Source organism: Halalkalicoccus subterraneus (assembly GCF_003697815.1).
Lineage (GTDB): Archaea > Halobacteriota > Halobacteria > Halobacteriales > Halalkalicoccaceae > Halalkalicoccus > Halalkalicoccus subterraneus.
Genome location: NZ_RDQG01000085.1, coordinates 230686 through 287297, shown reverse-complemented (window position 1 = coordinate 287297; position 56612 = coordinate 230686). Strand labels below are relative to the sequence as shown.

The window sequence follows — 56612 nt, the reverse complement described above, 5'->3', positions numbered from 1 at the left end:
GTGAGAAGCTGTCATACTCGACAGACGGGTCGACCCAATCTAATACACAGGAAGCCGCAGCCAATATTTCGCAAGTTCAGAGTGTTGGACAGGAGAATATTAACCTCCAGAACGCGGCGATCGCTGTTGGGCTAGAGAACAGTGAGGCCACAGCCCGACAAGCAAGCTACCAAGGGAATTTCAACGCCCAAGTTGCATCGGCCACTGCCGTAAATAGTAACGACGGAACTCACAGCGCAAATGCAGTGCTCAATGGTGCAGATATGACTGGTGATGAGTCGTGGGCGATCGCGTATGAGAATGGAGATGACGAGGTTGAACAGCAAGTGGCTGAGATCGAGATCGATCAGTTGCAGATCGTCCAGCAGTTGAACGTGAATGAGCAGTTTGGAGCAATCGCATTTGCGACGGGCTGTGGAGAGGCAATGGCTGAGCAGTTGAATTTCCAGCTGAATGAGAATATGCAGGCAACCGAAGCGACGGCAGTTACTGGAGATGATGAGAACACCACCGAAAAGGAAAGCAGGTGTGAGAAGAACTGAGTAGTACAGAAGATTCCACAGAGGACACTAGCAATCTATATCACCATCCGTTATCAGCACTCTGGAAGGCCGTCCCGCCTCTCATAAAGGATAGAAGTGAGACGATCTGCCTTTTTGGTGGTATCGAGCTTCTTGGGAAGCCGTATAATAAGACGACGTTGGATTCAGTTCTGATGAGTGAAGCTCGACCAGGAGGTTCTATCAAGAGTAGTAGTCAATGAATGATCTCACTACTGTAGGGATACAGAGGAGATACGACGCCTTGTTTTAAGTCCAGTAAGTGGTGGTGGCGGCATGCCGAACGGGCCTACCAACTCGCTTCTTCATATGAATTTTCGGTCGTTGAGACCGATCACGCCGAACACGGCATTGAACTAGCTAAGCAGGCCGCAGCCGACGGCGTTGACCTACTTGCCGTCTATGGTGGTGATGGAACTATCCATGAAGTCGTTCAAGGACTCGTTGCAGCCGAAGCTCTCGGACCCGTGATACTCTGTGTTATCCCTGCAGGAACAGTAAGCATCTGGCTGATAGGTTGGATATTCGAGGATTGCTACTACTCATATTGTAAATTATATACCAATATTACCTACCTTATAAAAATATTCCCGTAGTTATACTTAAGTTTGTTAAAATCAAATGGGGAATATGGAAGCAGATACCACTCCAGTAATTGTACAAGCACTTCGAACTCCCCAAGGGAAAGAAGGCGGTGTACTCGCCGATATCCGCAGCGAAAATCTCTCGATTCCGTTAATCAACGAGATACTTACGGAAACCGGACTCAGCGGCGAAGATATCGATGACCTGATGTGGGGCTGTGCTCAGCAACGTGGTGAACAAGACAATAACGTCGCGCGTGTTATCGCACTACTTTCAGAGCTTGGTGAGGGAACTCCTGCGACGACGATCAATCGCTGGTGTGCTTCTTCGATGCAGGCGATTATCTCTGCCTCTGATGCAATCCGCGCCGGCCAGCGCGACGCAATCATTGCTGGCGGGGTCGAATCAATGAGTCGAGTCCCAAAAGGTGGTCAGTCCTATCAGAACCTCCACCCACAGCTTGCAGAGCAGTACAATGTCGGCGAACTAGAGATGGGAATGACCGCTGAAAATGTGGCCAAAAAATTTGACGTTTCACGGGAATCCCAAGACAAGTACTCACTACGGAGTCACCAACGTGCTGTCGAGGCAACAGATTCTGGACGTTTTGACGACCAGATCGTTCCCATTAAGACCGAAAGCGGTACTGTCAGCGAGGATGAGGGGATTCGCCGGGATACTTCGATAGAGGCCCTTTCGGGGCTGCCCACAGTGTTCAAGGATGATGGTACCGTCACACCGGGCAACGCCTCCCAGATCACTGATGGTGCCGCGGCGACGCTGATAACAAGTCGTGGGTTCGCAGAGGATCACGACCTAAAGGTGCTCGCGGAGGTCGGCTCGAACAACGTCGCGGGCGTCGATCCGACGATTATGGGTATTGGGCCTGTGCCCGCGACCAAGGGACTTCTCGAACGGACAGGACGGGAAATTGACGAATACGACCTCGTCGAACTTAACGAGGCGTTCGCAAGCCAAACGCTCTACAGCCAGCGCCAGCTCGACGTCCCCGACGAGAAGTTCAACGTCAATGGAGGGGCAATTGCGCTGGGTCATCCGCTGGGTGCCAGCGGCGCACGGTTGCCAGTCACGCTGGTCCACGAACTAATCGAGCGCGACGCCAAGCGTGGGCTTGCAACGCTGTGTGTCGGGTTCGGACAAGGAGCAGCAATCGAGTTCTCACGGCCGAAGAAATAGGGGACTGAGGGACGGGTACGGGGTCTTTAGCTCTCAAGTTCCACTCACTACGAGTGATTTCGTCCAAGGAGGCAAGCACGATGAATCGACAGCCGAGTACTTCAGTCGTGAACCAGCACGTCTATAACAGTCGGTCCACCCTCCGCAAGCGCGTCTTCGACCGTGGGGGCGATGTCGGCAGGTGTTTCGACCGATCGCCCCTCAGCTCCATGGCTCTCCGCGTTGGCCGGAATGTCCACCGGTGGCTCGAAGTCCATACCAACATAGTCGTGGTCTGCGTCGCTACCGCCGAACAGTTTGATGGTATTGTCCTTCAGAATGCGATAGTTCCGGTTATCCACGACAACTACTGATAAATTCACATCATGACGCGCCGCCGTATGGATCGCGTGCGGGTAGTAGAGATACGATCCGTCGCCAACAAATCCCATTACGTTACGAGGTGTCTCGCGCTGATCCTCCGCAATTGCTGCCCCAACCGCCGCCGGCAATCCGTACCCCAATCCGCCCCCCTTGTTCGAAATTATTCCTTCCGCCTCGAGCGGCCACCGGTTTAATAGCGCATACTTCGATGTAACGCCCTCGTCGACAATGTAGGCATCAGGAGCGGCCTCTCGAAGCTGATCAACGAGTTCGGCCTTCGAGGCACGTGGGTCATCTGACCCGTCGCCTGTTCCCGTCGAGTTAAGGATCGAGGCAATCGACTTGCGGGCGTCAGCGACACGCTCGATTCGCGATACACGGATTCCTTCGTCAAGCCGCTCCTCAACGTGATCAGCCAGTTCGGTCATGACTTCGCCGGGATCACCGAGCACAGCGGCATCGGCAGGCTGGTGCTTTCCCAGCTCCCAGGCGTCCGGTCCAAGGTGGATACATGTCGTCTCGCGATCGACTAGCGGGTTCTCGTGTCGGACGAGGGTTGTGTTGGTCGAACAGCCCGCAAACACCAGCGTGTCGACATCCATGAGGTTCCCAGCCAGCTTTTCATCCGGTGGGACGTACGACAACCACTGGTCGTGCTCCGTTGGGAAGTTTACCTCTGAGGAAAGAATTTCGCCGTGAACGCGAAGTCCAGCTGCCTCGGCCAGCTTCACTGCCGATTCGACGGCGTTACGCCCCATACGAGCGACGTGGTCGCCAATGATCATCGTCGGCTCCTCTGCCTCTACAAGCAGCTGTGTGGCTCGCTGGATCTGTGTCCGGTCTCCTCGGCCAGCAGTGGGAATCTCGCCCAGCCGTTCGGGTTCAGCATCTGTCTCGGCCATCATCGTATTGAGCGGTAGACCGAGAAAAACCGGGCCAGTCGGTGGAGTAAGCGCGACTCGAAAAGCCCGTCGGACCATCGATGGGAGCGCTTTCACGTCAAGTACTTCGGCACTCCACTTAGTGAACTCCTCGGCCATTCCCACGAGATCGCCCGATAGAATTGGTTCTTCATGGCGGAAATCGGTACTGTGGTTGCCGGCAGTGACGACTACTGGTGCACCCGCTATTCTCGCGGCGTAGAGATTACCTAACCCATGGGCAAGTCCGGGGGCGAGGTGAAGGTTCGCCACGCCTACTGGTAGGACGCTATCGTCGTTATGGGCGTGGTACCGCCGGGTACTAGCATAGCCGCCGGCCATGCCAACTGCGATGTCCTCGTGGAGTCCGAGTATGTATTCGAGATCACTGTCAGCAAGTGCCTTCAACACCGGAAGCTCGGTCGTTCCTGGATTGCCAAAGACGTATTCGACTCCATACTGTTCGAGCGCATCGACGAAACATTCTGCACCTGTGGAAGTCATGGTCGGTTGATTTTCGATGGGATCGGTAGTTGTGAGATGCTCTTGACGTTCGAGAACGTTAGTAGTGCGAGGATAGCTGCTGCTGCTACTGCTTGCACTATAATATGGCTGACTGACCCGAACATCGCACCGCAGGCAAGTATGACGTACAACCCTCGAAGGAGGTATCCTAGACGCTTTGAGCCGTCGTAGCCAACGGTTGCGACAGTTAGCGCGATTGTTCCCGTAAGTACGAGTGGGAACGCTATTAGCGTCATTGGCAGCGACCAGTAGATGAGACTATTGTTGGTAACGAACGCAAAGGGAATGACAAACCCTGGTGCACCGATTCGAAGCGCCTGTAGACAGGAACGTGTGAAACTCGTGTCTGCGATCCGCGAGCCGACAGCGACAGAGATCGCTACTGGCGGAGTGATTGCAGACAGCATGGCAAAGTAGAAAACGAACATATGGGTGGTGATTTCTGGGACATTCATTGCGGTAACGCCCGGCGCAACTAGAATCACGACGAGGATATAGGCTGCAGGCGTCGGCATCCCGAGCCCAAAGAGAATGCTAGCAAGCATTGCCAGTAAAAGGACGACCAACAACGAGCCACCGCCGAGACCAACGATTAATGTACTCACCCGTTGGGCCAGTCCTGTTTGTGTGAGCAGCTCAATAATGACTCCCATTGCTGCGAGTACACCAACAAGAGGGGCCATCTCAACTCCACCCTGATGGAGTCCGTCAATGGTCTGTTTGATCGTTTTAGATACGGTCTTGCCGGAGGCACCGTCAACAAGAAGGTTTCGAGCTGGAACGACGAGCATGATCGTGAAAATAGTGTACATGCCGGCGCTCAATGGAGTGAACCGGAGAATAACAAGTGTATACAGCAGAACTCCAAGAGGGATCGTGAAATGAATTCCTTGTAACAAGATGCGTGGTTCGAACTCAGTTAATTGTTCGTTCGTCCATCCGAATTTTAACACTGCAAAATGGATGCCAATCCCAACGCTGAAGTAAAACAGGGTAGCCGGTATCAGCCCTGCACGGATGATATCGACATACGGAACTCCAATGATATCCGCCATGAGAAACGCCGCCACGCCCATAACCGGTGGTAGCATTTGGCCGCCGGCACTCGCGACACCCTCGATCGCGGCAGCGAAATCATCACGAACGCCTTGGTCCTGGAGCATGGGAATGGTGAAACTACCCGTTGTTGCGGTGTTCGCTGCGGCACTACCCGTGATTGAACCCATGACCATGCTTGCAATCACCGCGACTTGGACGATTCCAGTTTGAAGGCTCGATCCGATCTCGCGCCCAGCGTCAAGAACGAAGTCCATTAGTCCATACGCCTTCGCGATCCCCGCAAACATGATGAAAATTGCGACCCAAGTTGCGCCAATACCCATCAGCGTCTCGTGATACACTCCTGTGAGACCAATCGCGCCATCACGGGCGATTTGCTCCCAGCTCATTCCGGTATGCCGGAGAACGCCGGGCATGTTCGGACCGACAAGCGAGTGAGCGTAAAGAATCGCTCCGACGGTAACGGCGGCGATAACGTTCCCGAACGCTCGCCGGGTCGCGTCGACTGCGAGTGCGATTAGCGCGACCCCGATCAATAGATCCGTTTCCGTGTATCCGACCACCGGCGCGTCGTAGAACAGTCGATCGAAGTTGAGCTCAACGTATGCAGTTGACCAGAGCGCAAGAAATGCAAGTCCAACTGCGACTAGTGGGTCGATACGGTGAGCAACTGAACGAAGTGTACTAATCACTCCAGTTGAACTACCACCACCCGCGGACGTAGCGGTATTATCGATAGCAGTCTTAGTTGTCTGATTACGCGTTTCGTAGCATTCGCGGACATAATCCAGATAGAACAACGCAATCCCCATTCCGACAAAGAGATTCGAGTAGCGAAGTCGAATAAAGAAAAGCGAATAAGCATAGTAGATTGTATACAGTGTGAAGGTAATGCCAAGTAGATAGACAGAAGCTCGAAGAACATTGAGCGGAGTTACCCATTCTGGTAGGCTAGACTGGTCCGCCATTATCTCAGTCCTCTCCACGTTCAAACTCCTCGTTCCAGATGCCTATCTCTTCGTAGAAGTCGGCCGCTGCAGGGTGGAAGGGCACGTTTTGATATGAATTTTGGATCCAGAATGATTCCTCTTCAAGCTGAGACAACAATGCATGGTATTCCGCCAATCCATCGCGATTCTCATACAGTACAGTAAGGAACTCATAGACTGCGTCGTAATCTAAGTCATTCCGACCTACGAAATTGTACGAGAACGCGACACTCCAGACCTCTTCTGGAGCAAAGGCGGCGTTTTCAAGGTCAGACCCAGGGAATGATTCCGCGATCAAACGATCGTCATTCTCCCAGGCTTCAACTACGTTGGTAGGAACCTCAAGAATTCGGAGGTCGACGGTGCCCATCATTTCTTGAAGCCAGCCGGGAACAATCTCGAAGTTCAGATAGGTTCCGACGCCAACATCAAGACGCCCTTCATTCATCGCACTAGCTTGTTGTCCGTAGTTCTGGCTAACGCGTTCGTAATCCTCTGTGACGTACTCAAGTGCATGCTCAAGGGCTGATGCGGTTCCTGATCCTCTAGGCGTTGGTGAGATTGTTGTATCGGACTCGATGTCAGCAAGTGATTCCAGCCCTTCATTCGCTGTACAGAAAAACCAGGGCAGGTCGTAGTAGTGGAAGATCTGATTCATCGTAAAATCAAGGTCTCCAAACGGCTCAGCTCCTTCTCTGACGTCTGCAGCGGACCAATTTTGAATATAGACCATCTCGGCCTCACCGCTCTGTAACGCCCCAATATTTGCTTCAGTGCCAGGACTAGTCTGTGCCTCGACAAAAACCGCGTCCGTATTTTCGTTGATAGCTGCCGCGATCCCCTGATTGCCGGCATAGGCAGCTGTAGTCGACGTAGAGGTCCGCATCCGTAACGTCGTTGCACCTTCTGGAGACTCTTCTGAAGAGTTACCATCCTCATTACCACCGCCATCGATCTGTTCGGGTTCGTTGTCGCCGATACAGCCAGCGAGGCCAAGTGCACCAGCACCTGTCGCCCCTAAAAATACCCGCCGTCCGATCCTATTGCGAGTGTCTCCCATCGTCTGTTTTCGAGTTCGGTCCTCTTTAGTTACCATTGTTAATATTCATTGGGTATCCTCCCCCATTGTTAATAACTGTTGGGGTATATGGGTTATATAGGTTAGCTGTTCTCTATAAATGTACTATGGAATTCAAAAGTTATAGATATTTCTTCTATTGAAGAGTATACCTAATTGTCAGAATTATCTTTAAACCATCAATAAAAGAATATTTTTCATTACTATCGATTTTTATATATTCCAATATAGAGACTAGATTCGAAGATAGATCCACAATATCTTGCAATATCCCTGAATTCCTCTCACGGTGGATATCTTCCTCTACTCTATGAATTCTGGTTTTATGATATTGAGAGCTTTCTAATCCTAGTAATAAGAACGGAATACGTCAAAAGTCGTAAAGAAAGTTTTAACTATGAGCTAAAAGATGGTATCATGAATCAGTTGTTTTGACTCGAAACGGACACAATTGACCACTCGAAATTTAAATACATGCCCACTGATACCCCACCAGATTGGGAATTCAAGGATCGCGACGTTGTCATTCTTCGTGAGCTCTCGAAGAACCCACAGATCTCCTCGCGCAAACTAACGGAGGTGCTTGAAGAAGAGCACAATATCGATGTCTCGCATGTGACAGTCAGCGAGTCAATCCGTAAGATGCGCCAGCAAGGCGTCTTCCGCGAGGCGATCATTCCTAATGAAGAGTACTTCATATTCGGATTGTTCGAATTCAAATTCAATCCTAAAAACTTCAAGGACAATTGGCGTGATGCGATGGAATACATTCGTGATGATCAACATACTCTCTTTTACTTCCTTTCTGATGGGGAGTACCAATGGAAATCAGTGATGATGTTCCCGTATCGGCAGGCTGAATCACGATGGATTCACGAGTTCTACAAAGAACATGGCGATGTAATTGATAACATTCGTAACTCCGTAGTCCACAATGTGGTGAAGTTTCAGACTGACCCAGAGCTGCTAAACGACCTCTCAAAACACGGAGAATAACTCGAAACGCTATCTAACAAGCGAGAGAAATTCGCAAGCAAGCACGACATTTCCGTGCTGATTTTTGACTTGTAGATCATATCGTATTAAGCCATTAGCGATAGGATGATCCCGTTGTTCTGTTTCGAGAACTTTGCTCTCGACATGGATCGTATCGTCTAAGAATACCGGTTTCACGAATCGCAGTCGGTCGATACCGTAGAAGGCGACGATTGCATCTTGATCCTGTTCACTTCGGGACTGCCAGAGAAGTCCCGTCATTATACTGAATAGGAGCGCACCATGGATGATTCGCTCGCCGTATTCCGATTCTTCCATCCGCTCTGCATCAGTATGGAGGTAGTTGAAATCACCGCTGATGCCAGCAAAGTTCATGAGATCGGTCTCTGTGAGTGTTCGTCCTTTCGTTTGGAAGGACTCTCCGACCTCAATTCTAGTAAATAGGCTCATGAATCTCGAAACAGTCGATAGGTTGTACGTCCCACTGCAATTGAACTATCATCGTCTATGTTCTTGACAGTGACATCTGTGACACCCGTTGTTTTGCCTGCACGGAGTACTTCTGCCTCAACAACCAAATCGTCTGTCGCCGGGCGTAGATACGAGACATTGAGATCTGTCGTCGCAAGGCGTGCCATTGTGGAATCCTCAAAGGTGGTTCGAAGTGCGAAGCCGCTTGCAGTATCAATTAGAGTTGCTGCGATTCCGCCGTGAATCAATTCATCCCCCCCAGGGTTGTAGAGTTTCTCATCCGCCTGCATGGTCATTCGAATTCTCCCGTGTTCAATATCGTCGATTTGCAGGTTGAGCCATGAGAGATATCCATGTTGTTCGATGAACGACCGTAGCCCATCAGGAGAGGTACTCGACATGTTACTCCCCCTGGAACTCAGGATCTCGATCCTCAGTGAATGCTGCAGCACCTTCCGAGGCATCTTCCGTTCCAAGTAAGAGACCGAATGCCTGTGCCTCCATTTCTAACCCTGCATCAAGGTCCTGGTCACGTCCTTTATTCATCACCTGCTTTGCCTTTCGCAGCGCTATTGGAGGACCGGTAACAAGGTCATCAACAAATGTCTCGACTGTCTCCTCGAAATGCGCTTCTGACACGGCGCGGTTGATCAACCCCCACGTCTCAGCAGTCTCAGCATCGATACGGTTGCCCCGGAAGACGAGTTCTTTCGCACGGGCCTCACTTAACATTCGAATTACACGTTGCGTACCACCACCACCAGGTAACAAACCCAGATCAATTTCGGGAAAGCCAAACTCAGTTGACTCGGTCGCAATTCGGAGGTCACACGCGAGTGCGAGCTCAAGGCCGCCACCGAGGCAGTAGCCGTCGATCTTTGCAAGTACCGGTCTCGGGAATTCTGCGACGGTAGTGAACATCTGTGTCACCTCTTTCTCGTGAGGTGCGACCCCCGAGAAACCGGAGATATCCGCGCCGGCACAGAATGCCCGATCACCTGCACCCTCGAAGGTAACGGCCCGTACCTCATCGAGGTTAGCATTCTCAAGCAGATGAACGATCTCATTCATCAGATCCTCGTTGAGCGCGTTCAGCCGTTCGGGTCGGTTGAGTTCGATTTCGAGGAGCCCATTCTCGACGTCGTGGTTCAGGGTCGTATAGTCGTGTGCTGTCCTGTCACTGTACTCGTAGAAACCAGTACCCGCGTCTTCACCGGTCTGTCCTGACTCGACGAGGTGACGGAGGTGATCGGAGGGTTCGTAGCGCTCTTCTCCGTACTCCTCGTACAACGACTCGAGTTTCTTGAGGACAGTATCAAGCCCGATCTTGTCCGCTCGTCTACAAGGCCCCTCAGGAAAGCCTGCACCAAGGCGAAGTCCTGTGTCGATCGCTTCGGCGGTAGCGACGTCGTTTCCAATCAATTTCGCGGCTTCGTTGATAATCCGCGCTTCGATACGTAGTGTATCAACATCCTCGCCTTGGCCAGGCTCATAGTCGGGGCCTTCGCCGGTCTCATACTCGTAGTAGCCCCGGCCCGTCTTTCGACCGAGTTCCTCGGATTCAACTTTTTTCTCAAGAATGGGCGGAATTGGCTTACCTGCTTCTTTCCGAATATGATAACCAACGTCGATACCGGTGAGATCGCCCAGTTCGAACGGTCCCATTGGGTAGCCTCGTTGATGAACCATTGCAGCATCGATCTCAGGGATTTCGTAGCGTCCCTCGCTGACCATCCATCCTGCTTCGTCACCGAACGGTCCCAGAACGGAGTTGACGACAAATCCGTTGACGTCCTTACGAACGTAGATTGGCGTTTTGGCGATCGACTCGACGAACTCAGATGCAGTGTTGGCGGTTTCATCGGTTGTTTCAGATCCATAGATCACCTCGACCAAATCCATCTTCACTGGTGGATTGAAAAAGTGCATTCCCACGACCTGCTCCGGTCGGTTCGTTGCAGATGCGATCTCAGTGATCGACAACGAGGAGGTGTTCGACGCGAGAATCGCATGTTCGGGCGCGAACGCATCGAGATCAGAAAAGATCTCTTTTTTCAAATCCATTTGCTCGGGTGCCGCTTCGATAACAAGGTCAGCGTTCGCAACTGCAGTTTCAAGTTCTACCTCAATATCGATTCGGCTAAGAACGTTATCAGGTGCTTCGTCGATAATGTCTTTCTCGAAGAGTTTCTCGAGACTCCACTCAATTGATTCGTAACCATCTTCGACGAACTGGCGCTCTACGTCGCGCATTATTACTTCATAGCCAGCGATGGCAACCACCTCCGTGATCCCGTGGCCCATATTACCTGCGCCGAGTACAGTGACACGATCTATATCACTAACAACCATAGAATGTTCTGCGATAACTCTCACCTTAATTCCATCGGATATACCTACCACTGTTGCAAATTTATTAATATAGATAAATACTGGTTCGTCTATTCTTCGATATCATCCTACCTGTTAATCACAGCAGTATCTGATTACTGTCTTACTTGATAGGGGATTCCGATATAGGCGTTCATCGGTTCTATTCTCTGAACAATGCCAAGTCTCGATATTGAACTTCGATTACTGGCACGACATTTTTGTTAGTATTGGTAGCTACTATCGAGTTTATTGCTACCGATTAAGTTTGATACCGCAATATTTATCATCTATGTTAATCACATCTACGTATGCTAGATTTCGTTGAGCTTGAATCGGATCTGAGTGAAGAAGAGCAGACAGTTCGGGACGAAGCCAAGGAATTCGTTGAAGAAGAAGTTCGGCCGATCATCGCAGATCATTATCTTGAGGGGACATTCCCTGAAGAACTTATTTCTCGACTGGGAGATCTCGGTTTCTACGCACCAAATCTCGAAGGGTATGGCCTCTCGAACGTGAGCGAGACCGCCTATGGCTTGTTGATGCAAGAGCTTGAGGCCGGGGATTCCGGTCTTCGATCAATGGCCAGCGTTCAGGGGGCACTCGTCATGTATCCCATTTACGCCTTCGGCAGCGAGGAGCAAAAAGAGCGGTGGCTCCCCTCACTGGGTAAGGGCGAGGCCATTGGTGGATTTGCCTTGACCGAACCCGAGCACGGCTCGGACGCAGGCAGCATGGAGACGCACGCTGAGCGCGATGGCGAGGAGTTCGTCCTGAACGGCGAGAAGCGCTGGTGTACCAACTCGCCCATTGCAGACGTGCTGGTCGTCTGGGCACGCGATACATCAAGCGAGGGCGCACCGGTGCGGGGATTTTTGGTCGAAACCGACCGCGACGGGCTCGACATCGACACCATCGATGGGAAGCTCTCACTTCGGGCCTCCAGTTCCGGGGAGTTCACGATGGAGAACGTCCGCGTGCCCGATGAGAACGTCCTCCCCGGCGTCGAGGGGATGAAGGGGCCGCTGTCATGTCTCACGCAGGCGCGCTACGGCATCGCGTGGGGCGCGGTCGGGGCGGCCCGGGACTGTTTCGAGGAGGCCCGCGCGTACGCGACCGACCGCGAACAGTTCGACAAACCCATCGGCGGGTTCCAGCTCCAACAGGAGAAACTCGCGGAGATGGCCACGGGGATCACGACGAGTCAGCTGCTGGTCCATCGGCTCGCGGATCTCAAGGAGCGCGGCGAGCTGCGTCCCCAGCACGTCTCGATGGCCAAGCGCAACAACGTCAAGATGGCCCGCGACCAGTCCCGGATCGCTCGTGAAATGCTCGGCGGCAACGGAATTACAGCTGAGTACTCTCCCATTCGCCACATGGCGAACATGGAGACGGTCTACACCTACGAGGGCACCCACGACATCCACACGCTGATACTCGGCCAGGATCTTACCGGCCTCTCCGCATTCGAATAAGTTACTAGAAACTTATAAAAAATCTACGAATAACATTTAGATAGTACCGTCATCTATTTTCAGGCGTGACAAACCTTCTCACCACTATCGGAGAGACAGTCGAAGCAAGTCCTGAAGCGACAGCAATCGGGTTTGAAAATCGTAAAATCAGTTACAAGGAGTTGTGGGATCGGACAAGGAAATTCGCGTACGCGCTCTCGGAAGCAGGTATTGAGCCGGGGGATCGCATCGGAATCTATCTTCCAAACATTCCGGAGTACGTGACCGCATTCCATGGTATCCTCTGTGCTGGCGGGGTTGTTGTCCCGATGAATCCACAATACAAAAGCCGGGAGATCAAACACCTACTCGCTGATAGTGGGGCAAAAGCTGTCGTCGGACTTTCGGAGCGTATCGGACACATCACCAAGATACAAGATGAGACGAACGTCGAAACAGTCGTCTCGGTTGGAACTACCACGAAAGATACCATTAAGTTTGAGACGTTTCTCGCGGATGATACACTGGACATTATCGATCGGGCGGATGATGAAGTCGCTGTACAGCCATATACGTCCGGCACGACTGGGAAATCAAAAGGTGTCCTTCTAACACACTCTAATCTCGAGTTTGAGGCTCGTGTCTCTCCCCAGATTCATGATGGAATTGACATGACCGATAAAATGCTGGGTGTGTTGCCGTTATTCCATATTTACGGTATGACCGTTACAATGTTAGCGACACTCTATGGTGGGGGTAGCTATCATCTAGTATCAGAATGGGATGCGAGAGAAACGCTTGATCTCATTTCAGACGAGGGCATTACGCTAATGCATGCCGTCCCAACGATGTACAATGATTTGGTAAATCACCCTGCTGCTGAAGACCATAATCTGGAAACAATTCGCTTTGCCAATGCAGGCGGTAGTAGCCTCCCACGAGAAGTAATACGACGATTTGAGGAGTTATTCGAGCCGTCATTGTTAGAAGGATATGGCTTGACAGAAACATCACCAGTTACCCACGCTAACCGTCTTGCTGATCGTCGAATCGGGAGTATCGGAAAGCCACTTCCAGGCATCGAATCAAAGATTGTCAACAAGAATTTCGAGGAACTGCCATCTGTTGAACAGGGCCCAGTAAACGATGAGACGAATTTAGAGGATGTTGTCGGAGAGCTAGTGATACATGGACCGAACGTCATGAAAGGATATCATAGCCTAGATAGTGCAAATCAGAAAGCATTTACAGAGGAACGAACCAAACGTTGGTTTCATACCGGCGACCTCGGTTATCAGGATGAAGATAGCTTCTTTTATATCGTAGATCGAGAGAAACACATGATCGTTACTGGCGGATATAATGTCTATCCCCGCGAGGTAGAGGAGTTACTGTTTGAGCATGAAGGAGTAGCGGATGCTGCTGTCGTCGGTATTGAAGATGAGCGTCGTGGTGAGACGGTTAAGGCATTTGTCGTTCCCCAACCAACTATCGAAGTTACGCCGGAAGAAATCAAACAGTACTGTCTCGAAAATCTTGCAGAGTACAAACATCCCCGTGAAGTCAAGTTCGTCGATAATCTCCCGCGGACGACCACGGGGAAGATACAGAAGTTCGTGCTTGAATCAGAGGAGTGATTATAATCGATACAATCTGCTCTCCCATGTAACTACATCGATAGCAATCCCATCATTCTCCTCCAAAAATCGCCAGTTTCTCTGCGGAATGTCGATTTAACAAGCGGTGCAATGATCCGCTTGGATAGAATTATGACTGTTCGTTCCGTTTGACCTGTTGACTATATATTAGATTGCGTTGAATCTCGTTTGCACCTTCATAGATAACGGGAATCCGACAATCTCGATAAATACGAGCGATCCGACGATCAGTTAATATAGAGCGGCCACCATGCAGCTGCATCCCACGTTCGGCACATGTCACGGCTGTTTCTGTCGAGTTGGTCTTCACAATTGCCCCCCACAAACTCGTATCCTCTCCCCGGAGTGCTTTATCGGCGGCTCGCCAGTTTACTGCTCGAGCGCTCTCAAAGTCGATTCGCATATCCGCAAGGTCGTGTTGGACAGATTGGAAATCACTCACATTCTTCCCAAATGCTTCGCGGTCATGGACAAATTCCCAAGTCTCCTCAATGGCAGCTGCTGCCATTCCCAGTCCGTGACCCCCAACAATGACTCGTTCATCATTAAAGAACTCTACAAGTCTATAGAAGCCCTTGTTTTCTGTCCCAACGAGGTTGTGCTCGGGAATTCTACAGTTGTCGAAGGTGATATGGCCCTGTTTGCTCGCTCGAAACGCCATTTTTTCCGGAATATGCTCTGCCTCGTAGCCATCGGTGTCGGTCGGGACAATGAACAACGAATAGTTTGAGTAGCGATGATCCGAGTCGTCTGTTTTCGCATAGACCGTGAGCCAGTCGGCTTCAACGGCATTGCCAACCCAATATTTCTCACCGTTCAATACCCATTCATCACCGTCCTTCTCAGCACGAGTCGTCATTCCTGCAAGGTCGCTTCCTGTCTCCGGTTCCGAAACTGCAAGTCCAGTGATTTGGTCGCCTTCTGCGACTGGACGCAGGAATTTTTCGTGCTGATCCTTAGTCCCGTGCCTTTCAACAAGTTGACCACCGAAGCTTGCCAGTCGTAATGTGAGCCCAATACCAGGATCGGCTCGAAAGAACTCCTCTACGAGCGCAAGCATTTCCGCAATATCAAACCCGCGACCACCGTAGTTCTCAGCTATATCCTGAGCGACGAGTCCCGCCTCCCGACCTGCTTCTAGGATTTCCCAAGGATACTCTCCTGTTCTATAATACTCCTCTGCATTTGGGGCGACATACTGTTGGGCGAAGTCGTGCGCTTCTTGTTTCACACCACGAGCGTGCTCCGGCACTATCGATTCATCTAATAATTCCATAACTACCACCTACTCCGTGTGTCTTCTTTTTCTTCTGCTTTGGTCGAATAACCTCCACTTCTGAACGTCTTTATAGCTATTTGCGACCGTTTATTCACAAAATAGGCCCTAATGGGATTGGTGTTCTCGTTAGTAGTGTTTCTGATTGGCATTGCTTCTTAGTGCTGTACGAATGAGCGTCTTAAAATAGTACTGATTAGAGTTCCAGATAGCTAAAGTCGTAAAATAAACTCCACGACTAGTTTATCGCCACTAAAATATATGCCAGAGGATGGCTTCGATCCACTATCCATTTAGGAATCTATCACGCAGCGTAGATTTCCATATTACCCAACTGAAAGACGAATATGGACCACGACATCATAGAATGGAGCGAACAGTACAACGCGAACTACGACCCAACCCTCAAAGAAATCGAAGAGACCCTTACAAGAGCGCTCGGTGAGCAACACTACATCACATAAGAGCAGCTCGAGAAGGTAATGCAGTGGAAGCTGAATGCACAACGAGGACGGTGAGATCGATTCATCAAGCGGATGCACGAAGTCCCTGCAGCGTTCGTCCAGCGAATAAGTGAGGCAGCCTTTCTGGTCGACGACCCGAAAATCCAGCTGAAAACTCTTACTTCGATACCCGGTATCGGACCTGCAACTGCGACAGTCGTTCTCGCATTTCATGACCCGACGAACTATGTAGTCGGTGATCGATACATAGTCGCAGCTCTCTTTGGTGACGACCGAGCACTACGTCTTTCTGACTATCCACGACTCCTTACTGCACTCCGTGATCGGAACCCAGGCGAGTTCGATCTCCGGACTGTCGAGAAAGCGTACTACCAGCAGTGGCGAGAGACGTACGATGTCGGCCGCTGGTGAGAAGCATATCCGTTGACGAGAACCAACAGCGGGGAGTCGCTCCCCAACGAGAGTCCCCCTTGTGCAACAATCATTCTTATCGATGTTGCACAGGTAGCGACTCAGTCAACAAACCTCCCGTACACCTCTCTCTCGCCTCAAGCACCACTAGGTATACGGTCTCGTTCGCAAATTCGCTTCCAAATCTACCACGCCGCGATTATCAATGCGATTCCTGACATCATCTCATCATTCTCGTTCAAGTACAATAACACCAATCAGAATGAGAATACCACCGATAACCGTTGTCATCGTAACTGGTTCGGCGAATAGTACCGCACCAAGAGCAACTGTAACAGGGGGTTCAACAGTGCTTATGATCCCAGCTCGGCTGGCACCGATTTGTTTGAGTCCGGCGAAGAACGCGACAACCGGAATCGCGGTCGCGAAGACCCCGAGACACAGGAGGATCGTCCATGCGAACAGGGTCTGTGGAATCGTGAAATCGCCGCTTGCGGTGCCGATGACGACAAACGATGTGCCAGCAGCTGGTAGTACGTACGCAGTCAGAACCATCGGATCAATCGTCATGAGCATCGCTCGCGAGAGAGTGATGTAAGCGGCATACGCAAGCGCAGCGCCAAGAACGACGAGTACGCCCACAAGCGATGCACCCGCAGGGTTTGCCCCGGTAACGAGTACGATACCGCCGAGAGCGAAGCAGAGTGCTACCAGCATCGGTCGGCTTACCCGTTCCCCAATTAGGGCAATCGCCAGAATGACGACAAAGACAGGATATGTATAGAGAACAATGGCGACCATTCCTGCAGTCATAAATTCCAATCCGACGAAGTAGAGCCCGCTCTGTGTCGCGTAGCCGAACGCACCGAGTCCGAGTGCAATCAGCAGTGCTCGCCCGTGAAGGAGTGTCAATCGATCTCTCCACGCGAGAAAACCCCACACGACGATCGTCGCGAATAGGAACCGAAAGACGAGGACGGTCGGAATCGAGAGATCTGCACGTTGAGCGTAGATGCCAAAGATACCGAGCGTACCGAAGCCTACAGCCGACAGGAATACCAGCATGAGTCCCGTCCGTTCAGAATCAAGATGACGCCAGTTGCTGTAGCCGCTCATACATCCTAGTTTCTCAGCGTCACCCTACCAATGAGTATCGTTACGAGACTTGTACAGGCGTATTTCCCGCTAGCGTTCATATGCGAGCAATTCACATCATCGTGGTATGGTATTCAAGTAAGAGACTGCGTTACTTTATTGGTCCGTGGGAAGGTGGCAGTCTATAGTAGTTTACTGTCAATTCTAGACTCTAGCTCGCTGGTCGCCAGGAAGTATCCGACAGCAACCACTCCTCCCGGTAAGCGCTGAGTCGGCTCGCCAGCTCATCTGGCCGACCCAGCATGACACAGTGACCGCCGTCTATCTTGTCTGGAACGGTGTCCAGTCTCTCACGAACGACTCCACGGGCGAACTCCGGCGGGAACACGCGGTCATCATGACAAAGCAGGAATTTCGTTGGCACATTTGGCCAAGATTCAAGCGGTCACGGTTTGTTTGGGAAGTGCTCACGTCCCTCAGCAAGTCGTTTGGCTTCTGCTGCGAAATCAGGAGGAACGTCGTTATAGAAGGTGTCTGGATCCTCCCAATCCGGATTCATCTCTTGGTTGTAATCGGTATTGATCCACCGCTCCTCGAACGTCACACCCGAAGTGGAGATCTTTCCTGCAATGAAGGACCAAGAGCCATGCCGCAGCTCTCTTACAGACCAACGGACCGACAAACTCACTGGCGGAGTGGGTGATGATAATTAGCAATCGCGATCCATAGCGATTACTACTCTCATCCTATTCCCGATAATGAAGATCAGTATGTTCGTACGTCGAGACCATCGATGCGTTCGAAGTGGTCAACATTCCGGGTGACAATGGGCTCGTCGTGGAGAAGAGCAGTAGCGGCGATGATGCAGTCTTCACGGTCAACCTCTTGTCCGGATGTGATAAGTTCGCCTGAGAGTTTCCCGGCCTTTCGCATTACCTTCGTGTCACCGGGGATGGCGTGACGAGAGTCGAGGACAGCGAGTATCTTCTGGCGGCGCTCTTCCGGAATATCTAACTGCGGTACGGCCTCGTACAGTTCGAGTACGGTAATGCTGGCAAGGCGTTCTGGTCGCTGTTCGGACTCGATAATGTCGAGAAATCGTACGGCATCAGAGTCGTCGTGAAGGATGTCGATGATGAACGAGGTGTCCTCAATCATTCCTCGCCTCGAAGGTCGTCAGCGAGGCGGTTACGGCGGTTGCGGGAGCGTTCCCGTCCATCCTCGATGATTGCTTCGAGGTCGTCCGCCTCGTCCTCAGAGAGGATGCCTGCGATCTCGGCCCAAGACTGTTCGCCTGCGATTCGTTTGACGACCTCCGAGAAGGATTCCCCTTCCCGTTTGCGGGCTTTGAGACGTTCGTAGGCTTCCTCGTCAAGCGAGATCGTTTTGGTCGCCATTCCAATACACAGTTGTGTGTGTAGATTAATAAAGGTGAGAGAAGATATCACGATCCTATTGTTATCCCCGTACCTGAACGACGATCTTGGAGTGCAATTAGTGCGCTTGCTGTAGCACAGTCAATCTCTTTCTAATTCGCTGACTGATGATAGATCCAACACAGTGGCGTCGACAAAGTAAAGGAAATTAATCCGATTGAGAGGTGAACGACGGTGCTGTATCGGCTGAAACGTACGAATCAACCTGAACAGAATTCTGATGGCGCTTGTGGTCGTACCAGAGATACGCATCGGTACAGAAAAGATCAATTCGTTCACTAATACTGCCAACTGCGTGCGATTGGTTGTACGGTGATTTCGGAGCTCGGAAGAAGCCGATCAGCGTCCACATAACACAGGTTGCGAGTGCTCCTGCAGCGGAGAAGGTCATGCCGAGTGTTGCAAACGTAAACGCGTAGACGCCACCGATAATCATCGAGGGAGCGCTCGTTGCAATTGGGACTTGTGCAGCCGTATCCCGAAGTGTTGGTGCAAGGAATACAATAGAGAGGCTGCTGCCGATCATGAAGATGAAATCTTGCCACATCATTCTTGTACTTCTCTGTGGGTGAGAGGGTGGTTTCGAACTCGCATCAAGATTTACTCGATTGGTAGTAAATAAATGCCTTATGATCCAGTAATTCATTAATTTGTACACAGAAGGTCTAAGACGGCAAATCAGTGATGATACCGTTACCCAGTAATATGTGTTCTACTGCTATTGAATGCTACCCAGAAGAAGACCATATAGAATATCACAAGAGACGGAAGAGCTACCGAGAGTTTATATCAGAAGACGGGCCCACAGAGCGTGATGACCCTCAAACTCGGCGATCGTGTCCGAATCGACATTCCCGACGAACTCGATCCCGACTTCAACCTGCACGGCGAACACGCCATCGTCCTCGACAATGACCCTGGACGGTGTACATGTGGATGTGAGGTCCTCTACAAAGTCGCATTCGAAACTCAAGAGCTCTCGATCGAAATGCACCCCTGGGATCTTCGCCCACCAATTGAACCGATGCCATCCCTCGAATCGCTCTCATCAGATCCAGCAGAGACGGTATAGATGAATCGACGGGACCCTCGCGAGCCGCCCGTGAGTAGTACCGTACACTCGAGATGAAATGGGAATTCGTCTCTTGAGGTTAACTCAAGAAAACTGCTGCGTGAGGTGCTTCTCGCTCTCTCTTCACCTTTCCTTCGTGTGGACAACTCAGGAAACCGCTGTGTGAGTGTTGGGATTCCTGGCTCGTCGATTGTCTATCCAGCGGACCTCTCTTGCTTTTTTGGCTCTGAGAATCGTTGTCCAATACACTCGAGCCTTCCCTTGACATTCTCTATGTCGTGAAAGTCGGCTCACTGATCGATGTCCATTCGTTTCAATATGTCTGTAGGAAGCTCTCTCGAACTGATGGTCCTATAGTCTTGAGATACGCAAATAGGGTCAGTTACCGGTATAGGGGTGCTGCAACTGAGGGAATGATATTGACGAAAAGCCGGTCGAGTATGTCCCACAGGATTCGAGGCGGCGTAATAGCCTCGACAGTGGCCGCCTGGTACACTAGCTTATCGAGCCCCGGATGATCATACTGGAAATGCATCTCTCCATATTCTGGATGATCATCATCCTGATGCCAGCCACAGTGAAACTGGATATTTGGATCGGCGTAGTCAATCCGAAATTCATCTGGAGACGGATGCTGTGTCCACTTGACCGTGATTGTCGGGTCCTCGGCTCCGATCAGTGAATCAAGCCGGTCAGGACGTACGTAGGCCTCAAGATAGCGCTTGTCCGCACTCGAAGGCCGATAGTAGACGCGGTCACTGTCGATTTGAGGAACTCGTTGGAGGACGTCCTTGAGAGACGAATAGACGTTCCCGTGATAGTTAGGACTTGGAGGCATATACTACAGCTATGCTACTACTTGTCGATTATCTGGAAATCGGTCATAGAGCTTCAGAGCATCTTCAATGATATCGAGACGCGTTTCGACGTGGTCCCATTCGATTGCGATATCACGACGCTGTTCGGCTTCTCCGTGATCGACAGTAGCGATCGTAGCCCGGAGTGCATTCGGAGTTGTAACGTCGTACGTTGTCTCCCAGGACTCTATTTGGGTACGAATCTCGTTGAGAGACTGCGCTAACTCATCCGCAGAATGGTTCTCATAGACCTCTCGCACCTCCTTGAGATACTGTGTAACATGATCTGGCGAGTAAAGCGTTCGTTCTCCATTCTCAATTCGTCTCAGCTGACGCTCATCAGCAAGCTTTTCGAGATACTTTCGAGCAGTTGCTGGCGAGACATCTGCCTCGTCAGCTACCCAGTGTGCGGTCTGGGGTTCGTTTAGTGACTCAGCGACCCACTGGACACGATCAGCGGCGGGTTGGTCTGTCCAACTCATTACCTCTTCTATACACTCAACCACCAAATAATTGATGCACATTAGATAATATTGAAGTATAAAAAGCAGTTTGTACGCAAGATGCCTTGTGCAACAATGAATGAGAATTAGCTGTTGTTGCACAAGGCTGGGGTCAAGCACTCACAGCTACACAGAGAAAAAGCGGTTATAGATAACGCAGGCGAGAATACCACGTCGTAAACGGCGTGGATGAATCGTCGTCATCACCCGGTTAAACGCCTGAATCGCAAGGAGTAGGTGCCCAACGGACGTACTCTTGGGTGTCGACGTGCTGGTATCCCGACGCGTCTCGACACTTCGAAAACTGGCAGTTGACTCGGTGTTTGCCTCATCAAACCGTCAGCCCTCGGGACCGCAGGCCGACAGAAAACAACCACGTAACTCCGAGTCCCACGCGGGATAGGAGTAACGGCCGCGTGGCACCGCCCCCGGTTCGTCGGACCCGACAGTACGGCGTCCGCGAGAACAGGGCGAGACGACCCATCGCCTGATGGCGCAGGATCTCGATATCTCGCCATTGGCTGCGGAAATCATCCTCCAAGCGCTTCGCCCCGTCGTCTACGACTACGACGAGATTGAGGAGACAGGGGCGTCGCTTGATACAATCAGTGTCGATGGCCCTGACACAACTGACGACGCGTGAGCCGTCTGCATATCGCTGATACTGGCCTGTTTGTCGCCATGGGCCAGCCATCGAACAGTCGGTACCAAGCCGTCAAACGGTTTGCCCGCCGCAATGACATTCGTTTCGTCCTCCCTGAACGGGTGTCTGACGAACTTGCCACCGACGAGTCTGATTTCCAGATACCGCCCGTCGATACCACAATTGAAGAGGGCTGGACGACAGTCGCGGCGCCACTTGAGTTCTCTCAGCTCATCGTTTCTCGAGTGATGGATGGCATCCAGCGATACATCGCGAACGCCGACGACCGGCCAGCGGATGAGGTTGAGCGGGCTGACGCTGCCCTCGCTGCGCTCGCGGCCCAGCATCTCAATACAGGCACAGCGACTGTGGTCTACATCTACACAACGGATCGTGCCGCTGGTGAAGGAGCCGAGACCATCCTGGCCAGTGAGGGATATGGTGATTCAGTCACGTTTGTGAATGGCTTCCGATTCATTGAGTATTTGCTCGCAGACGGTCTGTAACAGGACTAGTCCACTGACAGCCGTTGTCGGAGGTAGAATCTCTCAGGGGGTTTCTGGCTAGAGCCGTCAATAGCCGTTCAAGGATATACCCGCTAGTAACCGTACCGTTTGAACAATCGCCTGCGCGGGAGCTGGCTCTGCTTCTGTTAGTGGTCTGACCGGCTCTCGTGGGGATTAGCGTCCAAAGATATCACTCACCACCGACGCCAACTATTTCCAAGGAGTTATCTTACCAGTAGTTTCGAATCCGAAACTAGGTGAGTAAACAGAGATTCTAAGCAGCTGCTCTCTACGATAGGAGTCTTGATTACGTGACGACGAAAGATGTCGCGCCGCAAGCCAGACGGGTGGTATCGAATTACGGCCAGAGTCCTCGAGTTTCGTGCGCTTCTGCGATCCGGGACAATGCGACGATATAAGCTGCATCACGCCAGATGACGTCCCGATTTTCGAACTCTGTTTGGACGGCATACCAAGCAGCTTGCATTTCTGCTTCGAGTTCGTTGTTTACTCGTTCGTGTGACCATGACCGTCGATTGATATCTTGGAGCCACTCGAAGTAACTTACCGTGACACCACCAGCATTGGCGAGAATATCCGGAATTACCGCGATGTCTCGCTGTGCGAGGATTGAATCAGCTGCCGAAGTCGTCGGTCCGTTCGCGCCTTCGATGATGAAATCTGCGACGATCGACCCTGCGTTCTCCTTCGTGATTACGTTTCCTAAGGCTGCGGGAATGAGCACGTCAACGTCAAGCGTGAGCAATTCGTCATTCGAAATAACGGTGTCAGCGTACTTTGTGACTGCTTCTGGCTCCTCATTATGTGACGGAATAGACGCCGTATCAATCCCCTCTGGTTCGTACATTGCACCGTTCACGTCACTGATCGCAACAACGGTCATATCCCAGTCATCGAGTAGCCGAGCAGCATTCGCTCCGACACTTCCATAGCCTTGGACCGCAACCGTCGTCTCCTCGAGTTGGCGGTTGTAGTACTCACAAACCAACTGCGTAATGATCGCGACACTCCGTCCGGGGGCTTCTTCTCGACCTTTACTGCCACCGACAACTGGCGGTTTGCCAGTAACGACACCCGGTGTCGTTTCGCCTTTCTGCATCGAATATGCGTCCATCAACCATGCCATTGTCTCAGGATCGGTTCCCATGTCTGGGGCTGGAATATCTTGGTTAGGGCCGATAACGTCCTGAAGCTCTTGTGCGAATCGACGGGTGAGCCGCTCTTTTTCCGCTGGACTCAGTTCCTTTGGGTTGACGGCGATGCCCCCCTTCGCACCTCCAAACGGGAGGTCCATGACGGCGCATTTCCAGGTCATCCACATACCGAGGCCGACACATTCGTCTCTGGTCACATCGGGATGGTATCGAAGTCCGCCCTTAAACGGACCCCTGACGCTGTCATGTTGCGCTCGATAGCCCGTGAATACCTCGACTGTTCCGTCGTCTCGTTTGATGGGGACCGTTACTTCGTGAACTTTCTTTGGATGCTTGAGTCGCTTGACGACACTAGCATCAATATCGAGATGATTCGCAGCATGATACAGCTGCCGGCGAGCCGTTTCGAGTGTCGATTCTGACTCGATTGATTCTGTTGTCGCTCCGTCTGACTCGTTGTGAGTCGTATTAGTTTGGGATGCCATGATTATTCGAACGGCATTTGTCGGTTTCGCAGTGGGCCATTACAGTCAGGACAGTGTCCCGGGCTGGTTTTTGCGCTGATAATGCTGCCACACTGGAAGCACTCATATAGCGTTTCTTCGTTTGGTTCGGAGTCGATATCTCTCATGGGGAACTCACGAGTGCCGCCAGGGGATCCAGGGCACTCTGTAAAGACGTAATGAGTGTATTAGGGAATATTCAGTGGTTGATTATCAAACCTCTATTGAAAGAACCAGCTAGTTATCTAACTTAGCCAACGGAATCCACAATAGAGAGATTGTTCTCCTCGAACAGCGTTGCAAACAATTTCCGCTGGACGGTGCGAGCATGCTTGTAGAATGCAGGCGGAGAGATTCCGAGCGTCTCTGCAACCTCCTCACCCGTACTCTCGCGCGGTGACTCGAAGAACCCGCTATAGTATGCTGTCTGAATTACTTCGAGTTGTCGCTCAGTCACCTTCTCGAGGAACGTCGAGTAGAGGTTGTGTTCTATCGACTGATCAAGCGTCTGCTTCGAACGGAGTTCGACAGTGGAGAACGATTCATGGACGAGTTGTGTGATCGTTCTGCTATCAATACTATCTGGGATATCGATAACAAGCGTTGTAGTAGTCGGATCAGCCGTCGCCTCTTGGAAGACAGCACCGTGATCGGCTAACTCTAAGGCGAGAAACGGCTGTGTGAGCCGCAACCGGAGGACGCCACCTGTATCATTTGCACTGATCTGCTGTACGTCGTCGATTGCGGCCAGCTGTGATGCAGCTTCAGCGACAGCCTCCAGAGACGCGTCTTCGACCGTGACAAACACGTAACTCCCCTCAGTGGATTGCTGAACACCGCCTTGATACGAGAGACTGCACGCTGCATCCTTCGCAAGTCGTGAAAGGACAAACGTCGAGTCGTCGATGGCAAATTCAACGCGAGTCATCGACGTCGTGAGCAATGCATTCTTTCGCTCGATCGCACTGAGGGCAGACGCGATGGTTTCGCCGAATTCAGCCAGGACAGCCGTCGCCGTATCGTCGAACGCGTTCTGGGTCGATGCATACACTGTCAAAACACCGTGGGAGACGTCGTTGTACATAAGCGGAATGCTCAACACGGAGAGATAGTCGCGAGCGAGTGCCTTCTTTCGCCACGATTCCTCGCGGAGACCGGCGGCGACGTTTGTTACCAGTGTTACATCGTCACTGGCCGCAGTTTTCCCGGCTGGCTCCGTATCCGATTCCTGGACAGCGAACGATCGGCTATCGAGGTATCCCTGTTCAGTGCCGGCCCATGCCCGTGGCGTAAGGGTCTCGGTTATCGGATCAACTGTACCGATCCAGGCGAACTGGAACCGATCGTCGGCGGTCAACAATTCACAGACTGTATAATCGATTTCCTCGCGTGTTTCCGCTTGTACGAGGGCGTGATCAATCTCTCGGATCGTTTCGTTGATGCGATTCAGGGCAGTCAGTTGCTCGTTTTGTTCTTGCAGTGTTCGATCTTGCTCACGGAGTCGTGATTCTCGCGTGACGCGGTCGAGGGCTGCCTCGGCGGTTGCCGCGAGCAGGTCGGCCAGTTCTCGCGTCACATCGTCGAAGAATCCGATTTGGTTCGAACCTGCGATAAACACGCCGTGATTGCCGAGCGGGATATAGGTCGCAGTTCGGAGGCCGGTAGCACGGTTTTCGAGCCGGTCTGCGTCGTGAACATCATCGAAGAACAGCACCTCATCCTCGACAAAACTGTAACTTGGGAGTGTATCGCCGTCCGCATGAACTGTTGGAAGCGGGCCGTTCAGCTCCGTCATTGACGTCGAATATGCTGCGGGGCGGAGGTCGTTGGTACTGGCATCAAAGAGATAGACCGCACTTGCATCGAGGTCGAGAACACTCGGTGTGTCGTCGATGACATGCTGGGCAATTTCTTGGTGAGTCTCAGCATACAGGAAATCGCGGGCCGTTTCGTGGAGCGTTGCGAGTGCCTCTTCGCGCTGCTTGCGTTTCGTGATATCCCGACAGCTAAAGAGGAGCGTGCCGTCTTGAATCGAAACCTCACGTACGTTGACTAAGAGCGTGTGCTCACGTCCAGCTTTATCCGTCGCTGTGGTTTCGATATTCTTGAGAACGCCAGCGTCCGCAAGTTCAGCACGGTCGAAAAGATCCTCGCCGAGAAGATCAGTGATTGGTCCAAGCCCCTCAATTTCCGCAACTGTGTATCCAAAGATGAAGTGTACGTTAGGACAGATATAGGTATATTCGCCGTTCTCGTCCGTAATAAGGACGGTATCAGTCATATTGTTGAGCGTGACACGGTGGAGTTCTTCCGATTGTCGGAGATTGCGTTCGAGGTCGACACGCTCAGTGATGTCAACACCCTCAACGACGATCGAGACGAGGTCGCCGCGCTCGTTCTCAACCGGGCGGACAGAGAGATTGATGACGTGTGGATTATTGACGTATGATGGCTGTGGGACAACTGCTTTCCCAAACGCCCCGTCAAGGGCTTTCTTCACGAGGTGGTGAACATCCGTGTTCGTCGCGCCCGGTTGCGTCCACCATGGAAGCGTCCAGAATGGCTCGCCGACGACTGTGTCGATGTCTGCGTCGATCATATCTCGTGCTGTCTGGTTTACTCGGGTAAGTGACCCATTCGGGCTGAGGACCCACGTTGCCGTCCGTGAATCATTGAAGATGGTGTCGAACTGTCTGGCGCGCTCGCGCTGGGTAACCGTTCGTTGAGCGGACCGAACCGCCTGCTCGGTTCGATCTAATAGCCTCTCGATCATCTGTTCAGTCGATTCCGTTTGTGCGACGTAATCAGTAACCCCTGCCCCGATGGCTTCACTAGCGATAGTCTCACTTCCGGCTGTAGTCCCAATAATTACGGGGAATGTGGAAGTTTCGTTGCGAATTTCGTTAAGCAGCTCAAGTCCGGTTGTCTCATCCAGCCAGTACTCACTGACAAGACAGTCGATAGACTGATTCTGGAAGGCGTTGAGTGCTGCTACTGTGGTTTGAACCCTCTGTACAGCTGTACCAGTCCGCATCCGAAGAGCTGTTTCAAACTCCAAGAGCCATTCACTTGTCCCGACAAGTAGAACGCTTGATGAATCAAGGATAGTGGGGGACGCCGACATTATTCGATACCTGCGAGCCAGTACAGTTCCGGTTTAATGACGGTCCAGGTACGATTGTACCTCTGGTATTGTACTGGATCAAGATACGCGCTCATTGATAGTTTATACTCAAACTAGCCAGATCTAAAGACGTTTGCTGTTTAATCCTTCATAGGAATAGAAACGATATGAAAGATATCGTTACTACCACCTCTCGACTGCGGCGCCTTCTCAGGTAGATTTTCACTGCTCAGTGTACCTCACTATGATTGGCACGTACTTTTGGCTATCGGGGACTCTGATCTACTGGAGGCTGTCACACGCTCCATACCGTTCAATACCAGCGCTAGATAGTCTTTAGAGCAACAGAATAATCCTGGCTGTAATCGGTATTTCGGAGACAAATCCTCTGTTTACATATTTAAAAGGATACTGCTCCCATTTCGTAACTTCCTCGTTTGATGTTGCCAAGGACATTGACCGACTCAACACAGCAACAATCCCCTTCTCCATGGTCCGGAGTAGTTGCTTTCTCGGAATTCTGTCGGCCAATCACGGACAGCAGCATTGCATCCCTCGCCGGAATCTTAATTGAGGGCTTGAGGCTATGCCTCTACTATACTGGCTATCTCTGAGACAGAGCGTTCAAGAGACCTGCTCTACAAGCAACGATTAGTGAGCCAGGATCTCATTGGAGTACTCTTCGGTGACCCATTTGCGGTTATGAACACAATCGGTTTAGTTGCATTTGCGCTGGTTGGATCGGCCAAGGCGATTCGGGAAGAGTTCGATCTGTTTGGTATTGCTGTCGTCGGGCTAGCAATGGCGTTTGCCGGGGGAGTGACACGGGATCTCCTTGTGAATCGTATCCCCTTAGCGCTCCAATCACCGGTCGAGATCGGTCTGGGACTCCTTGGTGTCAGCTTAGCGATCGCAGTGAGTGCTGTTCTGCGGTCACCAGATAGTCATCCACTGACACTTTTCGCTGACGCTATTGGACTTGCTGCCTTCGCTACGACAGGTGCGATTGTTGCGACCGGAGCAGGTGTCTCAGCCTTTGGTGTCGTTGCTATTGCGACGATCAATGCAGCAGGTGGCGGGGCAATTGCAGATATTCTTCTTGACCGGTCTCCGTTCATCCTCTTTGAGGATTTCTACGCGACGTGTGCAGTATTCGGCGGAAGTGCGTACTGGATCATCGAAAGTATTGGAGCAACCGACAGTACCGCTGCCATAGTGTGTGCGGCAGTAACTGTCGGAACTCGGCTGGCCGCAGCTACGTATGGTTGGAATATCCCCTCAGTGCAGACATTGGGACTCTTAGACAAGTGAGACAGGGCACCCTCGTTAGTTTAGAGACCGTCGCGGATACCATACTGAATCCACCCGATCTACTACTTAATTCCCACGACCTTGTTCTCCACGAGCAGGTCATCGACGAACTCACCGAGACGCCCTCCTACAACGATGCCTCGAGGAAAGCGGCATAGGCTATCCTTGATTGACAGGCTGCGTTCGACGTTCATAGTGTCGGACTTGGCGAGGCGTTCCCACTTGACAGTGAAGAGAGCGCAGCAGTCACACATTGGCGAATAAGATAGATGCAGTCCATGTGCTTTGTGACGAGTTCAACCGATTAGCGTTGGTCCATGCATCGCTGGTGGATACACACCTCGTAATGACACTGATCGTGCTCAGGGCGCTTGCTCGAAACGATGTGCTCACCGTGGAGATCGTCGAGGATTTCTTGGACGAAATGAGCGACGCCCGTAGCTGGTCAGCGAACCCCTACGTCGCACGTGCGAAATCCACGCTGCAACAGCAGCGAGATGACCTTAGCCGCACGTTTCAGACAGCACCCCTGGAATACGATTCTCTATTCTAAGTGTATAGAAACTCTTATCAATTGAATAATTAATTAACGACCGGAGCTATTCATGAATGGACTAGATGGGAAGACGGCTGTCGTAACGGGAGCCGCATCAGGAATTGGGCGTGCATCGGCACGACGCTTTGCCGAGGAAGGGGCGAACGTCGTCGTCGCGGACATCGATGCGGCGGCTGGCCGTGAGACAGTTGATCTGATCGAGGATGCCAGCGGTAGTGCAACGTTCGCTGAGATTGATGTCTCTGATCTTAAATCAGTCGAGCGGATGATCGACGTTGCGGTTGACACTTATGGAAGCCTTGATTTTGCGCATAACAATGCAGGAATCCTCACGGGCTTTTCAGGGGTTGCCGATATCACGGACGAAGAGTGGGAACGGATCATCGCTATCAACCTGAAAGGCATTTGGACTTGCATGAAGGCCGAGCTCTCTATCATGGAGAGACAGGGCGGTGGCGCGATCGTCAACACGGCCTCCGAGGCTGGCTTAGTGGGGATGGGTGGGCTCTCCAGCTATTCGGCTAGCAAACATGGCGTCGTCGGTCTGACGAAATCAGCCGCTCTTGAGTACGCTAGTCGTGACATTCGAATCAACGCGATCGCTCCGGGTCCCACGAAGACGAATATCCAATCAGGTCTGCTAGGTGGGTCCGGTAAGTCGTCGATAACTCTACTGGACCGAATTGGAATGGCAGTCGAACTAGTTCGAATGGCAATCCAAACGATCGGAGCCGACTACGATACGTCCGCCATGCGAGACGTGCCGATGGACCGAATCGCCGAGCCCAAAGAGATGGCCGGTGTGGTCGCGTTCCTCTGTTCATTCGACGCATCCTACATGACGGGCCACACGCTGCCCGTTGACGGCGGTCAGGCGGCTGATTGAGCAGGGACCGAATGGGTCGAACGAACGACGCCAAACCCTCCCGAATTCGGTGAACCTCGTTGCCTTCTTCGGTCAGAATGTCGTGTTAGTTCCGCGTCGTGCGGTTAAACACCGGGCCGATTATAGAGAATATCGATTGTTCTGACCGACGAATCAACTGGAGCACGGCTAACCGAAAGACCTACATTCTTAATTAATTGATCAATTAACGTGGGCCAGCAAGATCCCGGACCCGATATTCGACCGCCAGACGAACTTACCGTAGAAGAACGTCTGATGGACCCGTTTCCGTGGTACGAGACGATGCGCGAGACCAAACCCGTGCGCTATGATGAGCGTCGTGAATGTTGGGATCTCTTTCGCTACGAGGATGTCAAGCGGACTCTCTCCGATTACGAGACGTTCACCTCAACGGGTGCGTCAGATTTCGATCCGAACGGAAATCTGGGTACTCTCCTTATTGACGAGGATCCGCCAGAGCACGATCGGCTTCGAGGCGTTGTCGAGGAGTACTTTCGACCTGGAAACCTCAGGGGTCTTCGCCCGTCAATTCGATCGATTGTCGACGATCGCCTTGATCAGGCACTCGAAGACGGAAATGAAATCGACGCTATCAGCGAGTTGACCGCCCCGGTGACCATCTCGACCATTTCCCGGCTCCTCGGCGTTCCTGAAGACGACTGGGACCTAGTCAGGCAATGGTCAAGTACGATGATCAGTGATGAAAGTGGACGCGATGCCATCATGGAAGGGATTGGGAAGATGTACGAATATTTTAGCGGTCTCTTGGAGGACCGTCGCCGGAATCCGGAAAGCGACCTGATCTCAGTCATCGCGGGCTCGGAGTCGGTTGGCGAACCGACTCTCTCCCCATCTGAACAGCGGGCGTTCTGTGTCTTCCTCTTTCTTGCCGGCCACTCCACGACGACACACGCCGTCGGAAACGCCCTGTGGACCCTCGAAGAGACCGGGGAGTACGAGCGGCTTCGTGACGGAGAGCTCGACTGGCAGATGATGTTCAACGAGGTCCTCCGATATCGAGGACCGGTGCAGTCGATCTCCGGGCGGCGAACTACCGAAGTGGTCGAACTCAATGGAACGGAGATCCCTAAAGGTGAACGGGTCGTCTCCTGGATCGGGTCTGCCAATCGGGATCCAGCCGTCTTCGATGATCCTGAGGAATTCTATCCTACTCGAACACCGAATCGTCACATCGCGTTCGGATTCGGGCCCCACTACTGTCTCGGGGCCCCGCTGGCGAAATTAGAGGGGGACGTCATCCTCGACGCCGTCACGGATCACGTCGAACGACTTGAAGTCGACGAGGGTCCTTCTGAATCCGTCGAACTGGCGACCAGCTACGGATTCGATCGGCTCCCAATGACGTTTCATCCACGTAGCTAGCGCTACTCAGATCACGATCGTCCTCCCGCTTTGGCCACACAAATCGCGGACATTGCGTTGGGTATCTCGAGCGGTGACTACGGTCGTTGTTCAGTTGAGCACGTGACTGCTGTTGTCGGCAGCGTATAGCTGGTACTGGACGAGGCGTCAGCCAAACAGAGAAGACGAGAGTACTGGCCATACTACCAATTGATAGCGATCAGACGGCCGATTGATCGGTCGCCTCTCGTTCGATGACCGAGTTCCACTACATCAATACGTGAACAGAACAACTGGTAATATCGGTGCTATCCTTCGGGATGAGCATCTATACGCACGTCACAGGGAAGCGATTCGAGACTATAGAGACTACTCAACGGCTGGAGATCCGATAGATCCGCGTCCAGCCGGTCGAAGCGTTCAAGCAATTGCCCCAAAGCTACGTCTGCTTCCATCCGTGCGAGATGAGCACCCAAACAGAGTGTCAGAACATCTCCGGTCTGGATATGCTGGTCGTTCAGCTTGACGTCCTCTGTCGCGATTCGTTTTAGCGACTGGATCGGGGATCGATATCGGAGTGCTGCTTCGATAGCTTGTTCGCGATTGACTGTCCCTGTCCGAACGTCGTTTGTGATCCCCGCTTCCTCAAGTGACCAGATCGTATTGGTGAGGAGGTTTGTCGTCGTAATATTGCCTGCGAGAAGGAGGAGGATACAGAACCTAACCCTTTCTCCTCTGGATAGGTCCTCTGCGTTCGCTGCAAGCGTAACGAGGTCGTCGCCGTCGCCCCCCTGGCGCTCTTCCAGTAATTTTGCAAAGTACCTCTCCATCTTCTGTTGGGCCTGTTGCTGTCCCTGCTGGACCCGTTGTATCTCTTCTTGTGTATCGTCTTCGGGCCGCGAAACGAGTGCATCCGACCACTCCTTGAACTGCTCGCGGCGATCAGCGGGGATTCCCAGTAGTTCAGCGATAACGATGACCGGAACCGGAATCGCAAACTCGTTAACGAAATCGAATTGCTGCTTGTTATCAAGGTCATCCAGCAATTTTGCTGTTACTTTCTCTACTTGGAGCTGATACTCCCGTATCGCTCCCGGCTGGAATCGTTCGTCAATAAATCCTCGAAGGCGATTATGTTCTGGCGGGTCCGTCGTGATCATCGATTGTAACATCGGCATATCACCACTCCCGCCATTTGAGGCGTTGTCTTCCAGGGTGCGATTAGCCGTAAACGCGTCGTGATCTTTGAGAACGTAGTTTACGTCCTCATATCGAAACACGTCCCATGTTTCCCGTCGTAATGAACGGGATCTTCCTGACGCATCTCAGCGTCCATCCGAACGGCGAGAGCTGCCCCTCGTGGTCTCGAATGGATTCCGGTGACTGACCCACTCCAACGACTGATCTAGATGACTAGACATATTAATTAAATATAGGCCTTTTGGTATTGGCTAGCAGCACAGTAACAGGCACCGAAACGCAAAGTGACCATCGAAACGATAGCAGCAGCCTGAGTCTAACTCTCGATGGAAATGTCGTCTACCACGCCATCAAGGATCGTCCGACCACGTTCGGTAATGCCGTCCCGATTCGTCGTCGTACGAGTATGGATCGTCTGCTTGAGCAGGAAGAGAAGGTGATCCGCCGTCAGCTCCGGCTCCACTGGCCGGAACCGTTCGCGTTCGATGCCCGCACGGAGTATCTGCGTGACAGTTTCCCTGAGCCGGTTCTCCACCCGTGTCGTTTCTGCCCGGAACTCGTCGTCCCACGTTGCGTGTGCCCACAGTTCGACGAACACCCGCGAGGTCCCCTTTTGTATGTCTGATGGAGGAGAAAACATGACCTGTTCGACCTGCTCCGATTGTGGATGGAGAATCTGCTCGATAAACCGTTGTAGCTCCGCTTCCGGGTTAGTAATCGGCTGTTCGGCTCGCTGACCGACAAATATCTCGATAAAGACATCGAGCATCGAGAGGAGAAGTTCGTCTTTGCTATCGAAGTAATGGTATATCAGGGACGGATTTTGGCCGAGCTCATCACCGATATCTTTGATCGAGAGATCCGCATAGCCATGTGTAATGAGTGCACGGAAGGCCGCTTCTCTAATACGTTGTTCAGTTTTAGGATAGTCACTCATCGTATCAACAAGATGTAGAGCAACGGTTTATAAGCCTCTCTGTAACGATTAGGAAGAAGAATCGGCTGCGAATCATCTAAGTGGTAGTCAGACATGGACTCACATGTACTGCTACCAAACATTAGTCTCTGACCACAGAGCCTTCGATTCGGACGAAACTCTCGCTTTTGCGATCGTTGTTACAAATGATGCAATCGTATTGATTGACGATCTTGCGGGTTGTGATACAGCAACATCTGTTTGTGTCGAGGTTCCTGGTTCAATTGGTCTGGTGTATTCAACTTGATCACGCCTGCTGTTGGAGGCACCAACTATGAATGAAAAGAACGACTTCGGAAACGAGAGGATCGAAGATATCATCATCGGGTTCACGATTGTTTCATAAGATTACAGCCGTCTTTGGATACAACCCCAAGGACAATGTAAGCCGAGATTGGGGGTGATTTACCGTATCCCCACCGAAATTCTAATCGAGAACGCAATACTACGTCTCCGGTATATCAGAAACATCCGTGAGACAGAGCGCTCAAGAGACCTGCTCTCCAAGCAATAATCCGTGAGCCAGGATTTCATCGGAGCACTCTTCGGTGACCCATTCGCGGTTACGAACACTATTGATTTAGTTGCATTTGCGCTCGTTGGGTCAGCCAAGAACATGATCTGGAACAGAAATGTCTCGTAGTATATGATAGGCCTGCGAAGGCATAGCCAGCAGAGTCGTTTCGCAAAAGAGGTATCTTATTCCTGTGAATCGAGCTCTCTGTGGTGACTATCTTCTTCGGTAGGAGTATCATTGACAGTCGGATCTCTTCCGTGCTGAGCAAGATACTCATCGTCAATATGGCGCACTGCGGGGTCCCAATCAGTCATGATACCGTATTTGACCATCAGTTCCATATTAGCGATCGCTGCCTGGAGACGTACGGCCACGAGTGGAATATCATTTACCGTAATCAAGAGATCAGCATTGAGAATTGCCCCTTTGTTTAACGCTCGATTCAAGAGACCAGCAACACCTTCTTCGACGGATTCGTCTTTAGGCTCCATTTTCAGTGACCTTAGTATTGGCTGCAGTGGGTCCTAGTGATCCTACAAACGAGTAGGGAAGCCAGGGGCCTGTAAATACAATTTCGACGCCATCCTCATCGTTGATTTCATCTAGTACCTGTTTTAGTCCCTGTATCTCGTGATCGGAGACGAGACAGGATACCGTGAGAACGTTCCGTCCCCGCTCTTCGTCGAGGTCGTCATCAAGATCTTCTTCAGTAATTTTGTCAACAACTGAATCAATCCGCTGGAAATAGGACTGGAAACGGGCTTTCACGTTCTCAGCTATCTCCCGTTGGCGCTGTTTATCCCGTTTCATTTCCTCGAAAAACGCTGCGCCACCAGCGTCTTCAGTTACAGAGGATTGATCCGCTTCCTCGATCAGTAACTCTTCTTCACAATAGATACGGACTCCGTATTCGTCCATTTGGGCCAGTGTTTCCAATCGCTCAGAGATCTGCTCGATGTGATCAGCAAGAAAACGCCGTACGGCATCTTCGCTCTCGAAGATCGTATCGAACGTCATTGGAAGGGCAGGCCCGAGTTCGGCTGCTACACGTTCGATGGTCTCATTGTGCTGTTTAATCCACGTCTCTGCCTGTTCTCTCTCGTCGGTATCGTATGCTTCAGCCGCACACTTGTGGACGACAGCTCCGATTCCCTGCTCGAGGAGCACCGAAACGGGTTCATCATCGACTCCGCTTCCGAACGATTGCTTATCTTCGATCTCCGCTTCGATATCAGCGAAACAGTAGGTGTACAGGCTATCACTCATCCCTATCGACCTCCGGTGTATCGAGAGCTGATTGGGTATCAGTCGAGTCCACAATAGATCCTTGCGCTTGCTCTTGCTCTGCGATCTCCTCAACCCATGCGTCCGGATTGAGCGCGGTGTTGAGGACGTCATCGATAGTTCGATCGAGCTGCTTTTTGGTTTCAGAAGCCGTCTCGTCGAGATCGTGTTCGTCTTCGATCTGCTGAATGGTTTCGTCCAGATCCATCAGTGACTGTCCAAGTTGCTCGGCCGCTTCATCGTCGAGAACACCTTTTTCGACCAGATTGAGTGCCTGTTCATCGATGACCTCCTTGAGGATCTCGACAACGGCCATAATGAGCCCTAACAATCCCTGTTCGAGTTCTTCCTCATCTACTTCCACTGTCATGGGCTATTGGCCTCGGGCACCGGTGTGTCCGATCTATACCGTCGTTTCGATCCGATGACGGTAGTGAATCCAGTCTTTCTCACATTACTCCTCCGTAGATCGATCTCGATCATCGTCGATTTCTGGTCCCTCAGCAACTATCTCTGGTGTGTCCGTCTGCGATGATTCAAGAGAGCCTGAGTTACCCGGTGAGTTCTCTTCGTCCTCCAAGCGCTTTGCCCGAGCACTCTGCCACCCACACCATGGGCACTCATCGGTTAGAAGTACCTCTTTTTCGACACGCTTGCCACATTGAAGGCATGCTTCGTTACGCGCTTTTGCTTCGGCGAACGCTCGTGTTTCTTCTGTCCCAGCGGGAAACTCGAGACCGTACTCAGCTGCTGTCTCGAACGAAGCTAGTGCAGCACGGATCTTGATGCCGAGCAGTTCTGTCCCAGCTACGTCAATAACGACGTCAGCATTGATTACTAACCCTTTATCGAGGATTCGATCAATAGCACCCGCAAGACCGTCGTCTAACTGCTGGTCTCTGGTTGGTTCAACGCTCATTAGTGACCCCTCTGTTGTGTCGTTCGACCGCCTCTCTTTCGGATACGATCCGTTTGTGGAGCCTCATGTATCGAACGAACGTTTGGTAGACAATAAACGCTCTGCTTGCCAATTTCATTAGAATAGATAACAGATCATAGAGTTTTATGTGGAAAGAAGAGTTGAACGAGAAAGCGTTCTTGAAGGGTAAAGTAGTAGGTGGCGTATCACTGAGCATACTCTATGGCGCAGTTCGTTCCGTTCGATGGGGATCCGGTGACGACACCGGATCAGATCCTTTGGGCGACGTATAAAGCTCTCTACCAGTATGGGTATGCTGGACTCTCAATTCAGCGAATCGCCGACTTTACCGATATCAACAAGTCCTCGATCTACTATCACTACGAGAACAAGGACGAACTCCTGCTTGCATTTCTTGAACGAGTTCTGGAAGATATCCAAGAGGGATTCAAGGTTGAGTCCAAATTGGATCCAGTTACTGACCTCCAGCAATTCATTGATCAGATCTTTGCGTCGACTGAGTCTGACTCTCAGGAGGTGACTCTCCCATTGGGCGCATACGTTGAAATACGGGCCCAGGCCGTCTCCAATGCGGCCTACCGAAACCGAATCGTGGATATCGATACCGCACTAAAAGAACAATTAAAATCTATTTTACAAGAGGGGATTGATCAAGGCGTTATGCAGGAACTCGATGTTGAGCAGGTTAGTGAGTACGTACTGACGACAATTGTGGGAGCAATAGAGCGCTATGCAACGACCGAAGCGATCGCTGTGGATGCTGTTCGAACGGAGCTTACTGTGTATCTTGAGCGGCGCGTTCTCATTTAGAGAAAGGAGTGTGATGTGTTGAGGACGTTCTTGATACTGATTTGTAGTAAAGAGATGGCGTGGTGATTCATTGTAGAGTGGATGTCAAGCTGATCACACCATGATGTGATATGCTTTCGAGGATAGAACCGACGAACCTGTTTCTATTCACGCTCCTACTACTAAATCAGGAAGAGGCTACTCAGAGTTGTGACTAGAACAGGATGGCTTGTGTGGAGTAATTGTCGTGATTTATATATGCCGTTATTGTAGAACAAGTATTACCAGTAACGTCGCTATACGTTTATAACCGCACATAAAGAGGTGGTTCACTATCCAACGACAGAGATGGTACCCATGTTAGGAGATCGCTGATTTATTATCTAGGTGATTCTGGTCATTACTAGTATAATGCGTTAATTTGTATTTTTGAGGGTAACTAAACGTTCGGTAACCATTAATTTTTCTGGACCACTATTTTGCTTGTTTCCTTCCCAGTGTACGTCTCCATAAGGTTTAGTAAAGATAGCCAGCTCGTTTTAAAGCGAAGCTTTTTTAATATCTAACGAACGTTCAGTATGTGTATGGTGCAAATTTCGCTCCGAAATAATCCATTGCTAGCTGCTCTCTTAGCTACCGCTGCCACTGGACTTGGGCACCTATATCTTCGCCGCTGGCTCAGAGCACTCGGCTGGTTTAGTGTGATAAGTGTTACGACAGTTCTATTTGTCTCTGATTCAACACTGTCCGCTCTCAGTTGGGGGACGATCGCCGATCCCCTTTCGGTCCTTCCACTTGTTCTTGTTGGCGTTGCTAGTGTCATTGATGCTTATATTATCGCGAGAGTTCAACAAATGTCACAACAAATGATTGATAAACGCGAAGCACTAGCTGAAGATACCGAAAGTGAAACCGACACTGAAGTGGCGTGCCCGGTTTGTAGAGAGGAGGTGGATCCATCGCTTAGCTTCTGCCAATGGTGTGGAACCAAATTCGATGATATGGATGACGATACACTAAACAAACCTGATAAACAGAGGTGAATTGATAATGGGAACTGACTCACCTGCCGAGAAGTGGAACCCTGCTGAAGAAGAGATCATGCAGGCAACCTATGAAGTTCTTCTAGATCGCGGTTACCCAGGCCTATCGATCTCCCAAATTGCGGATGAACTCGGGAAATCGAAAGCTGCCCTCTACTACCATTATGATTCCAAGGAGGACCTCTTGGTCGCTTTCCTCGAATTTGCTGTCGACCGATTCGAGACGGTAGTTAGTACTGAGACGGGAGATAATCCTGACGAAGACCTTGAGCATGTCATCGAAAAACTCTTGCCACTCCGCCCCAACGAGGAGCAGCGCCAGACCCAGGAAGTGATGATTGCCCTTCGCTCACAAGCTGTAACGAACGAAGCCTTCAAAGAACAGTTTACACAGATGGATGAACAAATCGCGGCTACTATAGAGAATATAATTAGACAGGGAATCAAGAACGGGACTTTTCGAGATGTTGACGCCACGCGGATTGCAGAGCATGTTCTTGCCATCGTTAATGGCACAATGTATACTCGGGCAACAACTACTCGAGAAGACGCGACAGCAATAACCCGTGTGTCGATCTCCTCATATCTCGATTCCGAATTGAGGTCTCACACGTGAGACTATACAATGTCAATTGTGACGAGGAAAAATCGGAAGATCAACAACTCTACATTGATAATATTCTCTTCCTATAGATATTCATAATATATGAACGGAACTTTAAATAATAGTATGAATGACGTCACGTCATTGGAAGCAGTAGTTACTGAATATTCTGATCGAATATCTGCCGAACTAGATTTTTTGTTTGCGAATGAGTTACCAGCGAGCCTATCCGAACCGATTCCGTATTCAATTGAACCTGAGGAATACCGACTTCGGGCGACACTCCTCTTACTTGTCGCCGATACTTTTGAAATTGAGAAGGACAAAACGGAAGATATTATTCCTGCAGCGCTTGCGGTAGAATTATCTTATATACTCTCTGTCGCGCATGATGACGTCATCAAGCAAAGCGAGCGACGTCAAGGAAAGCCACTGGTTGATACAAAACAGGATCAATCAATTGCAATTCTAGCAGGAGATGCTCTATTTCCAAAAGCGCTCGAGATACTCCTTGAGACGGATGCACCAGCTGAAGATCTTATCGTCTGCCAACGGAACCTACTGAGGGGGTGTAGGCATGTTTTTGAAGGCCAGATGCTCAGTTGTTCACTCAATTCCCATGAATCAGCTACAGAAACCACATATCTCAAAATGCTGCGGCTAAAGACAGGGTCTCTGTTCGCTTCATCAGCTTATATCGGCGCCATACTCGCTGGAAAGGATACGTGTATTGCTCACCAATTGGCAGAATATGGCCGTCACATAGGTGTTGCATTCCATATCTACCATAATATTCGTAAAGTCACTAGAGAACCAGATCTAGCTGGCACTATCTCGAGTCGAAACCTAGAGCCGGTGAATATTATGACGATTCACGCACACCAGTATGGGGTCGATGTTCCTGCACTTCTCGAAGGGACTGATGAAGCCTATGACTCACTCATTTCCGAACTCAAATCCGTTGGGAGCATTGCCTACGCACAAGATCGTGTCACCGAGTACGTATGGATCGCTCAGCGGTCCCTCAATCAGCTCTCTGAGCCACTCAAGGAACACCATCTCTATGAGCTTGGCAACGCGATCACAGATGATTTTGTTACGAGCTACTCGTAGAGTGATATCCAATTATCTATTCTCTATTCTTAAGAAGAATACCAAATACACTCAGTGATATATAATAACTGATTATAATATGGAAGTATATTATGGGAAATGGTCTGAATGTTATAATAGGTTTAATCGGTTATCGCTCCACGTCCAGAGGACCTGAAGGTAGATCTACAGTGCGAACCAGCAACCGAGAAACAAACTGAGAAGCCATGTGGGATTGAGAACACTGACTGATTCTCCCCCGGGAGCAAAAGCCGGAAGCAGGATAGTCACGAAAGTAACCGTAATTAAGAGACTAAGGACTGCAAATTCGTATCTCTAAGCGGATTATCGTCGGCTTCCTCATCTTGAGATGGTGCTAATTGCTCACCACGATTGCTTGATAGCGGAAAGGATTTGCTCATCCTTACATACCTCTCAATGATTAGTATTCCTTATGGTTAAATGTTACCATGGATCATGAAAAGGGAGTTCATTCTCTGGAGACAACTGTTGTCGGGAGTGGAACCTCTCAGGGGGGTCTTTGGCTAGAGCCGTCAATAGCCGTTCAAGAAGATACCCACTAGTAATCGTACCGTATGAATAACCACTTTCGTGGGGGGTGGCGTCGTGTCGTGTTAGAGGGTTGATCCGCTCTCGCGGGAATTAGGACCCGGGGACATCACTCGCCACTGACGTCAGCTGTCTTCAGGGAGTCCATTTCGAACGGCGTCTCGCCAGGAGTCTCAGATTCGTCCGGAAGGACAACACGCCGTTGCTTGTATGAGAGGCTATCCTTGCGAGATTTTTCTGTTTAACGTAGAGTCGTCCCTTTGTCAGGTCTGTGAGTACGTTGATCGTTCGACTGGCGAGTTTCTGACGTACTCTTTGTTGACGCCTGGTTCATGCTACAGAGTGCAATATGTCATTGTCCATCCGCGCAAGTTGCTGGATCGGTAGCAAGGCACTAGTTGTTAGTACAAGCTTGTCGCCACGATTAAGTGGTTCTCACCGCTAAGGGCGCGGGCGTACACGATGCTGTCATTTCTAATGAACTTCCCAACAGGATAAAATAAATTTTGAACGGGTCAATATTTGGATCAACGCGCTCCTCTGGAAATGCGCGTTTTTCTCAAAGTGTCCATGACGGCCACTGGTAGAAGGCGACACCACTGAATCATCCACGAATATTGAGTATCGATAGCGACCAGTCAAATCGTATGCAGTGCGATTTTTTCTGAATAATCAGATTACTAATCAATGAGTGGGGATCGGACTAAGAATTCTTTTGTGCCGCTATGAGTTCTCGGACAAGAGATGGTTGCACAAGGCTCTGTCAGCTTGTCTGGATATTCGATGTCGTCCTCCCGAGAACCAATCAGATGTATCTCTACCCGGCATCATTCTTCTATGATATCTCGAAGGTCAAGTCGTGGTGCAAACCTCTCATAGGTGCTATCACTAGAAACAATGGTATCGCCTGCAGACTCGACGAGATGTAGCGCATCAAAGGGCGTGAAGCCATGATCTTCAACGTAGGTTGCCGCTGCGACCACGGTGTCTACGTCACCACGTACCTCCAGGAGGGTTGCAGCGTTCGCGATAACTCGCTCGGTATCCCGATCCTCGCGATACGCGACTAAGAGCAGCTCAATGAGTGTGAACTGTGAGGTCCACAGATCGTTTCGATGCTTCTGATAAACCTCCTCAGCGGCGTCTCCTAGCCAATCGTCGTCTTTGATAAGGGCGAGGAGGAAATCTACCTCAGCGTACATTCAGCGTCCAGCCTCGTTGAGTGCTGCGTCCCGTGCCTCCTTGCGAAGTTCGTCGGCTGATTGTTCGATATCTGCGAACTCTCCTCGGAGCATTGCGAGCGGATCGTCCGCAAGGGGAACGAGCTTGATTCCGTCGTGCAGTTCAACGATATGATAGCGCTCACCGTATCGTTCTCGAAGCTCCTTTGGGAGTGTGAGACGGCCCCGGTCATCGAGTTTTGTGTCCGCCATACGCTGCTCTACGATGGGTAGAAATAAATATATTCCCCTATACTATAATTTTCCCCACTATCTGTCTAGCAACACTCTCTGTGGAAGGATGAACAACTCATGATGGAACAACGGAAAATAACTGAGGAATCATGTGCAACAAACACGTGATAAGAGACATGTGATGTTGCACAAGGCTTGTCGGACTAATCACTGTGGTGTGATATACTTCCGAAGGTAGAACCAGCAAATTCAGTTCTACACCCTACACTACTACTACACCAGGGTAGGGCTGCTCGGAGTTGTCACTAGGAAGGAAGAGCTTACCCGGAGTAGTCGTCGTCGACTATGCTCTGTGTTGTATCCCATCGTTAGGACATCACGCTTCCTGTGGGGGCTTGCTCGATATCGTGATACCGATCGGCTGCCTCCTCGTCGATAACGATGAGTTTCTTGCCGCGAGGTTTCGTCTGCTTGACGTCGTCTTTACCGATCTTCTTGAGGAAGTCCATAACACGAGCCACAGTTTGCGTATGAGGCTTCGTTCCTTCTGCAGCGGTTAACACCTTTGTGATCGTCTGACTATTGAGCACGAGCCCTGCAGGTGCCTTCTCGGCGTAATCGCGAACATCGTGGACGGTGAACCGAGCACGTTTCTGATTGATCGTGAGTTCTCAATCAGCGACGTGTTTGGGGAGCATACGAATATCCATTCGAGCGGTGTTTCCGTGGTCTAGGCATAGTCTGGTGCAGACGGACTCGACAACCCCACCAGAACCGAAAGATGATTCGCCTCGGTAGGGTATTTCATCTGTTCACCAACCATGCTCTCAGATACGCTCGGTATTCACCACATCACAGGCATCGTTCGCGACGCCCAGCAGAACGTCGACTTCTACACGGGTGTCCTCGGTCTACGTCTCGTCACACAGACGGTAAACTTCAACGAGAAATTCACGCGTCACCTATTCTACGGCGACGAAGCCGGCTCACCCGGCACGAGTTTGACATTCTTCCCCTATCCTGCAGAGGACGACGGCCGAATGGGGAAACCACAGATCACTACCGCGGCACTGGTAATCCCGCCGAAGTCGGTGTCCTACTGGCGAGACCGACTCACCGAACACGGGATCTCTGTTGAGGGACCGGCCGAACGGTTCGATGAGACGGTCCTTCGATTTTTCGACCCGGACGGTACGCAACTTGAACTCGTCACCGGCGAGTCTGCCGTAGAGCCGTGGGTGAACGGACCGATTCCAACGCACCACGCGATTCGCGGCATCCATAGTGTAACACTGCTCTCGACGAACGTCTTCGTTACCGCGAGCGTGTTGAACACGCTGGGATTCGAACTCATCGATCAAGAGGGTGACCGCGTTCGGTATCGGGCACCGGGCGATCGTGCGACTGTCGTAGATCTCCTCGACCATGACAGTGACTTTGGGCGAGAGGGCGCAGGGTCGATCCACCACGTTGCTATGCGTGTCCCGGAAGAAAAACAGCTCTACGAGTGGCATGATCTCTTCCGAGAGTGCGGCTACGATGTTTCGCGGGTAACAGACCGACACTTCTTCTATTCGTTGTACGTCCGGGAACCCGGTGGGATCCTCTTCGAACTCGCAACGGAGCAACGGGGACTCACAGCGGAGGCCGACCTCGATACGCTCGGCCAGTCGTTGTTCCTTCCACCGTGGCTCGAAGAAGACCGCGAGATGATCGAGAGCCAGCTCCAACCGCTCACCGTACCATCTTTGCCTGAGTTAGATGAGTGATCCATTTACGGTCGAGTCGAGAGACGATCCCCATCAGGGACAGCCACTCGAAACTGCAGGAGCGCCACCTGAGGCGGCAGCCGCAGTCGTCATACTGCTTCACGGTCGCAGTTCAACCGCGAAGAACATCCTTCGACTCGCCGACGAATTCCATCATCATAGAGTGATGTATCTCGCTCCGCAGGCCGCCCGACGCATGTGGTATCCTCGATCAGGCTATGCACCGTTCAAAGACAACGAACCGTGGTTCTCGTCCGCTCTCGATTGTGTATCGGAGGCACTCGAAGTGGCCGCTGACGCTGACGTTCCACCCGAACGCACGCTTTTGCTCGGGTTTTCACAAGGCGGGTGTCTCGCAAGCGAGTTCGTTACCCGAAATCCCCGTCACTACGGCGGACTCGTGGTACTGTCGGGAAGTTTGCTCAGTCCAGAAGTGAGGGAAGAGTACGCCGGCTCTATCGATGGCACGTCGGTCTTTCTTGGGTGCAGCAGCGACGATCCCTATGTCACCGCTGCTCGTATTCACGAGACGGCACGTGTGTTCGAACAACTTGATGGTGAGGTAACGAGCCGGCTCTACGATGGACTGGGACACGCCATCAATGACGATGAAATGCAGACAATCAATACACTCGTTAACCACCTCGTCTGAGGAGCAGGCTCGAAGTTGTTGAGACCGTCCTAGACACGGGAGCGGCGGCATAGATTGTGAACTACTCTTACCCCTGCTCGACCTGACAGTCTTGCAACTACGATATCGACATGGATTCACGATCTATGCGTTCCAGTGCAAAGTCCACAGGCGAATCAGAGAGTATCCTTCGAAACGTCTCATAGAAGAGTCCCCAGTTCATCAATATCGATGAGTGTCCTCTTATCATCGAGTTCATCCACCAGTCCGTCAACGAACCCGGACTTCGAAAAGAGCGCGAAGCGTTCGTCCCCTCGTTTGATCCCCACCGAACGTGCTCCGTTTTCGCCTGGAGCGCTTTGACAACCCATATCCTATACCGGGTCAGTGGTCTACTTACACTCGGCCAAAAGGATCCGATCATCATCCGGTGCAAGACCGACGATATCGATTTCGTCTTCGCCGTACTACCACCGACCTCGCTCCCCGCTGGGCACAATTTGCCCGCTCAGTGGCGGGCACTAAAAACAGCCATTTCGCAGCGTTGGAGGGTGAGTAAAACATTACACGCTCATTCCACTACGACGTTGAGTGGCACTTATAGTCGAATCCGACGCGTCTAGCTGTTCGGGAGAATCGAGATTGAGAGCTGCTCGTGTTAATACCATACGTGTGTTCAAGCCAACCAGTGGGCGAACGGCGGCAGCAATCGCAGTATTGTGGTATGTACACAGTTATTATGATCTCCGTCATTGATCTCGGTAGGATCATCGTGACCACATTCGGATACTTACTCCCGACACGGGGAATCGTCTTTTCGAGCACGTCGACAATGGAACTCACCGCTCGCGCCAGCGCTGATATCGTTGCTCTCGCCCAGCGTGCCGAATCACTCGGCTACGATTCGGCGTGGGTCGGCGACAGCGTCCTCGCGAAACCGCGCTTCGAGCCACTTGTCACGCTCGGTGCCGTCGCGGCGGCAACCGATTCGATTGGGATCGGAACGGCGGTCTACCTGCCGGTGCTTCGCCATTCACGTCGCTCACATGACGGCAACACTTGATCAGGTAAGCGGTGGTCGTCTGTCCTTGGGCGTTGGAGTAGGCGTCAGACCGCCCGAACGCAAAGAGATGCGGCAATTCGGTATCGACGATGAACAGCGTGGGACGACACTCAATGAAGCGCTGGCCATCATCTCCGAACTCTGGGACGGAACCGCGGTCGATCACGACGGCGATCAGTATCACTTGGAGAATGCGGCAATCGGATTCGAACCGGCACATTCGCCATCAATCTATGTTGCATCGGCTGCCTTCGACCCAAGTCAGGGATTTCCGCGGACGATACGGCGTCGCCTCACAGAACGTGGCGACGGGTGGCTCCCGATCGCAATGGCACCCGATACGTATGCTGCAGGCTTAGACCACATTCGAGAGTTGCTCGTTAAAGCCGGCCGACCCGCCGAGGCAATCACGCCGGGCTATTATCTTGATGTAGTCATCGCTGACTCCGAATCAGAGGCCCTCAACGACGCACGCGAATTCTATTACAACTACTACGGAGATCAGGTCACCTATCAGTCCGATCGCTCGCTCTCGGACGCAGAGATCCGGAAACGTGGTGCGTTCGGAACATCCGCGGCAGTCGAATCATTGTTGGCGGAGTATGTCGAAGCGGGCGTTGAACAGTTCGTCGTCAGGTTCCCCACTACCGATCAACGTCACCAGCTTCGAGCATTTTCGTCGATCGCAAACACGATTCAGTAAGTAATTTCGTCGATTCGCAGGTCAGACCGCAAAAGCATCAGTTAAATAACGGTGATCTAGTCTCAGCGTGAAGCGCCCAAATCTCGGTCATACGCGAGCGAGTCTGAGTACAGTACCCGGAAAGAGTTCTGACCCACAGATACGTTCGATCTCTTTGAGGATGCTGTCGGTGCGCCACTGTTCGATCTACTCACTCGCTTGACTATCCGACCAGAGGATAGCATCGCGAACGGGCTTGCCATCGTTACTGCGGCAATCGTTATCGACGCGATTTAGGGCAATTACTCTCAGGTAGGCGCTACTACTATCCTGGCGGGCTTGTTCAGTAATTGAATTCATCAATGCCTCGAGACTAGTTACCATCAATAGTCCGTTGATACCAGCCCAATTAGCAGGGCTGTGAACTACCAGCTATCGAGCGCCATCACAATCTATACGGATCTATTCGCCGTTGACGTCGATATGAGTCCAACTGTTCTTGAACTACAGAACGCGATTCGCACAAATGTCGGTCGCTTTGAACGCGAGGTGAGTGCCTCGTTCACTAAAGAGGAGCTTGTCGCGATCGCGAACGAGGTGGGATATGCTGTTGAGGAGGGGTCACGACCATCGACGTCGATGATGCGAGCGGGCATCCGATGGAAGATCGGACTAAGTGAGTCCAAAGAGGCGGCCAGCGCTGGATCGTTTATTAAAGATGAGCTGCAAGCGATCGCCGACGAACTCGGCGTGCATGTAGAGTGAGGCGTTGAGAGCATGCAACTGGGTCGAAGAAAGTCAGGTTCCTAGTCCGGTCGTGCTGGGTATGGATAGCTCGAGTTGCCAGACAGGATCACTGTCGCCACTGGAAGTGTATTCCCAAATCATACTCGATTTTTCTGAACAGGCCATAGTTTGAGAGGGGGATAATTATACCATTACATAGTTCGAATATAATCGAATAACCGATGCCACAGACAAAATGATCAACCGGGTTGTTCGCATCATCGAATACAATACGGACGCTGGCGAACCCGACACGATCAGCGCCGCCCACATTCGCGTCCATCTCTGTGCGAATAGGACGTACCCCATTGAGGAAGCCAATCAGGCAACCGCCGCAGCACTCGAACGCGGCGATTTCGTTGACGAGAACGCGAAATGTGCTCCTGCGAGTCCCAATATCTACTGAAAGGCGAGTATTGTACTAGAAAAAATCTATTCCTTCTACTAGCTATTTCAACTCCAGTAGTTATCTCAATTTATAGAATTAATTTCTAGCAAATATATTATAAATAATGGTGAGTCATAGCGTCCGTATGGAACATGCGACGCCTGCTGACTGGCGATTCGAAGACTGATAGTGACAGCTGCTACATAGATATATCATCTATTTTATTATATCTAAATCGGATAGAACCCACTAGAATTTAATACATAATTATTTGTTTCATTCTCTTGAAGAGCATCCTATGGATTCAACTCCAGGGATCTCCCGACGACGATTCATACTCGGCAGCACAGCAGTGCTGGGCACCCTCATAACACCAAGACTTAGCGCTGCTTCTTTACACGACAGGTTCGTGCGAACGGTCACGTTCAATATCCGGTATTCCAATCCGGAGGACGAATACCCGTGGGAGGAACGATTTAACCGCGTCACCGGAACAATTCGAGACCTCGATCCGGACTTACTTGGTATACAAGAAGCCCAACCCAACCAGTGGGATGACCTTCGAGAGGAATTAAATGAGTTTGAGTGGCACGGCGTTGGTCGCGATGACGGTGAGCGAGAGGGCGAGTTCGCACCGCTCGCCTGGCGTCCAGACCGTTTCGAAATGATCGAAAGTGGGGAGTTCTGGTTCTCCGAGACGTCCAATGAACCCGGCAGCGTCGGGTGGAATGCCGATTTACCCCGAGTGGCAGTCTGGGCGAGACTGCGCGATCGCGAAACCGACCGTCTGTTCTGGCACGGTAACGTTCACTTCGATCACGTCGGTGAACGAGCGCGCCTCGAGTCTGCACGGATGCTCCGTGAGCGCGCTGCCGCCGAGGAGAATGCCGGCGCGACCGTAGTCGTCACGGGCGACCTGAACGCCAAGCCCTACTCGGAACCGTACTGTCTGTTACTCAAAAGCGTCGTCAACGGTATGGCGAGTCCACTGGTCGACACGATTCACCATGCCGATTCGGTTGACGGTCCGCGAGAAACCTATCATGAATTCAGCAATGAACTCAGGAGACGAATCGATTATATCCTAGTTTCACGGAGCGCCGACGTCCAGAGTTTTCGAACGCTTCCAATACGAGTCGGCGAGTTCCGGTCAGATCATCTCCCGATCGTGACTGTGCTTGATCCGTGATTCACTACATGGCGGACGATGTGTTTCTATTCAAGTATCACCACCATCTGATATGATCTGAGTCACACTCTCAAAGAGAAAAGAAGGGATAACGCCGAGAGATGTGGCAGGAAGGGAACGTTAGTTACGCTACTCTCTTCTTCAGATTCTGGTTCCAAATATTTACATTATTATTTCTATATAAATTTACCATCTACTTAAATTACTTCATAGAAGTTATTAGTGATAAGTTATGATGGTTTCTTCAGAGAGTACCGCTGCCGGACTGTGATGAATTAGTGGGCCCTATGGGATCCACAGCCGCTGCGACAAACAGATTATGAATAAAGAGGATTATACTCCCTCTTCCCCACAGAGTGGTTCATTCCGGTATTGAGATTCGCCGACTACGGGTTCACTATTGAGTGAGAAAGCGCCTCAGAGTTAGTGATATCACCGTAGCTACGTCTCAGCCGCAGTTCCGTGAGCATGGATATTAGCAGACAATTTATAAACACTGGTGGAGCCGTAGAGTCAGTATGACTCATACGACACCTACTGACTGGCGATTTGAGGACTGGCAACTAATCGCAATTGCGCTCCTCACCTATCGCTATCAGGCCAAATGCACGGAATACGAACGAGAGACGATCGACGCGATGATCAGTGCAATTGCCTACTATTGGGATTGCGAGGAAGCAGACCTGTTCACTATCACGTCTCAATCACTTTTGGGTGAGTGAAAGAGTAGTGCTACGCATACTGCAGCAGAATACGAAGAACTTCACGAGAACAAGAACCAGAGCGCGACTTAGCTAGCAGACGAACACATTAGAATTTTCATAATTATTCCGCTCGCTGTATCTGAAGGTGTAAAATGCGGTCCAAGGTGGCCCATGACACCCAAGACCTCTTGATTGACATACGTCCCTGGAATCCACCTCTACCCTTCGAACCAATACCAATATCTACCATTTTACGACCACGCTCAGTTGTAGGCGAGCGTAATCAATCATCTTGTCACACTGTCCAGATAACAATTGTTGACGTTGCACAAGGTATTACTGCAACGGAGATCACGACTCGCAGCTGCACGGAATGATTAATTTGTCACAAGAGACTGGTTGCTCTATGATCGAAGTCACGTACGAGGACGCCACTGGTGAAATAACGACGGTTCACGTTGATGAAGCGAACATAACGCCCCAAGAACGCTATCTCCAGATACGAATTGTAGAGGATGAACGGCAACTCGATATCCCGACACAGAGGGTGATCGCCGTCGAACGTGATCTTAAGGAACTAGATGCGGACGACCGGACAGCAAGCGCACACTATCTCTGAATCGCTCTCGCGGTCCACTTTCCGTACAAAAGCAGGGAGTCGGTGACGACGGATATCTCACTCCCGATTCCCTTCCAAGCACCAGAGCCATACGCAGATGTATAGTCCGACTGGTCGTTAACGTAGAGTGGTTTGAACGAACAGGAGACGTTCTTGAGTGAGAGTTGTACGATACTGGTTCAACTAGGCATTTCAATCATATAATGGCGGATCTGTAACGCTGGCCGGAATCCCGTGAGTATATACAAACCACCGCACTGGGATGAGATATGTCGACAGAAAGCGGTCTCGAACGAATTAGCCGGTTTATCAGTAAATACTTCGTCGTGTGGGTGCTCATCGCTGCCGCCCTCGCAATTATCACACCAACTACGTTCGCCTGGATCGGCGATTACATCTCAATCCTGTTAGGAATAGTTATGCTTGGAATGGGACTGACGCTTACACCAGCAGATTTTCGGCGCATCATTGAACGTCCACGAGACGTCGCAATCGGTTCCTGTGCACAATGGGTGATTATGCCGACGCTGGCGTACGGTCTCGTCGTCGGCCTTGGACTCCCAACGGAGGTCGGAATCGGCCTCGTTCTGTTAGGTGCTGCGCCGGGTGGAACGGCTTCGAACGTCATGACATACCTCGGTAAAGGTGACGTCGCTCTCTCAGTAACGATTACATCAGTGACGACGATCGCAGCCCCGATTGTCATGCCTGCTTGGGTCGTCTTTTTGGCTGGTGAGCAGATCCAAGTAACGTTTGCCGAGATGTTCCAGGAGATCATTCTGATCGTTCTCATTCCGGTTGTCGCAGGCGTCGTGATTCGTCAGGTCTTGGATCGAACCGCACCGACCGCAGCCGAGATCGGTCTGACCGTTTTCCCGGCGATTAGCGTGCTCGCGATTGTCACGATCGTCGCCGCAATCGTCGGTCTTAACGTCGAGAACATCCTCGCCGCGAGCGGTGCCGCCTTAGCAGCAGTGGTCATTCACAATGCACTGGGACTAGGGGCAGGGTACGGTATTGGACAGACAACAGGTATGCCAGAGGATCGAGCTAGGACCTGTGCGTTCGAAGTCGGGATGCAAAACAGTGGCTTAGCCGTCGCTATCGCCGTCGCCTTTTTCAGCCCCTTGGCAGCACTCGTCCCCGCTCTCGCGAGCGTCTGGCATAACGTAACGGGTCCTGCACTCGCGACGTATTTCACCCGTCAAACGATCGAACAACCCACGACCGAACCAAGTACGCAGAATTCCGATTAAGGAGACTGGCTTTTACAAATAGTACCGGATGCAAACGCCTATCAGCCAGTCTCCCGCCAGCAGATATCACACAGCCAATGGAATACGACTGTTCGTTTGTCGCTGACGCCGTTACCGATGGTCGCATTAGCACCGCTGAAGACGTTCTCGAGGCTCATTCGAAGGATGAAGGACCACATAAACCCCACCGACCCGATGTCGTCGTCTGGCCCGATTCGGTAGAGGAGATCGCTGCACTTCTGACCGAAGCAAACGAGCGCTCGGTTCCAGTGACACCGTGGAGCGGTGGAACCAGTATCGAAGGAAATCCAATTCCCGTCGCCGGTGGAATCGTCCTCAATACCTACGAGTTCGACGAGATCACGGTTCGGAACGACGATCTCCAGGCTGTTGTCGGTCCGGGGGTCGTCTACGATGATCTGAACGCAGTCTTAGCACCGCATAACCTCCGATTTGCACCGGGTATCGCCGCGGGCGATATCGCAACGATCGGCGGCATGATCGCGAACAACGCGAGTGGTCTCAATGCAGTCCGCTATGGTGTAACCGGTGATCACGTTCTTCGATTGGAGGTCGTCCTCCCTGACGGACGGATCATCGAATGTGGTCGCGACGTCCCGAAAAGTACGGCCGGATACAACCTCAAGGATCTCTTTGTCGGTAGTGAAGGAACACTCGGCGTGATCACGGAGGCAACACTCTCCTTGGAAGGTATCGCTCAACATCGCCATGCTGCACTCGTGACGTTTCCATCGAGTGTGGCCGCCAGTCAAGCCGTCTCGACCATCATGGCGTCAGGCCTCAAACCAGGCGCACTTGAGTTCATGGACACACAGCTGGTCGAGTTGCTCAACGATTACAATAACGATGCCGACTTCCCGGTTGGGCCGCTTTGTTGATCGAACTGCACGGCAACAGCGGTGATCTCAGCACACAGATGAATCGTGTACGAGCGATCTGTGACGACCATGATGCGATCGAGTGGACGGAGGCCGATACTGACGATATCGAGTCAATCTGGCGTGCGCGCCGAGACGCGTATCCAGCTGCGTGTGAATACTACACTGATCAGACTGTCGGCGTCATCGGCGACGTCGTCGTTCCGATCTCGAAGTATTCCGAGATCGTCCGCCAAATTGAAACGATCAGCGATGATCTCGAACTACTGACGCCGTGTGTTGGACACGCGGGCGATGGAAACATCCACTTCCTGCCGATAGTCGATACGGACGATCCGGCGGCCATGAATCGCGTACAGAAACTGACCGACGCGATCGTGAGCGAAGCACTCGAGCTCGGTGGAACCGCCACAGGCGAACACGGAATCGGGATTGGGAAGCGAAAATTCATGCGCCAGGAACACGGCGACGGCGTTGACGTCATGAACGACATCAAGAATATAATCGATCCAACAGGAATCATGAATCCCGGCAAGACATTGCCTAGTGATGAGTGAAGTTCGATCGAGTATCGCATTGGGCTACGGGGAGGAGTCCCGTTTGACTGTCCTATCGTTCCAGTAATCCCAGAGAGGTGGTTCATCACAGTATCCAGTACTCCCACTCTCGAAATTGTCCAAAATGTTGAATGATTCTCATATCTCTCTCTATTCTGAATAGATGTTATAACCAGTCTTCCAAATTCGGGAAAAGTAGAACATAACTGGATCAAGTCCTGCGTATTGTCTGTTCACTCTCTTCTCTAAGGAATATCGCTTGCTGGCACAGACTGCGTACTACTAGATGAGGAAACTGTTTCCCGCTGTGAGAAGTATTTGGTACCGATGACTGGGATTCTCCACCAAATCAAACGCCCCTTACTCTATGTGATGGGGTCGGCATATGTCGTCGCAGGTGTTTTGCATTTCGTCGTACCGGAGTTATATGTTCAAATTGTACCCCCAGTCTTTCCAGCAGCGCTTGCACTCGTCTATCTGTCCGGTCTCGCTGAAATTGCTGTTGGGATCGGGCTATTGATTCCTCAAACTCGCCAGTATGCAGCATGGGCGACGGTTGTGTTGCTCGTAGCCATTTTTCCGGCAAACGTCTACATGGCGACCCACAGTGTTGTTGTTGAGGGGTTACCGGGCGGAGGTAATCCCTCTGATGTCGTTCGCTGGGGACAACTTCCACTCCAAGCCGTGTTGATTCTCTGGGCGCTCTGGTATACACACCCACCGACCAGAACAGATTTCCCGTGATACTCAATCGAGCCTGGTCTCCACTATTTAAGCATCTTACATCCAGAGAGTGATTTGTGTGCGTCATGCACGAACACCTAGCCTTCGTCAATGGTGAGATTCACGATACGGAGGTAGTGAGAGTACTGTCGGGGCGAATGGCGGCCCTCTCGGAGCGTGAGAAAGACAATGATTTCGTAAGAACTCTCAAGCGAGGAACCTCTCGACAGTCACGGACGCGAATGTCGCAAGCCGTACTGGTTTCAGTGCCCCAAGTGCATATCAAGTGTTCATGACTGATTGGCACTCCGTCGGTATCGGGTTCGTTTTGCAAGTAGTGTTCGGAATCATCGCGTTTGCGTTCTTAGGTGTCGGGACCGTCATCGCTGGGTTTCTCGCTGGCCTCGTCTCGGCCTACCTCACCAATCATGGTGCCAGAACCGGTGCATGGCACTCGCTCCTCTCCGGCGCTCTTGGTGGCATTATTGTTGCAATCATCGCCGGTATCGGTATCTCTCTCCTTGGTTTTGCACTTGACTCGTCAGAACTGGGGGCACTGTTCGGCGGGGGTGTAGTGGCTATCGGGGTTCTGATCGCATTCCTCACCGCGATCCCAAGTTCGGTCGGTGGTGCAATCGGCGGGTATGTCAACTGAAAATGATTGGCCACTAATGGACTACGACCTCAAAGCGATACTGACACAGGTCTCATCGGGCATCCGATCCTTCGATGTCTCGCTGGATCGCTCTTCCCAGTGGTCGACTCTCGAGAAAGCTGCATAAGGAGTTTATTGTCGTCTGCCTCCTCTGTTGGAACGTTTTGAGCGTCATCAGGTGGGGCGAGACGGTCGATCTCGTCGAGAACGACGATCACAGCATCATAGAGTTCGTCGATGACCGTCCAGAGTCGTCCAAGATGCGTTTGTAAGTCCCAATACGCGTTCTCGTGGATTTTACAACTATCGCCACGATCTAACGAGAAGGCTGGGAAGACGATGCGGCTGATATGGTCTGTAATCGATCCCGCTTTGCCGAGGACAGCTTGGTCACCAGTGTCTGGTTCTTCTTCGTCATCTTGTGATGGAAAGTTCCGTTCTGGTTCGCGCGGGCCAGCAACACCTGTATTCTGGGCTTTAATCAGAATTGTCCGCGCAGATAGCTCAATTGTCTCGCGAAGCTCTATAGTGAACCCGTCAGAGCGCGATATACTTGGTGTGATCTGTCTAATGTGCTTCTGTGGCGGGTTATCTCTCGTCACTATCGTGTTTATCTCCTCAGACAGCATATACAGCGCCATGGTCCGATCTACAGACCGTATTAAATACTTCATCGGCCGAGATGTAGCGGTTGCATTTACGCTCCTTCTCGTCTTCCCAGCGCTCGCATATTTTGCGCTGATGGCACCTGTTTGGTTGCAGGACCAGTTCCTGACTCAAGCCGTGGCTGATCCCGTCATCTGGGGGACTACGGCGGTTGTTCTCTATGTGGAATCCGTCGGAGTCGCCGCGTTGTACCGAGTCATGCGCGAACGCTCTACAACTGGTCAGCGAATGAGATACGACGCCTCAACTGAACGATAACTGTCCACATGGCTCTATTGGAACCCGCCGCAGATGATCGGCTGGGGTTGCCCAGCGCTACAGACAGAGCATAGACTTCTCGTCGCCTTCGCCTTCATCAAAGGAAGTGACGATCGGGCACAGCACGCCAGTAAACGAACAGTCTGATACGGTTATGCCGACCCGGGCATTACCTCCAAAGGAATTTCCGTCCCAGTAACTCGACTCAATCGAGAGAGGGGAGCGTCCCGTCCTCGAATCCGAGCGCTTCAAGCGGGCCGACCGCGACGTCCGCTCGCCCCTCCAGTTCACGGGCGACGGCCTCCGAGACGAGCAGGTCGTCGGGTTCCATCGTGTTCTCGATCCGGGCGACCCGGAGTTCGGTTGGATCCGCGACCCCCGTCGTCGAGCAGGCGAGGATCAGGGCCGTCAGGTCGTCGGGGACGACGAAGGGAATGCGTGCCCGTGAGGTTTCGCCGCTGGTGACGATGTTGACGTACATGTCCGAGAGTTCGAGATCCGCGACCATATCCCGGTGGACGAAGTCGGCTAGCCCGAGCCCCAGTCCGTTACCGTGCGAGGCGGGCGTGATCGAACACGCATAAATCCGAGTAACGTTCGGGCTATCGGGTTCGTCCTCGCCGTGAAACAGCACCCGTCCGATCACGTTAGTGTCCATACCCGTCCCCGAGACGTCCTTGCCGATCTCGTCGACGATTAGCAAGTCGAGATCGGAAACGGGTAGCATCGGGAGTTCCTCGCGCGCACGGTCAAGCAGTTCCGGTTCGCGCCCTAGAATCCGGTCCGCGGGGACACCTTCGATATGGCTCGCCCTGTCGGCGGCGTTCTCGATCAACCCGAGCCCACCCAGGATAGGACTCTCTTCGATGATCAGTTCGGCTCGTTCCCGTATGACCTCGCTGAAGTCGGCCGCCAGCCCGGCGTTGTGAAGCGACTCCGCGCCGCGGTGTTTTCCAAGTCCGATCACCGCTATCTTGCAGAGTCCGCTCTCGACAGGTCCATGAAAATCCGTATGCGGCTTGATCCGGTTCGCGAGGATCACGCCATCGACGTCGAGCGCGTCCTCCGCAACGTAGACCGGCCGGTCCAGACCATCGCGTCCGATCTCCGCGACCGACATCGAGGTACGGATCGGACACTCCAAACGGTCCTCGGTGATGCCGAGCGATTCGAGCGTCTCGCGTTGGCCCTCGCTGGTCGCCCCGCCATGCGAACCCATCGCCGCGATTACGGAGGGTTCAAACCCACGCTCGCGAAGTTCGTCGACCGCCGCTTCCAGCAGTGTGGGCATGTCGTGGATACCACGGCTCCCGGCCGTGATTGCAACCTCCGCGCCGGAGTCGAGCGCGTCGAGGGGTAGCTTCGAGACGGCCCGGCGGGCGACCCCCTCAACGTCCTCGATCGACTCAAGGTCCCGGTGGCGGGTCGCCCGCGCGAACCGGGGCAGGTCCTCGCGCTCGACGTCATTGGCACCCCGAAGGGTATCGCCGTCGGGAAACTTGAGGTTCACGCTGCGTCACCCGCTTCGAGGCTTGCCCCGTCTCGAGCCCGCGCCATCTCGCTCGCGACCTCGACGGCCTGAAGCAGGCTCTGCTCGCTGGCGACCCCTTCGCCCGCGATGTCGAATGCGGTACCGTGGTCGACACTGGTACGAATGATCGGCAGGCCGATCGTGACGTTGACCCCCGAGACCGCCCCGCCCTCCGCGAAGCCGAGCATCTTGATGGGAATGTGGCCCTGATCGTGATACATCGAGACGACGCAGTCCGCCGCGCCGCGAGCGGCCTGTATATAAACCGTATCCGGGGATTCGGGCCCGAAGGCGTCGATCCCTTCTTCACGAGCTCTCTCGACGGCGGGCTCGATCTCTTCACTGTCTTCCTCGCCGAGCAGCCCTCCATCACTCGCGTG

General features: G+C 51.9%; 56 protein-coding genes and 6 pseudogenes (2 of these 62 only partly in view). 31 read left to right on the top strand and 31 right to left on the bottom strand.

Annotation, left to right across the window (positions count from 1 at the left end):
* From EAO80_RS18660 to EAO80_RS18650, 3 genes and pseudogenes are all read left to right on the top strand, one after another.
* On the top strand, positions 1-542 hold the 3' portion of the coding sequence (locus EAO80_RS18660) for a hypothetical protein (RefSeq protein WP_211330771.1). Its footprint begins 928 nt before the window's first position; the window shows 542 of its 1470 coding nt (coding positions 929-1470); its start codon lies beyond the left edge, outside the window; its stop codon occupies positions 540-542.
* 350 nt (positions 543-892) lie between these two features.
* Positions 893-1156 (top strand): annotated as a pseudogene (locus EAO80_RS20940) (diacylglycerol/lipid kinase family protein); the annotation flags it as partial.
* 34 nt (positions 1157-1190) lie between these two features.
* A complete protein-coding gene (locus tag EAO80_RS18650) occupies positions 1191-2342 on the top strand; it encodes a thiolase family protein (protein WP_122091333.1) in 1152 nt (383 codons plus the stop codon).
* 101 nt (positions 2343-2443) lie between these two features.
* Here EAO80_RS18650 and EAO80_RS18645 read toward each other — a convergent pair whose 3' ends face one another.
* Genes EAO80_RS18645 through EAO80_RS18635 form a run of 3 tightly spaced genes read right to left on the bottom strand, consistent with a single transcriptional unit; the run spans position 2444 to position 7258 of the window.
* Positions 2444-4129: a thiamine pyrophosphate-binding protein gene (locus EAO80_RS18645; protein WP_122091315.1), complete on the bottom strand. Its 1686-nt coding sequence runs from the start codon at positions 4127-4129 to the stop codon at positions 2444-2446.
* Positions 4126-6177: a TRAP transporter permease gene (locus EAO80_RS18640; RefSeq protein WP_162994089.1), complete on the bottom strand. Its 2052-nt coding sequence runs from the start codon at positions 6175-6177 to the stop codon at positions 4126-4128. Before EAO80_RS18640 ends, EAO80_RS18645 begins: the two co-directional genes overlap by 4 nt.
* A 4-nt stretch (positions 6178-6181) precedes the next feature.
* Complete coding sequence (locus tag EAO80_RS18635) at positions 6182-7258, bottom strand: TAXI family TRAP transporter solute-binding subunit (RefSeq protein ID WP_122091313.1); 1077 nt, start codon at positions 7256-7258, stop codon at positions 6182-6184.
* A gap of 492 nt (positions 7259-7750) precedes the next feature.
* Between EAO80_RS18635 and EAO80_RS18630 the strand changes: the two genes are divergently transcribed.
* Positions 7751-8272 (top strand): winged helix-turn-helix domain-containing protein, encoded by a 522-nt coding sequence (locus EAO80_RS18630; protein ID WP_122091312.1) that lies wholly within the window; start codon positions 7751-7753, stop codon positions 8270-8272.
* Between the two features lie 9 nt (positions 8273-8281).
* On the opposite strand, the gene EAO80_RS18625 is transcribed toward EAO80_RS18630, so the two are convergent.
* The 3 genes from EAO80_RS18625 to EAO80_RS18615 are packed head-to-tail and all read right to left on the bottom strand — an operon-like array spanning position 8282 to position 11095.
* Positions 8282-8722 (bottom strand): MaoC/PaaZ C-terminal domain-containing protein, encoded by a 441-nt coding sequence (locus EAO80_RS18625; protein ID WP_122091311.1) that lies wholly within the window; start codon positions 8720-8722, stop codon positions 8282-8284.
* Positions 8719-9144, bottom strand: a complete 426-nt coding sequence (locus EAO80_RS18620; RefSeq protein ID WP_122091310.1) for a PaaI family thioesterase — start codon at positions 9142-9144, stop codon at positions 8719-8721. Before EAO80_RS18620 ends, EAO80_RS18625 begins: the two co-directional genes overlap by 4 nt.
* A gap of 1 nt (position 9145) precedes the next feature.
* On the bottom strand, positions 9146-11095 hold the full coding sequence (locus EAO80_RS18615; protein ID WP_122091309.1) for a 3-hydroxyacyl-CoA dehydrogenase/enoyl-CoA hydratase family protein: 1950 nt from the start codon (positions 11093-11095) through the stop codon (positions 9146-9148).
* A 329-nt stretch (positions 11096-11424) separates the two neighbouring features.
* Here EAO80_RS18615 and EAO80_RS18610 point away from each other — a divergent pair, with 329 nt between their 5' ends.
* Positions 11425-12588, top strand: a complete 1164-nt coding sequence (locus EAO80_RS18610) for an acyl-CoA dehydrogenase family protein (RefSeq protein ID WP_122091308.1) — start codon at positions 11425-11427, stop codon at positions 12586-12588.
* Positions 12589-12653: 65 nt separating this feature from the next.
* Positions 12654-14204, top strand: a complete 1551-nt coding sequence (locus EAO80_RS18605) for a long-chain-fatty-acid--CoA ligase (protein ID WP_122091307.1) — start codon at positions 12654-12656, stop codon at positions 14202-14204.
* A 130-nt stretch (positions 14205-14334) separates the two neighbouring features.
* Here EAO80_RS18605 and EAO80_RS18600 read toward each other — a convergent pair whose 3' ends face one another.
* A complete protein-coding gene (locus tag EAO80_RS18600; RefSeq protein ID WP_122091306.1) occupies positions 14335-15501 on the bottom strand; it encodes an acyl-CoA dehydrogenase family protein in 1167 nt (388 codons plus the stop codon).
* A gap of 536 nt (positions 15502-16037) precedes the next feature.
* Between EAO80_RS18600 and EAO80_RS18595 the strand changes: the two genes are divergently transcribed.
* Positions 16038-16376: a hypothetical protein gene (locus EAO80_RS18595; RefSeq protein WP_122091305.1), complete on the top strand. Its 339-nt coding sequence runs from the start codon at positions 16038-16040 to the stop codon at positions 16374-16376.
* A gap of 228 nt (positions 16377-16604) precedes the next feature.
* On the opposite strand, the gene EAO80_RS18590 is transcribed toward EAO80_RS18595, so the two are convergent.
* The 6 genes and pseudogenes from EAO80_RS18590 to EAO80_RS18575 all read right to left on the bottom strand — a co-directional run bounded on the left by EAO80_RS18590 (position 16605) and on the right by EAO80_RS18575 (position 19457).
* Positions 16605-17492 carry a DMT family transporter gene (locus EAO80_RS18590; protein WP_122091304.1) on the bottom strand — a complete coding sequence of 296 codons (888 nt, stop codon included), beginning with the start codon at positions 17490-17492 and terminating at the stop codon, positions 16605-16607.
* 190 nt (positions 17493-17682) lie between these two features.
* Positions 17683-17901 (bottom strand): annotated as a pseudogene (locus EAO80_RS20935) (alpha/beta fold hydrolase); the annotation flags it as partial.
* A gap of 15 nt (positions 17902-17916) precedes the next feature.
* Positions 17917-18075, bottom strand: coding sequence for a hypothetical protein (locus tag EAO80_RS19960; RefSeq protein WP_162994086.1), 159 nt, complete (start codon positions 18073-18075; stop codon positions 17917-17919).
* A 161-nt stretch (positions 18076-18236) separates the two neighbouring features.
* Positions 18237-18629 carry a PIN domain-containing protein gene (locus EAO80_RS18585; protein WP_122091303.1) on the bottom strand — a complete coding sequence of 131 codons (393 nt, stop codon included), beginning with the start codon at positions 18627-18629 and terminating at the stop codon, positions 18237-18239.
* The gene (locus EAO80_RS18580; protein WP_122091302.1) at positions 18626-18868 is read right to left on the bottom strand and encodes an antitoxin VapB family protein; all 243 of its coding nucleotides are present in this window, start codon (positions 18866-18868) and stop codon (positions 18626-18628) included. The genes EAO80_RS18585 and EAO80_RS18580 overlap by 4 nt, the downstream gene beginning before the upstream one ends.
* Before the next feature lie 187 nt (positions 18869-19055).
* Positions 19056-19457, bottom strand: a complete 402-nt coding sequence (locus tag EAO80_RS18575; RefSeq protein WP_122091301.1) for a hypothetical protein — start codon at positions 19455-19457, stop codon at positions 19056-19058.
* Between the two features lie 264 nt (positions 19458-19721).
* Between EAO80_RS18575 and EAO80_RS18570 the strand changes: the two genes are divergently transcribed.
* The gene (locus EAO80_RS18570; RefSeq protein ID WP_122091300.1) at positions 19722-19979 is read left to right on the top strand and encodes a hypothetical protein; all 258 of its coding nucleotides are present in this window, start codon (positions 19722-19724) and stop codon (positions 19977-19979) included.
* Between the two features lie 382 nt (positions 19980-20361).
* Here EAO80_RS18570 and EAO80_RS19955 read toward each other — a convergent pair whose 3' ends face one another.
* Positions 20362-20817: a hypothetical protein gene (locus EAO80_RS19955; RefSeq protein ID WP_162994085.1), complete on the bottom strand. Its 456-nt coding sequence runs from the start codon at positions 20815-20817 to the stop codon at positions 20362-20364.
* A gap of 9 nt (positions 20818-20826) precedes the next feature.
* Positions 20827-21318, bottom strand: a complete 492-nt coding sequence (locus tag EAO80_RS18565; RefSeq protein ID WP_122091332.1) for a DUF7342 family protein — start codon at positions 21316-21318, stop codon at positions 20827-20829.
* 481 nt (positions 21319-21799) lie between these two features.
* On the opposite strand from EAO80_RS18565, the pseudogene EAO80_RS18560 reads away from it, so the two are divergent.
* Together EAO80_RS18560 and EAO80_RS18555 are read left to right on the top strand one after the other, a co-directional pair.
* Positions 21800-21982, top strand: a pseudogene (locus EAO80_RS18560) (DUF7437 domain-containing protein); the annotation flags it as partial.
* Positions 21979-22488, top strand: a complete 510-nt coding sequence (locus EAO80_RS18555) for a hypothetical protein (protein WP_122091299.1) — start codon at positions 21979-21981, stop codon at positions 22486-22488. The pseudogene EAO80_RS18560 and the gene EAO80_RS18555, both read left to right, overlap by 4 nt.
* A gap of 358 nt (positions 22489-22846) precedes the next feature.
* On the opposite strand, the gene gdhB is transcribed toward EAO80_RS18555, so the two are convergent.
* The 3 genes from gdhB to EAO80_RS18540 all read right to left on the bottom strand — a co-directional run bounded on the left by gdhB (position 22847) and on the right by EAO80_RS18540 (position 27290).
* Positions 22847-24148 carry a glutamate dehydrogenase GdhB gene (gene gdhB / locus EAO80_RS18550; RefSeq protein ID WP_122091298.1) on the bottom strand — a complete coding sequence of 434 codons (1302 nt, stop codon included), beginning with the start codon at positions 24146-24148 and terminating at the stop codon, positions 22847-22849.
* 2 nt (positions 24149-24150) lie between these two features.
* A complete protein-coding gene (locus EAO80_RS18545) occupies positions 24151-24294 on the bottom strand; it encodes a rubrerythrin-like domain-containing protein (RefSeq protein WP_122091297.1) in 144 nt (47 codons plus the stop codon).
* A 122-nt stretch (positions 24295-24416) separates the two neighbouring features.
* Positions 24417-27290 (bottom strand): bacterio-opsin activator domain-containing protein, encoded by a 2874-nt coding sequence (locus EAO80_RS18540; RefSeq protein WP_122091296.1) that lies wholly within the window; start codon positions 27288-27290, stop codon positions 24417-24419.
* A gap of 654 nt (positions 27291-27944) precedes the next feature.
* Between EAO80_RS18540 and EAO80_RS18535 the strand changes: the two genes are divergently transcribed.
* From EAO80_RS18535 to EAO80_RS18520, 4 genes are all read left to right on the top strand, one after another.
* Positions 27945-28601, top strand: coding sequence for a trimeric intracellular cation channel family protein (locus EAO80_RS18535; protein ID WP_122091295.1), 657 nt, complete (start codon positions 27945-27947; stop codon positions 28599-28601).
* Positions 28602-28947: 346 nt separating this feature from the next.
* Entirely contained in the window at positions 28948-29154 is a 207-nt protein-coding gene (locus EAO80_RS20130) for a hypothetical protein (protein ID WP_211330770.1), read from the top strand.
* Between the two features lie 52 nt (positions 29155-29206).
* Positions 29207-30043 (top strand): SDR family NAD(P)-dependent oxidoreductase, encoded by an 837-nt coding sequence (locus EAO80_RS18525; RefSeq protein ID WP_122091294.1) that lies wholly within the window; start codon positions 29207-29209, stop codon positions 30041-30043.
* A gap of 276 nt (positions 30044-30319) precedes the next feature.
* Complete coding sequence (locus tag EAO80_RS18520; protein ID WP_122091293.1) at positions 30320-31447, top strand: cytochrome P450; 1128 nt, start codon at positions 30320-30322, stop codon at positions 31445-31447.
* Positions 31448-31734: 287 nt separating this feature from the next.
* On the opposite strand, the gene EAO80_RS18515 is transcribed toward EAO80_RS18520, so the two are convergent.
* Complete coding sequence (locus EAO80_RS18515) at positions 31735-32586, bottom strand: cytochrome P450 family protein (protein WP_245998722.1); 852 nt, start codon at positions 32584-32586, stop codon at positions 31735-31737.
* A gap of 356 nt (positions 32587-32942) precedes the next feature.
* A complete protein-coding gene (locus EAO80_RS18510) occupies positions 32943-33563 on the bottom strand; it encodes a TetR/AcrR family transcriptional regulator (RefSeq protein ID WP_122091292.1) in 621 nt (206 codons plus the stop codon).
* A gap of 556 nt (positions 33564-34119) precedes the next feature.
* Here EAO80_RS18510 and EAO80_RS20930 point away from each other — a divergent pair.
* A pseudogene (locus EAO80_RS20930) lies at positions 34120-34215 on the top strand (trimeric intracellular cation channel family protein); the annotation flags it as partial.
* 86 nt (positions 34216-34301) lie between these two features.
* Here EAO80_RS20930 and gvpJ read toward each other — a convergent pair.
* The 4 genes from gvpJ to EAO80_RS18485 all read right to left on the bottom strand — a co-directional run bounded on the left by gvpJ (position 34302) and on the right by EAO80_RS18485 (position 36322).
* The gene (gvpJ, locus tag EAO80_RS18500; protein ID WP_122091291.1) at positions 34302-34610 is read right to left on the bottom strand and encodes a gas vesicle protein GvpJ; all 309 of its coding nucleotides are present in this window, start codon (positions 34608-34610) and stop codon (positions 34302-34304) included.
* Positions 34600-35385 carry a gas vesicle protein GvpL gene (gene gvpL / locus EAO80_RS18495; protein WP_122091290.1) on the bottom strand — a complete coding sequence of 262 codons (786 nt, stop codon included), beginning with the start codon at positions 35383-35385 and terminating at the stop codon, positions 34600-34602. Before gvpL ends, gvpJ begins: the two co-directional genes overlap by 11 nt.
* Entirely contained in the window at positions 35378-35773 is a 396-nt protein-coding gene (gene gvpK, locus EAO80_RS18490) for a gas vesicle protein GvpK (RefSeq protein WP_122091289.1), read from the bottom strand. The genes gvpL and gvpK overlap by 8 nt, the downstream gene beginning before the upstream one ends.
* Before the next feature lie 84 nt (positions 35774-35857).
* Positions 35858-36322: a gas vesicle protein gene (locus EAO80_RS18485; protein WP_122091288.1), complete on the bottom strand. Its 465-nt coding sequence runs from the start codon at positions 36320-36322 to the stop codon at positions 35858-35860.
* A 222-nt stretch (positions 36323-36544) separates the two neighbouring features.
* Here EAO80_RS18485 and EAO80_RS18480 point away from each other — a divergent pair, with 222 nt between their 5' ends.
* From EAO80_RS18480 to EAO80_RS18465, 4 genes are all read left to right on the top strand, one after another.
* Complete coding sequence (locus tag EAO80_RS18480; protein ID WP_122091287.1) at positions 36545-37153, top strand: TetR/AcrR family transcriptional regulator; 609 nt, start codon at positions 36545-36547, stop codon at positions 37151-37153.
* Between the two features lie 563 nt (positions 37154-37716).
* Complete coding sequence (locus EAO80_RS18475) at positions 37717-38175, top strand: zinc ribbon domain-containing protein (RefSeq protein ID WP_122091286.1); 459 nt, start codon at positions 37717-37719, stop codon at positions 38173-38175.
* A 7-nt stretch (positions 38176-38182) separates the two neighbouring features.
* Complete coding sequence (locus tag EAO80_RS18470) at positions 38183-38791, top strand: TetR/AcrR family transcriptional regulator (RefSeq protein WP_122091331.1); 609 nt, start codon at positions 38183-38185, stop codon at positions 38789-38791.
* 114 nt (positions 38792-38905) lie between these two features.
* Positions 38906-39892, top strand: a complete 987-nt coding sequence (locus EAO80_RS18465) for a polyprenyl synthetase family protein (protein WP_162994084.1) — start codon at positions 38906-38908, stop codon at positions 39890-39892.
* Positions 39893-41268: 1376 nt separating this feature from the next.
* Here EAO80_RS18465 and EAO80_RS18460 read toward each other — a convergent pair.
* From EAO80_RS18460 to EAO80_RS20530, 3 genes are all read right to left on the bottom strand, one after another.
* Positions 41269-41643 (bottom strand): PIN domain-containing protein, encoded by a 375-nt coding sequence (locus EAO80_RS18460; RefSeq protein ID WP_122091284.1) that lies wholly within the window; start codon positions 41641-41643, stop codon positions 41269-41271.
* A complete protein-coding gene (locus EAO80_RS18455; protein WP_122091283.1) occupies positions 41644-41874 on the bottom strand; it encodes an AbrB/MazE/SpoVT family DNA-binding domain-containing protein in 231 nt (76 codons plus the stop codon). It abuts the gene before it with no gap.
* A gap of 350 nt (positions 41875-42224) precedes the next feature.
* Positions 42225-42365, bottom strand: a complete 141-nt coding sequence (locus tag EAO80_RS20530; protein WP_245998721.1) for a hypothetical protein — start codon at positions 42363-42365, stop codon at positions 42225-42227.
* A gap of 312 nt (positions 42366-42677) precedes the next feature.
* Here EAO80_RS20530 and EAO80_RS18445 point away from each other — a divergent pair, with 312 nt between their 5' ends.
* Both EAO80_RS18445 and EAO80_RS18440 read left to right on the top strand, forming a co-directional pair.
* Positions 42678-43625 carry a VOC family protein gene (locus EAO80_RS18445; RefSeq protein WP_122091282.1) on the top strand — a complete coding sequence of 316 codons (948 nt, stop codon included), beginning with the start codon at positions 42678-42680 and terminating at the stop codon, positions 43623-43625.
* On the top strand, positions 43618-44277 hold the full coding sequence (locus EAO80_RS18440) for an alpha/beta hydrolase (RefSeq protein WP_122091281.1): 660 nt from the start codon (positions 43618-43620) through the stop codon (positions 44275-44277). The genes EAO80_RS18445 and EAO80_RS18440 overlap by 8 nt, the downstream gene beginning before the upstream one ends.
* A gap of 179 nt (positions 44278-44456) precedes the next feature.
* Here EAO80_RS18440 and EAO80_RS20695 read toward each other — a convergent pair whose 3' ends face one another.
* The gene (locus EAO80_RS20695) at positions 44457-44585 is read right to left on the bottom strand and encodes a hypothetical protein (RefSeq protein ID WP_281273061.1); all 129 of its coding nucleotides are present in this window, start codon (positions 44583-44585) and stop codon (positions 44457-44459) included.
* Positions 44586-44980: 395 nt separating this feature from the next.
* Between EAO80_RS20695 and EAO80_RS18430 the strand changes: the two are divergent.
* The 10 genes and pseudogenes from EAO80_RS18430 (at position 44981) to EAO80_RS18380 (ending at position 53777) form a co-directional block, all read left to right on the top strand.
* Positions 44981-46022 (top strand): annotated as a pseudogene (locus EAO80_RS18430) (LLM class flavin-dependent oxidoreductase).
* Positions 46023-46484: 462 nt separating this feature from the next.
* Entirely contained in the window at positions 46485-46766 is a 282-nt protein-coding gene (locus EAO80_RS18425) for a hypothetical protein (RefSeq protein ID WP_122091330.1), read from the top strand.
* 217 nt (positions 46767-46983) lie between these two features.
* The gene (locus EAO80_RS20125; protein WP_122091280.1) at positions 46984-47193 is read left to right on the top strand and encodes a hypothetical protein; all 210 of its coding nucleotides are present in this window, start codon (positions 46984-46986) and stop codon (positions 47191-47193) included.
* Between the two features lie 280 nt (positions 47194-47473).
* The gene (locus EAO80_RS18415) at positions 47474-48364 is read left to right on the top strand and encodes an endonuclease/exonuclease/phosphatase family protein (RefSeq protein WP_122091329.1); all 891 of its coding nucleotides are present in this window, start codon (positions 47474-47476) and stop codon (positions 48362-48364) included.
* Between the two features lie 1110 nt (positions 48365-49474).
* On the top strand, positions 49475-49687 hold the full coding sequence (locus EAO80_RS18405; RefSeq protein WP_122091278.1) for a hypothetical protein: 213 nt from the start codon (positions 49475-49477) through the stop codon (positions 49685-49687).
* A 269-nt stretch (positions 49688-49956) separates the two neighbouring features.
* Positions 49957-50943 carry a bile acid:sodium symporter family protein gene (locus EAO80_RS18400; protein ID WP_122091277.1) on the top strand — a complete coding sequence of 329 codons (987 nt, stop codon included), beginning with the start codon at positions 49957-49959 and terminating at the stop codon, positions 50941-50943.
* A gap of 77 nt (positions 50944-51020) precedes the next feature.
* Positions 51021-51842, top strand: a complete 822-nt coding sequence (locus tag EAO80_RS20690) for an FAD-binding oxidoreductase (protein WP_211330769.1) — start codon at positions 51021-51023, stop codon at positions 51840-51842.
* 38 nt (positions 51843-51880) lie between these two features.
* Positions 51881-52399: an FAD-binding oxidoreductase gene (locus tag EAO80_RS20685; protein ID WP_281273060.1), complete on the top strand. Its 519-nt coding sequence runs from the start codon at positions 51881-51883 to the stop codon at positions 52397-52399.
* A 327-nt stretch (positions 52400-52726) separates the two neighbouring features.
* Positions 52727-53143, top strand: coding sequence for a DoxX family protein (locus tag EAO80_RS18390; RefSeq protein ID WP_245998715.1), 417 nt, complete (start codon positions 52727-52729; stop codon positions 53141-53143).
* Between the two features lie 271 nt (positions 53144-53414).
* Positions 53415-53777, top strand: coding sequence for a DUF5518 domain-containing protein (locus tag EAO80_RS18380; RefSeq protein WP_122091327.1), 363 nt, complete (start codon positions 53415-53417; stop codon positions 53775-53777).
* A 110-nt stretch (positions 53778-53887) separates the two neighbouring features.
* Here EAO80_RS18380 and EAO80_RS21050 read toward each other — a convergent pair.
* The 3 genes and pseudogenes from EAO80_RS21050 to pdxA form a co-directional block, all read right to left on the bottom strand.
* A pseudogene (locus EAO80_RS21050) lies at positions 53888-54073 on the bottom strand (orc1/cdc6 family replication initiation protein); the annotation flags it as partial.
* Positions 54074-54906: 833 nt separating this feature from the next.
* On the bottom strand, positions 54907-56211 hold the full coding sequence (locus EAO80_RS18360; protein WP_122091275.1) for a lactate racemase domain-containing protein: 1305 nt from the start codon (positions 56209-56211) through the stop codon (positions 54907-54909).
* A protein-coding gene (gene pdxA / locus EAO80_RS18355) for a 4-hydroxythreonine-4-phosphate dehydrogenase PdxA (RefSeq protein WP_122091274.1) crosses the window boundary here: on the bottom strand, positions 56208-56612 show its 3' portion. The gene runs 624 nt beyond the window's last position; the window shows 405 of its 1029 coding nt (coding positions 625-1029); the start codon falls outside the window, past its right edge; its stop codon occupies positions 56208-56210. Before pdxA ends, EAO80_RS18360 begins: the two co-directional genes overlap by 4 nt.

Coding starts and splice junctions, on each gene's coding strand:
- EAO80_RS18650 (WP_122091333.1), top strand. CDS start 1,191: ATGGAAGCAGATACCACTCCAGTAATTGTACAAGCACTTCGAACTCCC.
- EAO80_RS18645 (WP_122091315.1), bottom strand. CDS start 4,129: ATGACTTCCACAGGTGCAGAATGTTTCGTCGATGCGCTCGAACAGTAT.
- EAO80_RS18640 (WP_162994089.1), bottom strand. CDS start 6,177: ATGGCGGACCAGTCTAGCCTACCAGAATGGGTAACTCCGCTCAATGTT.
- EAO80_RS18635 (WP_122091313.1), bottom strand. CDS start 7,258: ATGGGAGACACTCGCAATAGGATCGGACGGCGGGTATTTTTAGGGGCG.
- EAO80_RS18630 (WP_122091312.1), top strand. CDS start 7,751: ATGCCCACTGATACCCCACCAGATTGGGAATTCAAGGATCGCGACGTT.
- EAO80_RS18625 (WP_122091311.1), bottom strand. CDS start 8,722: ATGAGCCTATTTACTAGAATTGAGGTCGGAGAGTCCTTCCAAACGAAA.
- EAO80_RS18620 (WP_122091310.1), bottom strand. CDS start 9,144: ATGTCGAGTACCTCTCCTGATGGGCTACGGTCGTTCATCGAACAACAT.
- EAO80_RS18615 (WP_122091309.1), bottom strand. CDS start 11,095: ATGGTTGTTAGTGATATAGATCGTGTCACTGTACTCGGCGCAGGTAAT.
- EAO80_RS18610 (WP_122091308.1), top strand. CDS start 11,425: ATGCTAGATTTCGTTGAGCTTGAATCGGATCTGAGTGAAGAAGAGCAG.
- EAO80_RS18600 (WP_122091306.1), bottom strand. CDS start 15,501: ATGGAATTATTAGATGAATCGATAGTGCCGGAGCACGCTCGTGGTGTG.
- EAO80_RS18595 (WP_122091305.1), top strand. CDS start 16,038: ATGCACGAAGTCCCTGCAGCGTTCGTCCAGCGAATAAGTGAGGCAGCC.
- EAO80_RS18590 (WP_122091304.1), bottom strand. CDS start 17,492: ATGAGCGGCTACAGCAACTGGCGTCATCTTGATTCTGAACGGACGGGA.
- EAO80_RS18585 (WP_122091303.1), bottom strand. CDS start 18,629: ATGATTGAGGACACCTCGTTCATCATCGACATCCTTCACGACGACTCT.
- EAO80_RS18580 (WP_122091302.1), bottom strand. CDS start 18,868: ATGGCGACCAAAACGATCTCGCTTGACGAGGAAGCCTACGAACGTCTC.
- EAO80_RS18575 (WP_122091301.1), bottom strand. CDS start 19,457: ATGATGTGGCAAGATTTCATCTTCATGATCGGCAGCAGCCTCTCTATT.
- EAO80_RS18570 (WP_122091300.1), top strand. CDS start 19,722: ATGACCCTCAAACTCGGCGATCGTGTCCGAATCGACATTCCCGACGAA.
- EAO80_RS19955 (WP_162994085.1), bottom strand. CDS start 20,817: ATGCCTCCAAGTCCTAACTATCACGGGAACGTCTATTCGTCTCTCAAG.
- EAO80_RS18565 (WP_122091332.1), bottom strand. CDS start 21,318: ATGAGTTGGACAGACCAACCCGCCGCTGATCGTGTCCAGTGGGTCGCT.
- gdhB (WP_122091298.1), bottom strand. CDS start 24,148: ATGGCATCCCAAACTAATACGACTCACAACGAGTCAGACGGAGCGACA.
- EAO80_RS18545 (WP_122091297.1), bottom strand. CDS start 24,294: ATGAGAGATATCGACTCCGAACCAAACGAAGAAACGCTATATGAGTGC.
- EAO80_RS18540 (WP_122091296.1), bottom strand. CDS start 27,290: ATGTCGGCGTCCCCCACTATCCTTGATTCATCAAGCGTTCTACTTGTC.
- EAO80_RS20130 (WP_211330770.1), top strand. CDS start 28,948: ATGACACTGATCGTGCTCAGGGCGCTTGCTCGAAACGATGTGCTCACC.
- EAO80_RS18525 (WP_122091294.1), top strand. CDS start 29,207: ATGAATGGACTAGATGGGAAGACGGCTGTCGTAACGGGAGCCGCATCA.
- EAO80_RS18520 (WP_122091293.1), top strand. CDS start 30,320: ATGGACCCGTTTCCGTGGTACGAGACGATGCGCGAGACCAAACCCGTG.
- EAO80_RS18515 (WP_245998722.1), bottom strand. CDS start 32,586: ATGATCACGACGGACCCGCCAGAACATAATCGCCTTCGAGGATTTATT.
- EAO80_RS18510 (WP_122091292.1), bottom strand. CDS start 33,563: ATGAGTGACTATCCTAAAACTGAACAACGTATTAGAGAAGCGGCCTTC.
- gvpJ (WP_122091291.1), bottom strand. CDS start 34,610: ATGGAGCCTAAAGACGAATCCGTCGAAGAAGGTGTTGCTGGTCTCTTG.
- gvpL (WP_122091290.1), bottom strand. CDS start 35,385: ATGAGTGATAGCCTGTACACCTACTGTTTCGCTGATATCGAAGCGGAG.
- gvpK (WP_122091289.1), bottom strand. CDS start 35,773: ATGACAGTGGAAGTAGATGAGGAAGAACTCGAACAGGGATTGTTAGGG.
- EAO80_RS18485 (WP_122091288.1), bottom strand. CDS start 36,322: ATGAGCGTTGAACCAACCAGAGACCAGCAGTTAGACGACGGTCTTGCG.
- EAO80_RS18480 (WP_122091287.1), top strand. CDS start 36,545: ATGGCGCAGTTCGTTCCGTTCGATGGGGATCCGGTGACGACACCGGAT.
- EAO80_RS18475 (WP_122091286.1), top strand. CDS start 37,717: ATGGTGCAAATTTCGCTCCGAAATAATCCATTGCTAGCTGCTCTCTTA.
- EAO80_RS18470 (WP_122091331.1), top strand. CDS start 38,183: ATGGGAACTGACTCACCTGCCGAGAAGTGGAACCCTGCTGAAGAAGAG.
- EAO80_RS18465 (WP_162994084.1), top strand. CDS start 38,906: ATGAATGACGTCACGTCATTGGAAGCAGTAGTTACTGAATATTCTGAT.
- EAO80_RS18460 (WP_122091284.1), bottom strand. CDS start 41,643: ATGTACGCTGAGGTAGATTTCCTCCTCGCCCTTATCAAAGACGACGAT.
- EAO80_RS18455 (WP_122091283.1), bottom strand. CDS start 41,874: ATGGCGGACACAAAACTCGATGACCGGGGCCGTCTCACACTCCCAAAG.
- EAO80_RS20530 (WP_245998721.1), bottom strand. CDS start 42,365: ATGGACTTCCTCAAGAAGATCGGTAAAGACGACGTCAAGCAGACGAAA.
- EAO80_RS18445 (WP_122091282.1), top strand. CDS start 42,678: ATGCTCTCAGATACGCTCGGTATTCACCACATCACAGGCATCGTTCGC.
- EAO80_RS18440 (WP_122091281.1), top strand. CDS start 43,618: ATGAGTGATCCATTTACGGTCGAGTCGAGAGACGATCCCCATCAGGGA.
- EAO80_RS18425 (WP_122091330.1), top strand. CDS start 46,485: ATGAGTCCAACTGTTCTTGAACTACAGAACGCGATTCGCACAAATGTC.
- EAO80_RS20125 (WP_122091280.1), top strand. CDS start 46,984: ATGATCAACCGGGTTGTTCGCATCATCGAATACAATACGGACGCTGGC.
- EAO80_RS18415 (WP_122091329.1), top strand. CDS start 47,474: ATGGATTCAACTCCAGGGATCTCCCGACGACGATTCATACTCGGCAGC.
- EAO80_RS18405 (WP_122091278.1), top strand. CDS start 49,475: ATGATCGAAGTCACGTACGAGGACGCCACTGGTGAAATAACGACGGTT.
- EAO80_RS18400 (WP_122091277.1), top strand. CDS start 49,957: ATGTCGACAGAAAGCGGTCTCGAACGAATTAGCCGGTTTATCAGTAAA.
- EAO80_RS20690 (WP_211330769.1), top strand. CDS start 51,021: ATGGAATACGACTGTTCGTTTGTCGCTGACGCCGTTACCGATGGTCGC.
- EAO80_RS20685 (WP_281273060.1), top strand. CDS start 51,881: ATGAATCGTGTACGAGCGATCTGTGACGACCATGATGCGATCGAGTGG.
- EAO80_RS18390 (WP_245998715.1), top strand. CDS start 52,727: ATGACTGGGATTCTCCACCAAATCAAACGCCCCTTACTCTATGTGATG.
- EAO80_RS18380 (WP_122091327.1), top strand. CDS start 53,415: ATGACTGATTGGCACTCCGTCGGTATCGGGTTCGTTTTGCAAGTAGTG.